At 39.4% G+C, this 57671-nt stretch carries 53 protein-coding genes (1 of these 53 running past the window's edge); all 53 read right to left on the minus strand.

The features are described from left to right. Window positions 1–135 precede the first annotated feature (135 nt). Entirely contained in the window at window positions 136–1476 is a 1341-nt protein-coding gene (locus LHV68_11300) for a B12-binding domain-containing radical SAM protein (protein MCB4792452.1), read from the minus strand. Between the two features lie 128 nt (window positions 1477–1604). After that, window positions 1605–3044, minus strand: coding sequence for a B12-binding domain-containing radical SAM protein (locus tag LHV68_11305; protein MCB4792453.1), 1440 nt, complete (start codon window positions 3042–3044; stop codon window positions 1605–1607). A gap of 3 nt (window positions 3045–3047) precedes the next feature. Then, window positions 3048–4034, minus strand: a complete 987-nt coding sequence (locus LHV68_11310) for a glycosyltransferase (protein MCB4792454.1) — start codon at window positions 4032–4034, stop codon at window positions 3048–3050. Further along, the gene (locus LHV68_11315; protein MCB4792455.1) at window positions 4024–6033 is read right to left on the minus strand and encodes a hypothetical protein; all 2010 of its coding nucleotides are present in this window, start codon (window positions 6031–6033) and stop codon (window positions 4024–4026) included. Before LHV68_11315 ends, LHV68_11310 begins: the two co-directional genes overlap by 11 nt. After that, the gene (locus LHV68_11320) at window positions 6030–6932 is read right to left on the minus strand and encodes a class I SAM-dependent methyltransferase (protein ID MCB4792456.1); all 903 of its coding nucleotides are present in this window, start codon (window positions 6930–6932) and stop codon (window positions 6030–6032) included. Before LHV68_11320 ends, LHV68_11315 begins: the two co-directional genes overlap by 4 nt. A 26-nt stretch (window positions 6933–6958) precedes the next feature. Next, window positions 6959–8134 (minus strand): glycosyltransferase family 9 protein, encoded by a 1176-nt coding sequence (locus LHV68_11325; GenBank protein MCB4792457.1) that lies wholly within the window; start codon window positions 8132–8134, stop codon window positions 6959–6961. Between the two features lie 20 nt (window positions 8135–8154). Next, on the minus strand, window positions 8155–9591 hold the full coding sequence (locus LHV68_11330; GenBank protein MCB4792458.1) for a B12-binding domain-containing radical SAM protein: 1437 nt from the start codon (window positions 9589–9591) through the stop codon (window positions 8155–8157). Between the two features lie 24 nt (window positions 9592–9615). Then, entirely contained in the window at window positions 9616–11064 is a 1449-nt protein-coding gene (locus LHV68_11335; GenBank protein ID MCB4792459.1) for a radical SAM protein, read from the minus strand. Window positions 11065–11283: 219 nt separating this feature from the next. Continuing rightward, window positions 11284–12414, minus strand: a complete 1131-nt coding sequence (locus LHV68_11340; protein ID MCB4792460.1) for a glycosyltransferase family 2 protein — start codon at window positions 12412–12414, stop codon at window positions 11284–11286. Next, the gene (locus tag LHV68_11345; protein ID MCB4792461.1) at window positions 12407–12892 is read right to left on the minus strand and encodes a PilZ domain-containing protein; all 486 of its coding nucleotides are present in this window, start codon (window positions 12890–12892) and stop codon (window positions 12407–12409) included. The genes LHV68_11340 and LHV68_11345 overlap by 8 nt, the downstream gene beginning before the upstream one ends. 110 nt (window positions 12893–13002) lie before the next feature. Continuing rightward, a complete protein-coding gene (locus LHV68_11350; protein MCB4792462.1) occupies window positions 13003–13383 on the minus strand; it encodes a response regulator in 381 nt (126 codons plus the stop codon). Next, the gene (gene hemW / locus LHV68_11355; GenBank protein MCB4792463.1) at window positions 13380–14459 is read right to left on the minus strand and encodes a radical SAM family heme chaperone HemW; all 1080 of its coding nucleotides are present in this window, start codon (window positions 14457–14459) and stop codon (window positions 13380–13382) included. The genes LHV68_11350 and hemW overlap by 4 nt, the downstream gene beginning before the upstream one ends. A gap of 105 nt (window positions 14460–14564) precedes the next feature. Continuing rightward, on the minus strand, window positions 14565–15443 hold the full coding sequence (locus tag LHV68_11360) for an SPFH/Band 7/PHB domain protein (GenBank protein ID MCB4792464.1): 879 nt from the start codon (window positions 15441–15443) through the stop codon (window positions 14565–14567). 218 nt (window positions 15444–15661) lie between these two features. Further along, a complete protein-coding gene (locus LHV68_11365) occupies window positions 15662–16090 on the minus strand; it encodes an NfeD family protein (protein ID MCB4792465.1) in 429 nt (142 codons plus the stop codon). Between the two features lie 168 nt (window positions 16091–16258). Continuing rightward, window positions 16259–16837 (minus strand): class I SAM-dependent methyltransferase, encoded by a 579-nt coding sequence (locus LHV68_11370; protein MCB4792466.1) that lies wholly within the window; start codon window positions 16835–16837, stop codon window positions 16259–16261. 29 nt (window positions 16838–16866) lie between these two features. Next, window positions 16867–17091, minus strand: a complete 225-nt coding sequence (locus tag LHV68_11375) for a hypothetical protein (protein MCB4792467.1) — start codon at window positions 17089–17091, stop codon at window positions 16867–16869. Between the two features lie 46 nt (window positions 17092–17137). Then, window positions 17138–18943, minus strand: a complete 1806-nt coding sequence (gene recQ / locus LHV68_11380) for a DNA helicase RecQ (GenBank protein ID MCB4792468.1) — start codon at window positions 18941–18943, stop codon at window positions 17138–17140. A gap of 6 nt (window positions 18944–18949) precedes the next feature. After that, the gene (yihA, locus tag LHV68_11385; protein MCB4792469.1) at window positions 18950–19591 is read right to left on the minus strand and encodes a ribosome biogenesis GTP-binding protein YihA/YsxC; all 642 of its coding nucleotides are present in this window, start codon (window positions 19589–19591) and stop codon (window positions 18950–18952) included. A 126-nt stretch (window positions 19592–19717) separates the two neighbouring features. After that, the gene (locus tag LHV68_11390; protein ID MCB4792470.1) at window positions 19718–19948 is read right to left on the minus strand and encodes a hypothetical protein; all 231 of its coding nucleotides are present in this window, start codon (window positions 19946–19948) and stop codon (window positions 19718–19720) included. A gap of 129 nt (window positions 19949–20077) precedes the next feature. Continuing rightward, window positions 20078–20851: a signal peptidase I gene (gene lepB / locus LHV68_11395; protein ID MCB4792471.1), complete on the minus strand. Its 774-nt coding sequence runs from the start codon at window positions 20849–20851 to the stop codon at window positions 20078–20080. A gap of 106 nt (window positions 20852–20957) precedes the next feature. Further along, window positions 20958–22742 carry a translation elongation factor 4 gene (gene lepA, locus LHV68_11400; protein ID MCB4792472.1) on the minus strand — a complete coding sequence of 595 codons (1785 nt, stop codon included), beginning with the start codon at window positions 22740–22742 and terminating at the stop codon, window positions 20958–20960. A gap of 100 nt (window positions 22743–22842) precedes the next feature. Continuing rightward, entirely contained in the window at window positions 22843–24582 is a 1740-nt protein-coding gene (ptsP, locus tag LHV68_11405) for a phosphoenolpyruvate--protein phosphotransferase (protein ID MCB4792473.1), read from the minus strand. Window positions 24583–24845: 263 nt separating this feature from the next. After that, window positions 24846–25112 carry an HPr family phosphocarrier protein gene (locus LHV68_11410; GenBank protein MCB4792474.1) on the minus strand — a complete coding sequence of 89 codons (267 nt, stop codon included), beginning with the start codon at window positions 25110–25112 and terminating at the stop codon, window positions 24846–24848. A gap of 72 nt (window positions 25113–25184) precedes the next feature. Continuing rightward, complete coding sequence (locus LHV68_11415) at window positions 25185–25958, minus strand: PTS system mannose/fructose/sorbose family transporter subunit IID (protein ID MCB4792475.1); 774 nt, start codon at window positions 25956–25958, stop codon at window positions 25185–25187. Window positions 25959–26080: 122 nt separating this feature from the next. Then, window positions 26081–26713, minus strand: coding sequence for a PTS sugar transporter subunit IIC (locus tag LHV68_11420; protein ID MCB4792476.1), 633 nt, complete (start codon window positions 26711–26713; stop codon window positions 26081–26083). 139 nt (window positions 26714–26852) lie between these two features. After that, the gene (locus LHV68_11425) at window positions 26853–28943 is read right to left on the minus strand and encodes a DUF1926 domain-containing protein (protein MCB4792477.1); all 2091 of its coding nucleotides are present in this window, start codon (window positions 28941–28943) and stop codon (window positions 26853–26855) included. After that, window positions 28936–29448, minus strand: coding sequence for a PTS sugar transporter subunit IIB (locus LHV68_11430; GenBank protein ID MCB4792478.1), 513 nt, complete (start codon window positions 29446–29448; stop codon window positions 28936–28938). Before LHV68_11430 ends, LHV68_11425 begins: the two co-directional genes overlap by 8 nt. A 111-nt stretch (window positions 29449–29559) precedes the next feature. Next, window positions 29560–29964 (minus strand): PTS mannose transporter subunit IIAB, encoded by a 405-nt coding sequence (locus LHV68_11435; GenBank protein MCB4792479.1) that lies wholly within the window; start codon window positions 29962–29964, stop codon window positions 29560–29562. A 94-nt stretch (window positions 29965–30058) separates the two neighbouring features. Continuing rightward, window positions 30059–30922: an RNase adapter RapZ gene (rapZ, locus tag LHV68_11440; protein MCB4792480.1), complete on the minus strand. Its 864-nt coding sequence runs from the start codon at window positions 30920–30922 to the stop codon at window positions 30059–30061. Window positions 30923–31064: 142 nt separating this feature from the next. Further along, window positions 31065–32003 carry an HPr(Ser) kinase/phosphatase gene (hprK, locus tag LHV68_11445; GenBank protein ID MCB4792481.1) on the minus strand — a complete coding sequence of 313 codons (939 nt, stop codon included), beginning with the start codon at window positions 32001–32003 and terminating at the stop codon, window positions 31065–31067. A 162-nt stretch (window positions 32004–32165) separates the two neighbouring features. Further along, complete coding sequence (locus LHV68_11450) at window positions 32166–32624, minus strand: PTS sugar transporter subunit IIA (protein MCB4792482.1); 459 nt, start codon at window positions 32622–32624, stop codon at window positions 32166–32168. Window positions 32625–32670: 46 nt separating this feature from the next. After that, window positions 32671–33207 carry a ribosome-associated translation inhibitor RaiA gene (raiA, locus tag LHV68_11455; GenBank protein MCB4792483.1) on the minus strand — a complete coding sequence of 179 codons (537 nt, stop codon included), beginning with the start codon at window positions 33205–33207 and terminating at the stop codon, window positions 32671–32673. Window positions 33208–33291: 84 nt separating this feature from the next. Further along, window positions 33292–34011, minus strand: coding sequence for an LPS export ABC transporter ATP-binding protein (gene lptB / locus LHV68_11460; protein MCB4792484.1), 720 nt, complete (start codon window positions 34009–34011; stop codon window positions 33292–33294). A 63-nt stretch (window positions 34012–34074) separates the two neighbouring features. Beyond that, window positions 34075–34758, minus strand: a complete 684-nt coding sequence (locus LHV68_11465) for an LptA/OstA family protein (protein ID MCB4792485.1) — start codon at window positions 34756–34758, stop codon at window positions 34075–34077. Beyond that, the gene (gene lptC, locus LHV68_11470) at window positions 34755–35270 is read right to left on the minus strand and encodes an LPS export ABC transporter periplasmic protein LptC (GenBank protein ID MCB4792486.1); all 516 of its coding nucleotides are present in this window, start codon (window positions 35268–35270) and stop codon (window positions 34755–34757) included. Before lptC ends, LHV68_11465 begins: the two co-directional genes overlap by 4 nt. After that, entirely contained in the window at window positions 35267–36163 is an 897-nt protein-coding gene (locus LHV68_11475) for a lysophospholipid acyltransferase family protein (GenBank protein ID MCB4792487.1), read from the minus strand. Before LHV68_11475 ends, lptC begins: the two co-directional genes overlap by 4 nt. 129 nt (window positions 36164–36292) lie before the next feature. Continuing rightward, window positions 36293–36559 (minus strand): zinc ribbon domain-containing protein, encoded by a 267-nt coding sequence (locus LHV68_11480; protein ID MCB4792488.1) that lies wholly within the window; start codon window positions 36557–36559, stop codon window positions 36293–36295. A 92-nt stretch (window positions 36560–36651) separates the two neighbouring features. After that, window positions 36652–37497: a 3-deoxy-8-phosphooctulonate synthase gene (gene kdsA, locus LHV68_11485; protein MCB4792489.1), complete on the minus strand. Its 846-nt coding sequence runs from the start codon at window positions 37495–37497 to the stop codon at window positions 36652–36654. A 167-nt stretch (window positions 37498–37664) separates the two neighbouring features. Continuing rightward, window positions 37665–38387 carry a 3-deoxy-manno-octulosonate cytidylyltransferase gene (kdsB, locus tag LHV68_11490; GenBank protein ID MCB4792490.1) on the minus strand — a complete coding sequence of 241 codons (723 nt, stop codon included), beginning with the start codon at window positions 38385–38387 and terminating at the stop codon, window positions 37665–37667. Between the two features lie 174 nt (window positions 38388–38561). Beyond that, entirely contained in the window at window positions 38562–39542 is a 981-nt protein-coding gene (rfaE1, locus tag LHV68_11495; protein MCB4792491.1) for a D-glycero-beta-D-manno-heptose-7-phosphate kinase, read from the minus strand. A gap of 157 nt (window positions 39543–39699) precedes the next feature. Continuing rightward, entirely contained in the window at window positions 39700–40833 is a 1134-nt protein-coding gene (locus LHV68_11500; protein MCB4792492.1) for an SGNH/GDSL hydrolase family protein, read from the minus strand. A 30-nt stretch (window positions 40834–40863) separates the two neighbouring features. Continuing rightward, window positions 40864–44355 carry a tetratricopeptide repeat protein gene (locus LHV68_11505; protein MCB4792493.1) on the minus strand — a complete coding sequence of 1164 codons (3492 nt, stop codon included), beginning with the start codon at window positions 44353–44355 and terminating at the stop codon, window positions 40864–40866. Between the two features lie 153 nt (window positions 44356–44508). Next, complete coding sequence (locus tag LHV68_11510; protein MCB4792494.1) at window positions 44509–45078, minus strand: HAD family hydrolase; 570 nt, start codon at window positions 45076–45078, stop codon at window positions 44509–44511. After that, a complete protein-coding gene (gene lpxK, locus LHV68_11515; protein MCB4792495.1) occupies window positions 45039–46082 on the minus strand; it encodes a tetraacyldisaccharide 4'-kinase in 1044 nt (347 codons plus the stop codon). The genes LHV68_11510 and lpxK overlap by 40 nt, the downstream gene beginning before the upstream one ends. Then, window positions 46079–46834 carry a glycosyltransferase family 2 protein gene (locus tag LHV68_11520; protein ID MCB4792496.1) on the minus strand — a complete coding sequence of 252 codons (756 nt, stop codon included), beginning with the start codon at window positions 46832–46834 and terminating at the stop codon, window positions 46079–46081. Before LHV68_11520 ends, lpxK begins: the two co-directional genes overlap by 4 nt. A gap of 121 nt (window positions 46835–46955) precedes the next feature. Beyond that, a complete protein-coding gene (locus LHV68_11525) occupies window positions 46956–48050 on the minus strand; it encodes a glycosyltransferase family 4 protein (GenBank protein ID MCB4792497.1) in 1095 nt (364 codons plus the stop codon). A gap of 132 nt (window positions 48051–48182) precedes the next feature. Next, window positions 48183–48899 carry a PIG-L family deacetylase gene (locus LHV68_11530; protein ID MCB4792498.1) on the minus strand — a complete coding sequence of 239 codons (717 nt, stop codon included), beginning with the start codon at window positions 48897–48899 and terminating at the stop codon, window positions 48183–48185. A gap of 83 nt (window positions 48900–48982) precedes the next feature. Continuing rightward, window positions 48983–49855 carry a glycosyltransferase family 2 protein gene (locus LHV68_11535; GenBank protein MCB4792499.1) on the minus strand — a complete coding sequence of 291 codons (873 nt, stop codon included), beginning with the start codon at window positions 49853–49855 and terminating at the stop codon, window positions 48983–48985. A 151-nt stretch (window positions 49856–50006) separates the two neighbouring features. Then, window positions 50007–51215, minus strand: a complete 1209-nt coding sequence (locus LHV68_11540) for an O-antigen ligase family protein (GenBank protein MCB4792500.1) — start codon at window positions 51213–51215, stop codon at window positions 50007–50009. Window positions 51216–51272: 57 nt separating this feature from the next. Then, a complete protein-coding gene (locus LHV68_11545; GenBank protein MCB4792501.1) occupies window positions 51273–53786 on the minus strand; it encodes a sulfatase in 2514 nt (837 codons plus the stop codon). 40 nt (window positions 53787–53826) lie between these two features. Then, on the minus strand, window positions 53827–55908 hold the full coding sequence (locus LHV68_11550; GenBank protein MCB4792502.1) for a sulfatase: 2082 nt from the start codon (window positions 55906–55908) through the stop codon (window positions 53827–53829). A gap of 10 nt (window positions 55909–55918) precedes the next feature. Further along, on the minus strand, window positions 55919–56875 hold the full coding sequence (locus LHV68_11555; protein ID MCB4792503.1) for a glycosyltransferase family 9 protein: 957 nt from the start codon (window positions 56873–56875) through the stop codon (window positions 55919–55921). Beyond that, on the minus strand, window positions 56866–57671 hold the 3' portion of the coding sequence (locus LHV68_11560) for a glycosyltransferase family 9 protein (GenBank protein ID MCB4792504.1). It continues 175 nt past the right edge of the window; only the last 806 of its 981 coding nucleotides appear in the window; its start codon lies beyond the right edge, outside the window — the gene reads right to left on this strand; the stop codon is at window positions 56866–56868. The genes LHV68_11555 and LHV68_11560 overlap by 10 nt, the downstream gene beginning before the upstream one ends.

Genomic DNA, 57671 nt, shown 5'->3' on the forward strand with positions numbered 1-57671 from the left:
TTAATCTGGTTTGTTTTCTTGATCTGTATGTGTTCATTAACACCTATTTTCACGTCTATTTGTATCTTTTGACTAATTCCATTTTTCAAACTGAAATCTGCAATCTTACTCCCACCTCCAAGGTGGTATTGGTTATTACAACTTAAAAAGCAATTTAAGGCCGGCTAAAAGCTGGTCTTTTAGGAGGCGCAGGGTGAATATGTGTTTAAAATAATTATTGAAGATATATGCTGGCCTTGAGTAAAAACTTTTATATGCATGATATGAGATACTTTCTAGTTCCTGTTTTGAAAAATCTCCGGGGCAGTAAGTGCTCTCTATTTTGTAAGTCGGGTCTGCGGCATATCTCTGCCAGAAATCTTCTTTTACATGGCCTTTTGCCATGGCATCCTTATAAAAACCTGTGCCTGGGAGCAGTTTCGTTATGGCAAATACGGCAAAATCAAGTTTCAGCTCTTTGGCAAACTCAATGGTCTTATTGATCTCTTCTTTTGTTTCGGTCGGCGATCCTATCATGAAATTACCGTAAGTCAAAATACCGGCATCCTGCGTCATTTTGACCACTTCTCTTATCTTATCAAGAGCTATATTTTTCCCAAGGAGTTTTTGCACCCTGTCCGTACCTGACTCTATGCCAAACTGGATAAGGGTACATCCGGCTTTTGCCATCGCATCCACCATCTCCTTATCCATTGTCTGTATCCTTGCCCTTATGTTCCACCTGAACTTCAAGTTTCGCTCGTAGATGCCCTTGGATATTTCAAGGACCCTCTTTTTATTGAAAGTGAAAAGTTCGTCAAAGAACAAGATATCTTTTATTCCTAGCGCCAGGCATTGTTCTATCTCATCTAAGACAAGTTTTACAGAACGGTCTCTTATCTTTGTGCCGCCTGCGGGGCAAAACGGGCAATTAAAACAACAGCCCCTTGAACTCATTATCGTAGTTATCGGTTTTCCCCGCGCTATGAGCGAGAAATACCGCTTATAATCCGTCAATTTTCTGTCAGGTACAGGCAGTTTGTCCGGCTCATCAACAATTACATTAGGTAAAACTTGATAATTCTTGCCTTTCACCAGGACACCTGGCAAGTCATCTATGGATTTATTTTCGCTGAGCCTGTCCAGTATCTCTTTAAAAACAATGTCTGCTTCTCCGCGAACTGCATAATCAACCTCAGGTATATTGATGGTTTCTATCGGATACAAAAAAACATGCGGCCCGCCTACAATGACCTTTATATCTTTACCTGCCTTTTTAACTGCCCTGGCAGTTAAATACCCGTCTCCAAGGTATTCCGTATTCCAGCTTATCCCCACTATTTCGGGGGTTTCCTTTCTTACGATATCTTCTATCTGGCTATAGCTCAGGTTATCAAGGCATGCATCTATCAGTTTTATCTTATGTTTACCTTCTTTCACAACCAGCGTAGCAAGGTGCAGGAGTCCAAGCGGAGGAAAAGACCCTGCATCTTCCATATAAAACTCAACAGGCCCAGCCGAAGCCGGACTTTTCTTTGGTGGAAAAATAAGTAATACTTTCATGTTTTTTTGTTTTTGTCTTTGCCTTTTCTTACAGCTTACCGCTTATAGCTTATCGCTGCCGTTCACGCTCTTCCCGTAGCGGTTCTTAAAAGCACCTTAAACCCCTGCCAGGCTGTTTTAAATTGTACCCAGGTCCTGAATTTTAGCAGGAACCTGAACAGGTTAACAGGGTTAAGATAAAACCTCATATAAGTTTCTTTTCTTACTTTCTTTACAAGTTCATCAGAAACATATTCAAAAATCCGTTTGAAATCACTTTCAATAAATGTGTCCCAGTCAATATCAGAAACATTATGATATCTCTTCTCGATATAATAATCAAACAACTCTGTACCGGGATACGGGAAAGCCATGCTTATTAATACTTTATCAAGCGGAAGTTTGCCTATAAGTTCAGAGGTCATTAGTATATCTTCGATTTTTTCTGTAGGATAACCCATAATGAAGAACCCCTGCATGATAAAGCCGAGCCTGTTTGCTGTCTTTATCGATACTTTTGCCTTTTCAAGGTCTAAAGACTTCTTGCACAGCTCAAGAATCCGTTTTGAACCGAACTCTATGCCGAATGACATATAGTAACAACCTGCTTTTTTCATAAGCTTTAATAGCCCCTCATCTAACTTGTCCGCGCGTACGCCGTTCGGCAAACTCCAGGTAATGTCGAGCTTTCTTTTGATTATCTCATTACAGACCTCGGCTGCATGGTCGCGGTAAAACGTAAAATTATCGTCTATAACCTGCAGCTCTCTTATTTTATAATTATTAGCCAGGAACTCCAGCTCATCCACAAATTTCTTCGGGTCTCTCATCCTTATTTTTGAGCCGTGGATAGTCCTTGCAGCACAAAAACTGCATTGATACGGGCAGCCGCGTGAGCTTACAACCTGAGTAATGGGCAGCCTCTTGGCTATGAATCCATGGACCTGGCCGCGCTGATAGTCAAGCGGGTTTATAATATCCCACGGATAACACAAATCATCAAGGCCTGTAATGCTTTTTGGAGAGTTTGACCTGACTTCAAGGTTCTCTCTGTAGACCAAGCCAGCTACAGAATTAAAACCGTTATTTTTATAAATAGTTTCAATTAAATCCGGGAAGGATTCTTCCCCTTCTCCTGAAATAACAAAATCTATTTCCTGATCTTTCTTTATTATCAAACCTGACAATACACTTGCGTGGGGCCCGCCCAGGACTGTGATGATGCCGGGATTTGCTTTTTTTATGGCCTTTGCGATCTCCAGTATGCTCTTGTACTGGAAACTAAACCCTGTGATCCCCACGATATCCGGGCCAAACTCATTTAAAACGCTCAACAGTTCCGGCCTGTGGTCTTCAAAAAATGTCGAATCAAATATCCTGACAGAATGATTTTGTTTTTTTAATGAAGCTCCTATATAACCTATGCCTAAATTAGGCGTAGAATACCTGAACAAATTTTCATCCTGAGGAGGTATAACCAGTAAAACCTTACTGGGGTATGATTTAATATTATAATTTTCCATAGTCTAAACTGTTTTTCCTTTTATTTTGTACCTGTCCAGGATCAATTCCTGCATAAAACCTATATTCCAGAATATGACGGTAATAACCAGCATAAAAAGAAATTTAAGGCTTTTAAATAAGTCTTTGGTTTTGTAAGTAAAATATATATAAACAGTTAATAAAATAATAGAACAAAGCAAAACGAAGGACTTTAATTTTATTGATATGCAGAATCCGATAAAGGCAAATAAGATCAAAGGTATATAATGAATGAACCTGAACAGCCCGTACGTTTTAACCAGAAAACTTTGAGCCCTGCCGTAATTAAACATCATCCGTACAAATTTCTTGAAACTATCCGGCCTGTAATGGTAGACAACTGCTTTCGGATTGAAATTGAACTCATACCCTTTTTTTGCAAGCCGGTAATCTATATCCAGGTCCTCTCCGGGCCAAAGGCCTTCAAGGAACCCGCCGATATCAGTCAAAACTTTTTTTATGTACATCACGTTGCATGTAGGATTATGTTTTGTTTTTTTTATTACATCCGAATTCTTGACATAATCTGCCGTAAAACCCACTATTTTTAAAAAATCCTGAACCATCCGCCCGAACACGGTTTCATCCTGAGGACTCTGCTGGTCACCGCCGGTACTAACAACGGGTCCTGAGTCCTGAGCCATGAGTCCTGAGTTAAAACCTTTTAGCAGCTCGTTAAGCCATTGTGGATGAACTATGCAATCGGCATCGGTAAAGGCAACATATTCCCCTTTTGACTCTTTTATTGCAAGGTTCCTTGCGGCAGAAGGGCCTATGCCGGTTGTTTCAAGTACTTTTATATCTTTAAAACCTGATAGGATATCTTTTGTCGAATCGCAGGATCCGTCATTTACTATTATCAACTCATAGTTCGGATAATCAAGTTTTTTCAATGACTCTATACATTTTCCAATATATGAAGATGCATTTCTTGCAGGGATGATAACTGATACTAAAGGGTTATTGCCCATGCTTTACTCCTATGACTACAAGCCCCATTTCGTTCACAAATACAGGCGGTTCGAAATACTTTTTATATTTCTCTATCTCCGGAGCTTTTTTCTCGTATGTGTCCCTTAACAGGACCAGGGAGTCTATGTCATTTATATATTTTTCAAATGATCCCATGTACTGGTCGTTCAAAGGATCTTTAAAGAAACCGGTCCATACATCATTTCTCGGGTTCGGATCAAAACTCGGCGGCAGGCCGTGAAAACAGGGATGTATGAAAAGGTAATGAGCGAACATTGTCGGCCAGGTCCAGGCTATTTTAGTATCCGGAAATATCCTTGTCCCGGGTTTTATGTATTTATCAATAACATTGTTATAGGACAGGGTCTGTTCTATGTTCATTTCCCAGGCAGAGGAAGTGTAATTTATGCCTTTCTGATATTTATTTATAAAAGGAAGCAAACAAATAAAAACACCCGCTAAGATCAGAGTTACAACTTTTCTGCTTATCCATTTAGTTTCATCGCTGATGATATACAGGACTCCCGCAACAAGCAAGGCTATCGGGGCCAGTTCTATAAAACGATAGATCCTATCCAATGGAGGATTGGCTTTTTTAAACAGGTACAATATAAAAGGATTGAATAATATCAGCTCAAGGCATATCAGAGGTGCCGACAGGAAAACCTTCCATATTTTTTTTACCTTAAATGAAAATAGTACAGGGATAAGGCAAAGAAGCGAAAAACCGAAATAGTAGTTCCTTACAAAGTATTGCCAGAATTTCAAAACAGGGTATTTCCCGTAAATATAAGTATAAAAACTCCAGCCTATGCTTTCAGGCGACATAAAAATAGGGTTTACGATGGCGGAATCCAGAAGCTGTTTGTAATATAATGTATATCCTATCGAAGGAATGAACAGAAAAGAATAAGTGATCGCTCCTTTTTTATATAATTCGGTTTCTTCAGTCTTTACAAAATAACAGGCTAAAAATACTGCCAGATACACGAAAAGAAGCAGGAAGAGGTAATAAAAATGTATGAAAGGTATTAATACGGATATCACTAATATTTCCCTTTTAAACAGCCTATGCTCATTTATGCCCTTAAAAATATAATAAAAGAACATGGGAATAAGCATATCCCTGGCAAGTGATGAAGGGTAAGCATTCTCAGACCAGAACCACCTGTGCTCGAGCAAGGGTGTTTCTCCTGTCGTGATATTTAATCCAAGGAAAGAAAAGTATATAAGGTAGATGACCGTACTTACTTTGCCCCAGTAGCTGTCCTTAAAAAGCTCTCTTGCTAATAAATAAAAACATGCTATTTTGATCACAGTCAGGTAGAAGTTGCTGTACAACCATACATAAGCCGTATCCTTTGCACTTATATAGCTTATGAACGCAAGGAATAAATGCCAAATATTACAGCCGTACTGCGGGTAAGGCAGTTCTTTTATCAGGAAATTATTGAATAATACAGGAGATATCTCGCGCAGTTTCCTTATTGCAGAACCATGCCAGGTGTAATCTCCGCTGAGCCAGCAGCCGTATTTTATCCCAAGGTAAACTGAATATAAAACCGCTGCGAACATAAACAGGTTTATCAGGCTGAACATCTCACCCTTTGGGTCTTTCCTGCCTTTGTCAGCGGATTTTGCATCATTTACCGTATTTTTGCTTTCCAAAAATTTAGCCGGCGTTAAAACAGCAAGGCACAAAAAAACCATATATACTGCGAACAACATTCCAAGCGTAAACTTTAACAAATATGCCAGCAAAGAAGGCACCAGAAAAAGAGCAAGTGCATTAAGAAAAACAAACGGCAAAGAAATAAACAAATTTTCCCGTTTTCGTTCTACGAACGGGAAGTTGGCATTATACGAGATAACAAATATCAGGAATACCGCCGCAAGGATATCCGCTTCAGCCATCCCGGTCGAGACATACGATGACCGCAAAGCGAACAAGAGAAAAGCGCATACGATAGAAACATAAAAACCAGGTTTAAACTTCATTTTTTTATCTTTTTAGAAACCGTGATCAGTTCCTCGTCACCTAAAAAATACCAGTACTTCAGCACCAGGCTCGAGATTTTTATTGCCAGTTTCTGATAAAGCGAAATTACATCTTTTTTTGATTTTAATCCGAATATAGAAGATAATATCAGGAGCCAAAAAAGAGAATCCGCACCTCTTTTTACTGTCTTTAATATACTAAACCCCCTGTCTTCAAAAAGCCTTCGCAATGACTGTTCAGAGAAATGGTGTATATGCACGGGCACCTGCCACCAACCCCAGTGTTTTTTAAAAATTGCAGCTGTTCCTGCCCTGCTGTTAGGCACCAGCAGTATCAGGTAATCGCCTTCCTTTAAATATTTGTTCAGCCTTATTAAATAATCTTTTACGTCTGCAATATGCTCTATTACATGGGACAGGACAAAACATACAGTCTTGTTGTTTTCTCCCGTCCCGCCTTCTGCTATCCATTTTTCAAAGGTACCTTCAAAAACGTCAAACCCTTTTCTCCTGCATTCTTTTACCGCATTACTGCCTATTTCTATCCCTAAGAGGTCGTTATACCCCAAGCTCCTTAATTCTTCAAGAAAAAAGCCGTACATGCACCCTACATCGATTATTCTTGCATTCTTCGGCACTATCTTTTCAAACACTGCCAATGTTTTTCTTATCCTCCACTTTTTCTCCGAGGATATCTCAAGGTGCGCAGAGTAATTGTATGTTTCGTCATATATCCGGCTTAATTCAGCTTGATCCGGCGGGTTTGAAAGATAAATATGCGAGCAGTTTAGGCATGAAACAAGAGTATAAGGTTTTGTCGAATAAACAGATGAGACTTCTCCGAAAAATTCACTATTATTGCCTTTGCAAATAGGACATTCATTTAAATTATTGTTCATTTCTTGATTCTTTTTCTGAACCTTTTCTAAACCTTAAAATATGTTTCTTCTATCTTTTTTAAAACATCTTCCACGGTTATCTTATCCATGCATTCCGCGCTCTGTTTAGAACAAATTATACGCTTTGAGGAATGCACGTTCATGCACGGGCTGCAATCGATGTTCTTAAAAAACACTATGTCGCCTTTTCCAAGCGGGCCGCACAAAGAAGGCGTTTCCGGCCCGAAGAAAGATACCGTACGCAGTTTCACGGCTACGGCAAGATGCATAGGACCGCTGTCGTTCGTTAAAAGGAACATGGCTTTTTCGAAAAGGCATGCCAGCTGGCCGAGACTCGTCTTGCCCGCAAGGTTAAGAAGGTTTTCTTTTTTCACTATTCCGGCTGCTATATCGGCTACATAGCCAGCTTCCTTGCTGCTGCCTATCATGACTATCTTTGCTCCGTGTTTTTCTATGAGCTTATTTATAATCTCTTGATAATTCTTTTTAGGCCACCTTCTTTCATAAGCCATAGGGTCATTGTTGACGTTGACTGCAATTAACCGTTCATAAGAGCGCCATTTTTCGCTCAGCAGCCTTTCCACGATCTTCCTGTCATCGTCCGAGAGGGCCAGGGGCGGCAGATCATTCGAATTAACTCTGACACCTATCAGTGAAAGCATATTGTTGAAATTATCCGTTAAATGCCAGTACCTGTTGAACGGGACCTTGACCGTATGGAAATTGCCCCTCCAGACTTCCCACGTATTGAAACCGACGCTTACTTTTGCATTGACAAGATAGGTCAAAATAGAGGAAAACCTCGTAAAGAATTCAAAGTCCAGCAAAAGATCGAACCTTTCCTTCCTTAAACAGACCAGCACAGATAAAAGGTCCTTTAAAAATATCATTATGCCGTTATCAAGCCTCACCGTGACGACTTCCTCAAACAGGTTAAGAAGTTGGCATATCTCCCTGTTCCTTGAAAGTGTCAAAAAAGTTATACGTGCGTCCTTATAACCGTCTCTTAGAGCCCGGAGCGCAGGTGAGGCCATAATTATGCTTCCCATACCCCAGAACTTCATTACAACTATTTTATTTATTTTATCGGGTTTTCCCTGTTTTTTCCAGAACAGAGATAATAATTTATCAAAAACGGTTATAAAAGAGCATACGAACACTCCCACTACAGCGTCTATTGACCTCATCAAATTATAGTTCATGTTCTCGCCTTTGATTCTATCTATGCTCTTTTTATTCCAAGCAAGTTTTTTAAAAGAAAAACCGGTATCTCTATCAAAGCTTTCAGGTTATAGTTATACGACGATTTATCAAAAAACAGGCCGAACGCTTTTAATGGGTGCAGGGCAAAAAATAAAAAGTATGCCGCTGAACGCCACCTCTGCAATTCTCCCATACGAATATCGGACAGTTCATAGCAGTCATAGCCGAACTGCTGGTAATTTTCCCAGTTGTTTGAAAGCACCCGAGCCCCGCTTCCCGGGGTCTCGGCTATTTTTCTGAGTTCGGTTCCCGGGTTAGGTATAATTAGGCCGAACGAGAGCGCGTCGGGATTAAGCCTCAGGGCAAAAACTATCGTTTGAAAAATAGTCTTTCTTGTCTCTTTGTAATGGCCGAGAGTAAAAAAACACCTCAGCTTGACCTTATTCCTTTTTATTATCTTCACTGCCTGTATTATATCGAGTATCGATTCGCCTTTTTTTATTACATCCTTAAGTATGTCCTTGTTCCCGCTTTCAACCCCGAGAGCTATCCATTCGCAGCCCGCTTTTTTCATTGTTTTTACAAGCGAATCGCTTACGATATCAGCCCTTGTTTCGCAGTCCCACCTTATTTTTTTACTTATGCCGGTCTTTATCATTTCCTCGAACAACAGGCCGGACTGTTCTTTGAACAAACCCATAGTTGCATCGCAGAACTGGACTCTTGAGATCCCGAACTTTTCTGCAATAAGCTTCAATTCCTCGATTATGCTTTTATGGTCCCTTACCCTGACCTTTTTGCCCAGGTAATTCGGAGTGCAGAAATAGCATTTGAACGGGCACCCTCTTGTCATAGCCACTGGTAATAGGTCGTTGTATTCCTTAAGCCTAAATTTTTCCCATAAAGGAAAAGGCAGGCCGTCAATATTTTCAATGACCGGCCTTTCTTCGTTCACAACGATGTCCTGGCCGCTTCTGAAAGCAAGTCCTTTTATGTTTTTAAGAACCCCTGGATTATTACCGTTCCCATTTTTTATCTGCGTAATCAATTCAACAAAAGTTTCTTCTCCTTCTCCCCTGACACAAAAATCTATAGCACTGTTCTTGCGGAGCATTTCTTCGGGAAGTATGGTGGCATGGGGCCCGCCCACTGCGAGCGGCAGTTCTTTGAAGTTTTCTTTTATTTTTTCACAAAGGATGCCGGCATGTTTCATATCGTTCGTAAATGCAGTTATGCCGGCCAGTAAAGGCTTGTTGCGGGATATATCTTCAAAAAGATTTTCCAGGCTTTCGCTTTTAAGCCTCAGGTCTATAACCCTTGAATCTATACCGTTTCTTTTGCAGTAAGCAGCGATACTCGCAAGGCCAAGGGAAGGCACAAGAGCTTCATTGGCATAAATTATATCTTCCGTTCCCATAACCTTTCTGGAAGGATGAATTAGGAGTACATTATCCATAGAATATTTCCGTTCTTTAATGTTTCAGCATTTCTTGTAGTCAGCAAAAAGATAGGATAAAAAATTAAATGCACCTCTTATTTTGCGGTAAAGATCAGGCAGGCCTCTTGTACGGAAAAGAAAATTTAACATATATCCCGGCCTTAGATAGAACTTTTTTAACCCGTAGTCTACATAATGCTTAATTCTCTCGCCGCTTATACCGGGATACTCTACCACAGGAGACTGCTCGCCGGAATCAAGCCACTGGCTCCATTTTGTGGCCTTTAGCCAGCCCTTGTCCACGCACATATTATAAAAATCAGTCCCTGGAAAAGGCACAGCTCCGGAAAACTGTAACGTGGTAAGGCCGAGGTTCATAGCATAGTCTAAAGTCTTTTTTGCTGTCTCTTCGGTTTCGCCCGGAAGGCCTATAACGAAACAGCCGTGAACGTCAAACCCGAATTCTTTTGCGGTTCTGGTAAACTCTTGCGCCTGTTCGATTTTGAGCTTTTTATGGCTTTTGTCTAATATCTCCTGGACACCGGACTCATAACCGACAAGGAGCTCCCTGCACCCTGCTTTCCGCATTATCTCAAACATCCGCCTGTCACAGTTGTCGGCTCTAGCATTGACTGAAAAAGTTATTTTATGCCCGCGCCGCAAGATCTCTTCACATATACCTACAGCCCTTTCTGTATTTACTGTGAAAGTATCGTCTTCAAAAAAAAACTCTCCCCCTTTTAGAACATCAGGGCAGAGCTTTATGTCGTACTCTATTTCGTCAACCACGTTTTTTGAAGAGCGGAACCTGTAGTTTTTGCCGTGCATGACCTGGGGCCAGAGGCAAAATACGCACTGGTTCGGGCAGCCTCTCCCCGAGATAATGTCTATATAAGGGTAGAGTTTCCCGCCATCAAAATATTTCATCAGGTCAAGGTGATGCCAGGCCGGAAAAGGGATTTCATCGAGGTTGCTGATAGGTTCACGAAGTGGAGTCACAAGAGGCGACCCGTTTTCAAGATAGCATATCCCCTTTACGTTTCCCAGCTTTTTATACCCTTCTATTACATCCCTTACCGTATAATCGTATTCACCGATACATGCCACATCTACAGCCCCGCCTGCTTCCATTATGGTTTCTTTTGGGAATATGGAAATATGCGGGCCCACCATGATGACTTTTGCGTTAGATTCCTGCTTTACGATCTGGGCACACTCTATATCCGAATAAATGGAAGGAGTGGTTGAATCAAGAACAACAAAATCCGGCTTTTCGCTTTTTATAAGGTTTCTAAGCTCTTTCTTGTCCCAGCCCATAGCAGGAAAATCAAAAAGTTTTACCTCGCAGTCTTTTATATCTCTTTCTATGACAGCCGCAGCATAAGCCAGCCAGTCCGGCGCCCTCAAGACCCGGCCGCGCGTTTTTGCCGCCCACCTCTGCGTCCGGCAAAAATCTTTTACAAAAGGTTCGTTGATGATTAATATTTTCATAAAATAGTAGACAGTAGTAGGGGCGGGCCTTGCGTCCGCCCGCAACGATACAGAATTGTCAACAATTCTATTACCGTGAATATGATTTGCATGATAATATATTGACCCAATTCGATATTGTCATATTGTTTTTTAATATTTTGTCATTATTTTGCCCAATTTTGATAATTTTATGCTATTTTCATTTCGGGCGGACGCAAGGCCCGCCCCTACTACCTCCTATTTTTCGTATTTTATTTGAAGCATGCTTGTCAAAAATGCCGCAAATATAGTTTGTATGCCCATAGCTACGAGCGTCAGGGAAACAAGACCGGTTTTTATCTGCTCAAGCTCTCCAAAATCATTGAGCGCCCAGACAATTATTATATAGATACTGAAGCCCAGGCCCAAAACAAAAAGTAAGATGCCGAGAAGTATTGAGCGTTCAAGAGAAAATATTTCAAGCGCCTTTTTGGTAAAACCGCTTTCTTCAAGGCCGACCTGGTGGGCATATATCTTCGCGCAAAAACCAAGGTTTAGGACCTGCCAGCCGAGTATTGCAAGCAGGCTTGAAAAAACCATCACGTGTATGTCCCATTCCCTGCCGGCAAAATATACAGAGCCGAACAGGAACCTTATAGTGATAAAAAATCCAAGGCCGAAGAATATAAGCCCGGGCAGGAAAAACAGGTAATTCGGGCTGTATACAAGCATAAACCTTATATGCCTCCAGGCATCGCGGAAAGATTCGAGCTTTGACTCTCCCTGCCTGGCATGATATGTGATAGGGACTTCGGTTATTTTAAGTTTTTTCTTCAAACTATGTATGACCATCTCTGAAGCAAATTCCATACCGGTAGCGTGAAGACCCATCTTACCATACGCTTCTTTCGTAAAAGCTCTAAGCCCGCAGTGCGAGTCAGAAACCGTACCTCCGAAAAACAACCGCAGTAAACCTGAAAGTATCGGATTACCGATATATCTATGCGACCAGGTCATTGCACCGGGCAGGATATTACCTTGAAACCTTGAACCCATGACCAGCTCATAACCTTTTGCCAGAAGAGAGACGAATTCATCAAGTTTCGAGAAATCGTAAGTATCATCGCCGTCTCCCATAACTATATATTTGCCGGAAGCTTCTTCTATGCCTTTTATCAGAGCGCTCCCGTACCCTTTTCTAGGTTCAAATACGACCTTTGCCCCGGCCTCCCTTGCTATCTTGACCGAATTATCCGAAGAACCGTTGTCTACAACAACGATTTCGCCTGTCAGCCCGGATTTCAAAAAACCTTCTTTTGCCTTTTTAATACAGGAGGCAATCGACTTTTCTTCGTTCAAACAAGGTATGACCACTGAAATATCAACCATTTTTATGCCCTGCCATCCTGAGCTTTTGCTCTTTTTCTTCTTCTTTTGAAATATTCTGTGAAATAAAATCCGTTATAAGTTTGCTTGTTTTATGCCCGAGTTTTTTAAACGATACCCCGACTATGACCTGCGTAGCTTTTTTATCTTTTTCTAAACAAAGCTCTTTCTTGTTCCAAACGCTTTTGCCTACTGCTTTTATATATTCCACATCGCCTTTAAACACTGTTTTTTTCTTGAAGTACAGGGGTATCTCTAATTCTAGAACCAGTTTCTTATCAAGCATAATTTGTTTTCTCTTTTTATCCGGGTCAAGCAATGCAAGGCAGATGCCGCCTTTGCTTATATCCCTGCTTATCCCGTATTCCCATTCGGTTTTAGAAGTATTTTTTGATCCGCCTAAAGCCCTGAACCTGACCAGAACAGGCTTATTAAGCCTTACATACCTTCTTTTTTCTATACCGCTAAATTTGTTTTTCATCTGTATCCCTCTCTTGTGTCATACCCGCGAAAGCGGGTATCTAGAAGTTCTATGATCGATTTGAAAACTGGATTCCGGCTTTCGCAAAAACGTTGTGCCAGCAGTGTTCTTTAAGCCCCTAATTTCGACTCTATAACTTCTACCAGGGACTCCACCGGAAAAGGTTTTGTTATAAAACCTTCGACACCGCAATTTTTTGCATTTTTTCTGTCTGGTTCGGAGATATGCGAAGTTATAATAAAAACATGTATATTTTTTAGCTTTTTGTCTTCTTTGAGTATCTTCGTAAAAGCACAGGCATTTACTTTCGGCATATTTTCTTCAATAAAAATAATATCAGGCAGGAGTTTGCTCCTTTTTAAGACCTCTATTGACACTATCGCATCCGAAGAAGGTTCGATTTCATAGCCGTATCTTCCCAGGTTCGCGCATACAAATACCCTTATGGTCATTGAATCATCGATTACCATGATCCTTTTCGGGCGGTTCATACAAATTCCTTCATTACCTGATTTGCCATCAATAAGCCCTGACGGGTAAGCTTGATGTTCTGGTTATCTTTTTGGAGCAGACCCTTTTTTATCAGTACTTCGATAACATTCCTGTATTTTTGTTCTATATGTTTGTGCAAAAAAAACCCGCTCGTACAGCGCAAATTCAAGATTATCTCTTCGCTGAGCTTCTTATTATAATCTATGTTCTCATATTCCTGTATCGGGCTTGCCCCGACTTCTATTAACCTTATGTATTCTTCAAGGTTTGAAGTGTTTTTCTTTCTGAAACCTTTTATATAAGAAGCCGCCGATACTCCGATACCGATATACTCATAGTTATGCCAATAGGTTAGATTATGCCTGCACTTAAACCCCTCTTTAGACCAATTGGATATTTCATATTGACGGTAACCTTTTGATGCTAAATAATCCATGGAACACTCATACATACCGGCTTGTTCATCCTCGTCAACTGCAATATTAGACGAGGCAAAGGGCGTTCCGGGCTCGATTGTCAACGGATAAATAGAGATATGTTCCGGCGCCAGAGAAACCGCTGTCTGAAGGGTCCTTTGCCAATGCAGGAGCGTCTGGTTCGGCATTCCATAGATAAGGTCAATATTTATATTCGCAAAATCTACCCGCCTTGCCAAATCGTAGGCATTTAAAAAATCCTGAAAACTATGGACTCTGCCAAGATAGAAAAGCTCTTCATCCATAAACGACTGCACTCCTATTGAAAGCCTGTTTACACCTATGGTCTTAAGCGTTTTTAATTTATCCAGAGTTAAAGACTCGGGGTTAGCTTCGACTGTAACTTCCGAAAGCCTGTGGCAATTAAAATTTGTTCTTATGCTTTTAAACAAGGTTTCAAAATTTGCGCAGGACAACAAGGTCGGGGTACCGCCGCCGATAAAGATCGTAAATATATGGTTAGTGGAATATTTTTTCATTTCTTTTTCAACGGACTCCAAATATACAGGGATCGTTTCTTCCTGTCCGTGAAAAGAGACAAAATCGCAGTAATTGCACTTCTTTCTGCAAAAAGGTATGTGAATGTATAAACTGTACATGATTTAGACTACAGACAGCAGACTTCAGACCACAGACTAAAGAACTCGGAGTTCAGTTGATGATTTTTTGTCGGATGTCTGTTGTCTGATGTCTCAAGTCTGTCTCTATTTTTTCTTCTCTTCTTTATCGAAAAGTTCTTTTATGGCTCCGAGAGAGCCGAGCACACTCGTAGTTTCAAGCGGCAGGAATATCTTTGTTGCCGTGCCGTTAGCTACTTTTTCAAGTGTTTCCAAATACTTTATTGCTATCAGGTCTGTAGTAGGGTTGCCTGAGTGAATAGCTTTATAAACTACTTCTATCTGGTATTTTTCCGCATCAGCGACTTTTTGAATAGCCAGAGACTTTCCTTCGGCCTCAAGTATCTTGGCTAATTTATCGCCTTCGGCTTTCAAGATCGCCGCCTGCCTGAAGCCTTCAGCATCAAGGATGTTCGCCCTCTTTTCCCTCTCGGCTTTCATCTGTTTTGACATGGAATCCGTAATATCTTTCGGCGGGTCTATCTTCTGTATCTCAACTCTTGTAACCCTTATGCCCCATTTATCGGTAGCTTCATCAAGGACCTGCCTTAACTGCAGGTTTATTTTCTCCCGTGATGTGAGGGTCTGGTCAAGCTCCATATCGCCTATGACATTACGAAGGTTTGTCTGGGCGAGTTTTAGGGTCCCCAGAGCAAAATTGGATATGTTGTAAACCACTTTTGTCGGGTCGGTTATCTGGAAATAGATAACAGCATCGACCGTGACCATAACATTGTCTTTTGTTATAACATCCTGAGGGGGTACATCAATGACCTGCTCCCTCATATCGACTTTTCGCAAGTTTTGAAAAGGCGGGAAGATAACTACAAGGCCTGCATCTACCGTCTTTGTATACTGCCCCAGAGTCTCTACTAAACCTTTCTCAAACTGCTGAACGATCCTTACGGCGCGTGAAACATAAATAAAAACCAATATTACAAGTACTACAATTAATCCCGGCGGCATCATAAATCCTCCCTTATGTCGCGTCCCGCCTTTGGCAGGACTTACCTTCGCTTTGCTCAGGATTGTTCCTGCTCGAAATGTAACTTTTTCGCAGGAACGCTCCCGGAGGGAAACTAAGTTTCCCTTCCGCGCTCGGCAAAGAAGTAAAACTTCTTTGCCTCACTGAACCCTTCTATGTTGTCAATTTCCTCACTTATTTTACTATTTCTCAATAGGTACTATTCTTTGATCTGCTTTACCTGCAGATGTACTCCTTGCACGCTTTCTATCTCTACCAATGTATTTATTTCTATGCGAGTATCGCTTTCCGCCCTCCAGAGGTCTCCGTCAACCTTTATCATCCCGGGTTTGACCGGATCTATTACTTCAGTCACTACAGCCTTTTTTCCTATAAGAGCGTCTACGTTAGACTTAACTATATTCTTTGCTTTAAACAAGCGCATCGCGATAGGCCTTATAAAATAAATAGAAAGAACTGATGCAAAAACAAAGAAAACCCATTGTACCCATAAAGGAATGACAAACAGGACCAGCAATGCGGTTAATAAAGCTCCTATGCCGAGGCACGCAAAAAAGAACATACCGATGCCTATTATTTCACTTATGAAAAGTATAATTGCGATTATTAACCAAATAGACCAAGACATAACAGTTCTCCTTATACAAAAAATAGACATAACAACAATTCGTACTCAAAATTATATTACTTTTTGCTTGATTTGTAAACCCCGATTGAGGTCAGATTGAGGCCAAAGAGACAGGGTTAAGAGTACAGGTGAGAGGGCTAGGAATAGAAGTTTGTTTTTTTAATATTTTTATGCTTGTTTAATTAAAACACAACCTACTGTTCCGCTTAAGCCGGTTAATTCCTGCTTCAGGAAAAACCCGGCTTCATAAACATCTGTTAAACCTTGTTTGAACTCAAGGTTTTTTACGACGAGTTTTGGTTCAGCGTAGATTAAGAGGCCTTTGGGTTTTAATGCATTATAAAACTCCTTGAAAACTTTTTTCCTGTCTGGCATCTCATGAACGACAGCAAACGCAAAAACCAGGTCAAAACTCCCTTTTAGACCTTCGATATTTAGATCGTCACTTTTGCATTCACGAATTTCCACTCTTTCGGAAAGCCCTCTTTTTAATAATCTTTTTTTAAGGGCATCTATCATCTTCTTTTGTATGTCAACAGCTACAACTTTGCCGGATTCTCCAACCATTTTTGCAAACGGTACCGTAAAAAAACCCATCCCGCTTCCGACCTCAAGCACCCTCATTCCTACGGTAATAAAAGGAGTAAACACTTTTTCAGGATTTAACATCAATTTCCTGAATGGGCTTATCAGCCAATACCCCATCCACCACGGACACAGGTGATGCTCATGTACTTTTTCAGTCATTTAGAACCCCCGTCATTTAAGATATTTTATTATTTGCTCAAGTAAGCTAATATCTGTTTTTTGGAATAATAACGTGTTTTTTTAATGCGTATCCTTGAAAAACCCAATTCTACAGCTTTAATCACCGCTTTATTTACATTTAATTCAAAAATCTCAGCTAATTGTTCTTCAGTTACAAACTTACCGCATGATTTTAATATCTCTTCAGCTTTTTCATTTGTGATACGTGGTATATGATGTCTTGCTGGTTTCAACCGCATATGGCCTCGTCTTTTTCTTTTTATATTGGTCTTAATTAAGCTACTCTTTATATGCTCTTATTATTTCAGTAAAAATCTCACCGTATTCTTTTTGTTTTGCGGCCCCGACACCGAACACTGCGGCAAACTGTGCTATAGTTATTGGTTTTATAACTGCCATATCCCTGAGGGTTTTATCGCTGAATATTATATATGCCGGAACTCTTTTAGCATTTGCAAGCTCGGCTCGTTTAGCGCGCAGGATTTCAAATAGTTTTGTATCAATACCCTCCCATTCCAAGGAACGTTTAGACCTTCTTTTCTTTTCAATTTCTTTCTTTTTCGCTGCGACAACGGGTTTTGCAAGTATCGGCACAGTTTCCCCTTTTAACAAACTGCGGCCTGAATCAGTAATAGCAATTGTCATAAACTCGCCTTCGCGGCGCAAGAAACCCTGGCCGATCAGCTGTTCGATCATAAATCTTATAAAAACCTTGGTTTCCGAGCTCATTAAAGCAAATGTTGAAATGCTTTCATGTCCCCGCTGTTTTACAACCGGAGTATTATTGCCTTTTAAAATATCCGCAATGTAATCAGCCCCAAACCTTTCATGTACTCTGGCAACACAGGAAACTATTTTCTGGCCGATAACAAGCGGATCTGGCACCATTTCCACTTCACCCAGGCAATAATCACACGCGCCGCAATTATTGCCTTCATATTTTTGAGTAAAATAATTCACTAAATACCTGTGCCTGCATTCAGGACGCACGCAAAAATTGTACATCGCACGAAGTTTTGCCAAAAGCACTTCCCTATCGGATGAATCGCGGAGCATATACTCCCAAGTCCGGTAATCTGCTCCGGAATAAAAAAGATAACAGTCTGCAGGCAGGCCGTCGCGTCCGGCCCGGCCTGTTTCCTGCTGGTAATGTTCAATTGATTTTGGCATTGCCGCATGGATTATATAGCGGATATTCGAGCGGTCAACGCCCATACCAAAAGCAATGGTCGCAACGATTATATTTACTTTTTCTAAGGAAAACTCTTCCTGGTTATTTTTTCGGTCATTGTCGGAAAGCCCTGCATGATAAGGCAGATTATTAAACCCGAGGCCGTTAAGTTTTTTTGATATTTCATCTACATCGGTCCGCCTTAAACAATATATTATTCCCGGTTCACCGGGATGTTTTTTGATCGCTTCGACTATCTGTCCGAGCACATTGCCTGAACGCGGCAATATCCTGTAATTTAAGTTCGGCCTGTCGATATTCCCCACATAAATATGAGGCGCCTCAAGATTCAGCTGTGCAATTATATCTTCCTGCACCTGGATAGTGGCCGTTGCAGTAAAAGCGTGGACACTGATATTTTTAAACTCTTTTTTTATCATGCCGAGCATCCTGTATTCAGCACGGAAATTATGGCCCCAGTGGCTGATGCAATGAGCCTCATCAATAACAAAAAAAGAAAGTTTAACGCTTTTTAAAAGATCAGCTGTATGTTCTATCATAAGCCGTTCAGGAGAGATGTAAAGGAGTTTTAAAGTACCTGCCCTGATCTTATCTACAACTGCCTGCTGATTTCTTGCAGTGAGGCTGGAGTTTAAACAATCGGCGGATATCCCCATATCCTTAAGATAATCGACCTGGTCTTTCATCAAGGATATTAAAGGAGAGATTATTACTGCCATTCCGTCACAAATAAGCGCGGGTAGTTGGAAACAGACAGATTTTCCGCCTCCGGTAGGCAAAACAGTAAGAGTATCCTTTTCGTCCAATATGGAAAGAATGGCATCTTCCTGAAATGGCCTAAAACTGTTATAACCCCAGTATTTTATGAGTGTTTGAAGTATCCGATTTTTCATTTGGATTTACTGCAATTTAAGCACTTTAGATACTGCAGTGCGGAGTTCTTCAATGCCTGTACCTTTTTTGGCACTGGCCCAGATGATCGATTCTTTGGAAATTTCCAGTTGTTCTGAAAGTTTTTGTTTCTGTTCTTCAAGCATCGGCTTTGAAATACGGTCCAGCTTGTTCGCTATTACGCGATAAGGCATTCCGAGGCTGTTGAGCCAATAAAGCATATCGCGGTCAAGCTTTGTTGTGCCCGTAAAAGCATCTACTATGACAAAAACGGTTTTTAGGTTAGGCCTTCCTGCAATATAATATTCTATCATATGCTGCCACCGGCCTTTATCTTCTGCAGGTACCGCAGCAAAACCATACCCTGGCAGGTCAACCAGCCACTTGCCGTGCACAACGGAAAAAACATTTATCCTACGGGTCTTGCCGGGAGTCTTTGAGACCTTTACGAGCTTTCGCCTTCCGCACAGAGCATTGAGCATCGAACTTTTGCCGACATTGGACCTGCCGGCAAAAGCAACCTCCGCATCCGCTATGCCGAGTTTTTGAGTCGAATCTACGCTTAAAATAAACTGTGCTGAATTAAATATGTTTCCATTCATAGTGCCGCATTCCCACTCTTTTTCATTTTGCTTTTTATTTCTGTTCATTTTCAAAAACAGATAATTTATTTGTGAATCAGCGTTAGCGAGTTTACCCAGAAAACAAAATACCCTATCACCTGGCTGTTACGGAGCAAAATATTGTTAGATATAGCCGTGGGAGCAGGGAAAATTTCAATACTGATTGAGATACTTTATAAAAGCAACGGCAAACGGCACTGATGTTATAACGAATGCATAAAATATAAGCTTTCTCATCTTCATTACCAATTCAAATGAGATCGTGCCCTTTATCACAAAAACAGCTATTATTATTGCCCAGTTGAAGAACCCTGTATAAAGGAATATCTTCATTATCAACAACTCCATAGTTTCCGATAAACAGATCTTCAATGCTTCGAACATATTTCATCCCCTGCTCGATCACAGCATTAGCTTAGCTGAAGTAAAAAAAGTATCTTGAAAATAGAAATGCCCCGGTTTGATCACAGGGCATAGCGGAAAGACTTGTGTTGAGCTGTATTTCTAATTGCCTTATCTGATCAGCCGTACCCTGGTTATTGGCCAGTAAAGAAAAAGCGCTTTTCCTTTCATCAGTTTATCTGGCAGCGGTCCCCAGAAACGCCCGTCAAATGAGCGGTCGCGATTATCACCCATAACAAAATAGGAGTCTTTCGGCACGGTTATAGGGCCGAAATTATCGGTTACCATTTGAGCGGCAAGAGAAGTGAATTTCCCCTCTTCCCAGGCTTTCTGGTATTCGGCTGTAGAACGAAGGACATCGTATTTGGGGTATGAGATATCGTCCGCAAAACTCACATACGGCTCTTCAACAAGAGTCCCGTTAACATAGAGCTTCTTGGCCCTTATAAGTATCACATCGCCCGGAAGCCCTAAACATCTTTTAATAAAATCCTTCGTTATTTTTTCCTTCTTTTCTGCTTCGCTGAGAGCGCTCGGCGGGCACGTAAAGATCACTATGTCTCCTCGTTTTATTTTATGGATAGGCCAGAACCTTTTTCCACCTGAAAACGGGATATGGAAACCGTATATGAATTTGTTCACGAAAAGATGGTCTCCTTCAAGAAGGGTCATGCGCATGCTCCCCGAAGGGATCTTGAACGCTTGAACGAAAAAATACATTATTAAAGCTGCCAAAATAACCGCAGACCAGCCTGTTTCTACCCATTCATAGGCCTCATAATAGATCTTCTTAAAAAACGGTTTTTGCACCTTCGGTATGAATTTTTTCATTATCCTGGCTATGATAAAAACAATAACGCCTGCAATAAGAAGTTTTTGTTCCATATTTGTTTATCCTTTCGAATTTAGCGTAGAGCGTAGAGCGGGTAGCGTATAGGAAAACAAAAGTCTTTACTATACGCTCTACGCTAAACGCTATCTGCTTGATTCTTTATCTCTCCATTTTCAATACCGCTACAAAGGCTTCGGTCGGTATCTCCACCTGGCCGAACTGCCTCATTTTCTTTTTTCCTTCTTTCTGTTTTTCCAATAACTTGCGCTTTCTTGTTATATCTCCGCCGTAGCATTTTGCAATAACATCCTTGCGCAGTGCACGTATATTATCGCGTGCTATTATTTTATTGTTAACCCTAGCCTGTATGGGTATCTCAAACATCTGCCTCGGTATTATACCTCTTAGTTTTTCAACGAGGAAGTGTGATACGGACTGCGCCTTGTCTTTCGGGACTATCAAGGAGAGGGCGTCTACGATCTCCTGGTTTACAAGAACCTCAAGCTTTACAAGGTCCCCCTGTTTATACCCTACATGTTCATAATCAAAAGATGCATAACCTTTTGAGATGGATTTTAAAGCATCGTAAAAACCAACGATTATCTCCGCCAGAGGAAGGTCATATTTTACAACAACCCTCTTTACGTCTAAATACCTGAAAAGTATCTGGACCCCTCTTCTTTTTTCGCAAAGGTCAAAGACAGCGCCTATATATTCGACAGGGCATATTATCGTAGCAAGAACGTAGGGTTCAAGAGTTTCAATGATGTCTCCGTAATTCGGGAATTGAGCAGGGTTATCTATTTCTATAGTTTCACTGTTCGTAACAACTTTGTATTCCACGTTAGGAGAAGTTATCAAAAGGTTAAGGTTAAATTCCCGTTCGAGCCGTTCTTTCACTATCTCAAGATGCAGCGACCCCAAAAAACCGCACCGGAACCCGAAACCAAGAGCTGAAGATGTTTCGGGTAAATAGGACAGAGACGAATCCGACAAATGCAATTTTTCTATAGCTGTCTTTAAATTATCATAATCTGAGGTATTCAAAGGATATAGCCCTGCAAACACGAACGGCTTTATCTCTTTATAGCCCTGATGAGGGGTAGTGGTCGGCCTGAGTTTCTCGGTTATTGTGTCGCCTATGCGTATGTCGTGTATATTTTTTATTCCTGCCACGATATAGCCGACTTCTCCTGCATCCAGTGAATCGGTTTTCATCATTTTTATCTGCATGTACCCGACTTCAAGGATCTCATACTCGGTATTTGAAGACATGAACTTTATTTTCATGCCGGCCTGGACTTTCCCTCCAAAGATCCGGACGATAACTATGGCTCCTCTATAGGAATCATAGAAAGAATCAAAAACAAGGGCAGAAAGAGGCTTTGAGGTATCAACGGACGGCGCAGGAATATTGTCAATGACCGATCTTACTATCTCGTCTATTCCTTTTCCAGCTTTTGCGCTTGCAAGTATGGGGTCTTCCAGTATCTCTAAACCTTCTGTGATCTGATCCAGCGTGCTTTCCACATCAGCCGTTGAGAGGTCAACCTTGTTTATGACAGGTATTATCTTCAAATTAGCCTGCTTAGCAAGGTAAGTGTTAGCCAGGGTCTGGGCTTCCACGCCCTGCGAAGCGTCCACAACCAGGATAGCGCCTTCGCAAGCAGCAAGCGCCCTTGAAACCTCATAAGTAAAGTCCACGTGCCCTGGAGTGTCTATAAGGTTTAGCATATATTCTTTGCCCTCGGGAGTTTTATACATCATCCGTATAGCTTTTGATTTTATGGTAATGCCCCTTTCGCGCTCAAGGTCCATTCCGTCAAGTATCTGGTCGCGCATCTCGCGTTTTGATATGGTATTCGTAAACTCGAGCAGCCTGTCGGCAAGCGTGCTTTTTCCGTGGTCAATATGAGCAATAATGCAAAAGTTCCTTATTTCCATAAAAATAGAACAAACTCTAAATAAACCCTAAACACAAAGCTTAAAAGATTTCTAATTTCCTATGATTCAGTATTTAGGATTTAGAGTTTAGGGTTTGCTTTTAATCAAGGTATGGGCTTTTATTGATCTTTTTAACAATATATTCCCAGTCAGTAGAACTGAATATCTCATTTACCAAGTTTTTTGCGTCTAACAGCGACAAATTCCTTATAATCTTCTTAACTTTAGGTATCTGCAAAGGAGAAACACTCAATTCATTGATACCTAAACCAACAAGTATAGGTGTAACCAACGGGTCTGAAGCCATTTCGCCGCACATCCCGACCCATTTACCGGCACCGTGGCCTGCTTCGATAATAGATTTTATCAAACGTAGTATAGAAGGATGGAACGGTTCATACAGGTTCGCCACATTCTCGTTTACCCTGTCAACAGCAAGAGTATACTGGATCAGGTCATTAGTACCAATAGAAAGAAAATCCACCTCTTTTGCTATCATATCCGCCGTAAGCGCTGCAGAAGGTATCTCTATCATAACACCTACTTCCAGCTTCTCATCAAATTTTTTTCCTTCACTTTTAAGTTCTTCCTTTACTTCATCAAGTATTTTGTTCGCAGCTCTTATTTCTCCTATACCTGATATCATCGGGTACATTATTTTTACCCGGCCTTCTGCAGATACACGGAGTATTGCTCTAAGCTGAGTCTTGAAAATAGCTGGATATTTCAGGCACAGCCTTATCGCCCTTAGCCCCAAAAACGGATTATTTTCTTCCGTAATTCCTTCGAGGCCCAGGCCGGAAAGCTTATCTCCTCCCAGGTCTATCGTCCTTATGATAACGCTGTAAGGAAGCATCCTCTGAACCACTTTTAAATAATTCTGATAGTGCTCTTCTTCCGAAGGAAGTTCTTTCCTGTTGAAATATAAAAACTCGGTTCTGTAAAGCCCCACGCCTTCTGAACCATGGTTTAAGACGGATTTTATTTCATCTGGATTATCTATGTTTGCAGCTATAACTATGCGGGTCCCGTCTGTAGTTTGTGCGGGCAGGTCTCTGAGTTTTTCAAGCTCTCTTATCTGTGCAAGCTGTATCTCTTGTTCCCTGCGGTAATTTTCCAGTATCTCAGGCACAGGATTAATGAGGGCTATGCCCTGGTTACCGTCTATAATTATTGTATCGCCTTCTTTTACCCTAGCTGTTATATTTTTTAATCCGACAACGGCAGGGATTTCAAGGCTTTGGGCAAGTATAGCCGTATGGCTGGTTTTCCCTCCGATATTCGTTGCAAATCCTTTTACCATATTTTCCCGTAACGAGATAGTATCTGAAGGCGCCAGGTTATGTGCCACAACGATTGATTCAGAGTTTATTTCCGATAAAGGCCTTTTTTCCTTTCCCATCAGGTTATGGAGTATCTTCTTTCCTACATCCTGTATGTCATGTTTGCGTTCCCTGAAATATTCATCATCTATCATTTCAAAAGACCTCATGACCTGTTCCAGTATGCGGAAAAGCGCATATTCGGCATTGACCCCCTCTGATATCTTTTTTGCGACATTTCTGGTAATTATCGGGTCATCTAAAATAAGAAGGTAAGCGTCTGCAAGGCGCGCAAATTCCTTGCCGAGTGTCTTATGTATCTTTTCCTGGGTCGCTAACATATCGGTACGGGTCTTCGCCAATGCCTCTTTGAACCGGTTCGTTTCTTTTTTTATTTCTTCTCTGGATATTTCCCTGTGGATAAGGCAATATTCTTCATCCTCAATTAGAAATACTTTCCCTATTGCGATCCCGGGTGACGCAGGGATGCCCTGTAAAAGATTAGCTTTATCAACCATTTTTTACCTCTCTATTTTGAATCAAAAACTCTAAACACTAAATCCAAAATCCTAAGTGACGCTCCTCCGGATGAAGCCGGAGGCTTCTTTAATAACGCGGCCTACTGCGACATCATTGTGCATTCATCCTCCGACTAAAGTCGGAGGTTTTCATGTCGCATGTAATAAATACAAATTCTCAAAATATAACATTCAAAACAAAATCCATTTGTTTTTAAGTTACTTGGGTTTTGAGTTTATTTAGGGTTTAGAACTTAATCTTGTTAGTCTTCGCCAAAACCGCTTTCCAACAGCTTCATAACCTCATTGGCAGTCGCTACTTCATCTATCCCTTCAACTATTATCCTCAACTCAGTGCCACGGGCTGCAGCCAGAGTCATTATGCCCATTATGCTCTTGCCGTCTACTTCCTGGTCGCCTTTTAATATCTTGACTTTCGATTTGAATTTTGAAAGCGTCTGTACGAGCATTGCTGCAGGCCTGGCATGTAGTCCGAGCCTATTTTTTATCGTCACAATTCGTTCTAACATTTCATTTCCTTTTCGTTCGGCCAACTAGGAGACTGCTGCCCTTGATCATGACTTCCTTTAATAAAACAGTACCTAAATAACTTTAAAATAAGAGCTTAAAATGCAGAATAGTATAACTGCATATACCAATATTTCAGTCGATAGATTTATGCTTATTATAACCGCAGAAAGCAACATCACCACAAGGGCCAAAACTATCCAGTTCATGAACATTAATCCGAAATAAAGATATGATATTGTCATCACGATCAAAAGGACAAGCCCGATATACCTTGTTATATCGATTATATACCTAAATTCTAAGTCTGCTATTACCCTTACTGTTTTATTCCTGAAATGATAGCTTATCTTAAGGCTCCAGAAACGAAAAAATAGAATAAAGATATTATAGAAGAAAAGAAAAAATAAAGGAGCGATCCAATTGGCCAAAAACGTATGCGAGCCTCTAAAAAATAAAATAAAACAGATTCCCAGTAAAGCAGTAAACGGCCTCCAATTAGCCCAAAAGAACTTGTCACCGATCGCTGCCAGCGGCCCTGCGGTATTTTTCTTTATTGAAGATATCTCTTTAGGGTCAATGGATTTTCCCAGGCTCAACGTCTGCTCCATCGCCGCTATAAGCCCGAAAATTATATTAGCCATATAAGGATTGGTGTTAAAAAACTCCATGTGCCTTAAAAGGACTTCCTTTCTTTTTTCAGGATCAGGATAATGTTTTTTAATAAAAGGCAGTAACCCGAACAGAAAACCCACATTTTGCATTCTTTCAAAATTCCACAGACATTGCAAAAAGAATGAGCGGAAAAAAATACTAAACATCAGTTTATTCGATTCTCTTATTTTCACCTGCAAATACTCCTAATTTTTCTTTTAAAAACGATAAAACTTCTTTGATAATTCATTGATTTACTTTTTACTAACTTTCCTATAGGTGATCCGGCGAAGCAGTAACAACGATGCGCCGAACACTACTTTTTGATCTTTAAGAACTTATAATTATAATTAATAAGTATTACGGTAAAACCGGTCATAGGCAGGAACCACCAAGCCAGGTCCAGCCCTTTTATTGTTTGTATAGAAAGATGTACATAAACTTTATTTATTATAGACTGCCCTACCGGTATTAATATAATATAAAACAAAAACGCTTTAATGAAAAATAAAAATAAGCCCAGATATATTCCCTCATCTATCCTGCACTCTTCACCCCTTTTTATGCCTTCTTCTATCCAATGCACTATTTTTATATTTATATTCCTTATCCATATTTCAGTATATTTAAATAAGATCCCGGCTATAGCTGCCAGGGCCAAAGATAAAATCAGCACACTGTTCTGTTTAAAAGGCGAACCGATCCCCCATATACTGGTTAGTATCGCAACGGATGTTGAATCGTGAGGTATAGCTGCACCCATCGGTATCTCTTTTGTCCAAATCAGCTCAATGATCATGCCCAGCCATAACCCGCTTTTTATATCGCCCAATAAATAACCGAAAATAGGGCAAACTACGATCGGCCTTGAAATCATGAACTGCCCAAAAGCAGTCACATCAAGGCTGAATATCGCTGCTAGACCTGAAAGAGATATTAATTCAAACATGATTTAAAAGTCAAATGTAAAATGAAAAGCTCAAAATGAAAAATTGTTGTATCCCTCTTTGCGGGATTAATTTAAATGAGACCACCGTAGCGGACACCTTAATTTTGCACTTTCCATTTTGCATTTTGAATTCCTTATACTATAAAACGCTTACTGCGATCTTTATTTCGGCTGATTCTAAATGGCTTAAATGCAATTTAAAAATAGGCAGCACTACCGTGCCCTGATAAGTGCGTTCAAAGCCGTTTTCGGACAAGGAAACGGTTTCTAAAGGAAATGCCCAAAGGTCTGCCGGCGCAGAGAATTTCATGGTAAACTCTAACCCATAACCGGAATCTTTATGCGACCATTCCTTTATGCTAGTTAAAAGGCTTTTTTCTTCTTCCTTAAAATAGGAAAAGGCGAAGTTAAACTCAGGGGCGAAAACAAGGCTTTGTTCACTTTGGTACAAATTCACAATATGATAAGTAACTTCAAAACCCGTTTCATCGGGTGATACAGTTTTATTAACTTCCAGGTTCCTTTTTTCATTGTTGACCCAAACTGCACCTTTTCTCGAAAGTTTTATCTTATTATTGGCTATTTTCGAATCATATTCTCCCAAAACAAAATCTCCCTGTTCGCCGAACTTGGATTTTCTAAAGTCTTCAGGCTTAGTTTCAGGATGCAAAAAATGATCCAGCAGAGACACCCTCGGATACCAGTCATAATCTAAATATTTATCTAGATTATCTTCCTTAACACTTATCATATCATGGATAGTTTTTACTCCGGATCCGGATCCTCTGTTCTTATCCGCTAAAAACTCTGTCAGCCTTTTATGATAGGCTTCAGGCCTTCTGGTTAATACATTGCCCAAGTTTATTTTCTTATCTAACAGGTCCCATTCAAACAAGGAACCTCCGTCCTTGGGAGAAAAATACAGGTTTTGTTTTTTACTTTCATAAACATCTTCTTTAGAGCCGTCAAAATTAAAATCGAATGCTTTCCAGGCAGGTTTTTTAAGGTTTTTGCTTAAAATCTCTTCGGCGTTCAAAAGTTCCCTGTAAATCGAGTTTCTTAAATGAGGCAAATACAATCCGCCAAAAACTCCGTGCCAATAGGCGCAATTGCATTGACCCGCATATAACGCATCTAAAGATTTTATTTCCTCTGTTTGCAGGTTGCCTGTTACCGGAATATCTTTTTTGGACAAACATTTCGTTGTCTTAAATGCCTCATTCAACCGCTGGCTGACATAAAGCATTTTTTTATGCATGTTATTGGACTCGGGGTATTTTGTTAAAAAATTTCTCCAAAACCCGCCGCGTAAAAACCTTTTTACATCAGGCTGTGATTCAAACCTCTTAATGATAGATTCGAACTGGCCCTGGGTTTCCTGGGGCAGGGACCATTCTGACATTTCAAAATAAGATGCCGTGGGAAGGTAAATCCTGCCCTGTGGAGGAAATTTTTTCATATACTCCGAGAAAGTTATGGTTTCGATCCAATCTAAATTCTTATCAATGGCGTTAAAAAAATTATTAAGCCACCCTTCCTGGTAAACATGTTTATAGGTTCCTGGCCACAACCCGAACTTTTCACCGTCATCCGCCATTACAAGAGACGGGTTAAAAGAGCTCTTTAGCGCGTTTGAAAAATGCCCTATCGTATACTCCACAGGTTTAAACGGGATGTAATAGCGCATAAGCTGGCTTATAGGAAAAATATTGAGTTTTTGCCCCTGGTCTTCCGAAACATAATAGCCTTTTAATTTCTCTATCTCCTGGCCTGCGGCCGCAAAATGTGCGTCATCTAAGACGGTATATTTTATTCCAGTATCAGAAAGTATTTTAGCAAGCTGAGGTTCCCATACACGCTCTGCAAGCCATAATCCTTTTGCGTCATAATTGAATTCATCTTTAATGAACTTCGTCAGTTTTTGGATCTGCCCCTTTTTGTCTATATCGGTTATGGCAGGCATTATGGGTTCATAATAACCTCCGGATATCAGCTCTACTTGGCCGGAATTTACCATTTCCTTCACCACCGCGATATACTCAGGGTGTTTATCCATGAAAAAATCCCATAAGATCCCGCTTGAATGAAGCGACCATTTTATCCTAGGATAACTCTTAATGGCCTTAATAAAAGGCCAGTAGGATTTATTGAAAGCTTCTTCGAATACTCCCGGAAAATTGCCTACAGGCTGATGATTGTGGATACTGAGTATAAAATAAAATTTATTCATGGTTTTCTTTTGTTGTATTTATAAACTCTGCTTTCAGGACTTCCATTATATTATTGCGCTCATCGTTCGGCAGTACTCTTCCTTCCAATTCAATGTTCATATTGCTTATTTCTGTAAGGGTATCTACATCTTTTTTATTTACGGAAAGTGTGCGGAGGATCTGTTTTTTCCCTTCTACGTAGTGCATGCCTCCGACATTTATAGAAGTAAGCTTAACCCCGCTTTTTAAAAGGCGAAGTGTGTCGTCAGGAGTTGAAAACAAAAGTAATATCATCTCATTATCAAGATGTGCACTTAACAACCTTTTTGCAGAATCCTCTATAGATAAACATTCGATTTTAACGTTTTTTGGCACAGCGATAGTAAGCAATGTCTGCTGCAGCCTGTCCTTTGCCACATCATCGGAAACTACTATTATGTAGCTGGCTTTTATCACCCGCAGCCATCCCTCGACCACCTGCCCGTGGACAAGCCTATCATCGATACGTGCTAAAACAATTGGCATGTAAACTCCTTAACTACAAGGTAGACGGTAAACGGTAAAGGGTAGACGAATTCATAAAACCTATAAATCATTTTAAATCCGTTTACCATCTCCTGTCTGCCATCTCCCGCCTTATTTAAGCTTTTTTAAAAATATCTCTTTTGCATTATTTATGCTTTTTTTGCCGTCGTTTATTACTTTGCTGGCAAGATCTTTTAGGTCCATATGATTACGGTTTATAAAACTTGAAAGTATCATATATAAATTAACACCTGTTATCACTTCTATATTTTTTGTATTGCAGAAAGGAAGGCATGCATTGCACGGTGTGCCCCCTAGCATGTCTGTAAGAATAAGGGCTCCGTTGCCGTCAATATCCTTTAAAGCCTGTCCAACCTTTTCAACCATGGTAGACAAGCTCTCTTGAGGAGTCAGTGTCAGGATAACTGCATTTTCCTGTTTTCCTACTATCGATTCTGCAGTACGAAGTATTTCTGCACCGAGCTGTCCGTGAGTTATAACGATAACTTTAATCATTAAATTCCCTTTATTAAGAATGGCTTCCCCCCTTCGTTACTGCCATTTTTGGCCCGAAATTATTTTTTTACTCGTTTTCTTGAAGTATAATATTTTATCTTATAATCTTTTCAATATCCCGGTGATGGACGAAAACTGAAAATTTATTTAACTTTAAATATTTGGCTATGCTTTCAGCTACTACCACCGAACGGTGCCTTCCGCCTGTACAACCGATGGCTAAAGTAAGATGGCTTTTTCCTTCTTTTATGTAGAGAGGTATCAGAAATTGAAGCAAATTGTAGAACCGTTTAAAAAATTCTTTCGAAGTTTTTTGCCTTATAACATAATCTTTTACTTTTATGTCCCTTCCGGTTTTATGCCTTAATCTTGGGATATAGTTAGGATTAGGCATGAACCTTACGTCTATAACCAGGTCCGCATCTGTGGGAATACCGTATTTATACCCGAAAGAAAGCAGAGAAACTGTTATTTTTTTTGACAGGCGGATATTCATCTCTTTCCCGATTATTTCTTTTAACTCGCCCAGGGTTAAATTAGACGTATCTATCTCCTGGTCTGAAATAACACGGATCCTTTCCATGAATTTTCTTTCTCTCTTAATACCCTCCATTACCCTTCTCCCCAGCGGATGCCGGCGCCTGGTTTCGGAATAACGCTGAAGAAGGGTGTCATCGTTCGCATTGAAATATATAATCTTATATTTTATCCCTTTTTTCTTGATCTTATCTAAAACCTGTTTTAAGGATAATAACGATGATTCCCCTGCCCTAATGTCTATACCGATAGCTACCTGGTTCCATTTCGTCTTATAATCCTTGTAAAGATCTGCAAATTTCTGGACAAGAGCTATCGGCAGGTTATCTATGCAGAAAAATCCCATGTCTTCTAATATTTTCAGAGCCTGGCTTTTTCCTGCTCCGGATAAACCTGTAATAACAAAAAACTGATGGTTCATGTTAAAACCGTCGATTACATAGATTAACAAAGAAGATTACGCAGATCTCATAAGTGATTTTATTTATAATCTGCGTAATCTTCTATAAATCTGTTAAGCATGTATAGAATTTTTTAATCCCTATACTTCAAAAAGCGCTAGTCTAGGCTTTGCTTGACATCATATTTATTAACCGCGCATTAAGTTCTTTAGCGCTGTAAAAACCTCTTTTTTTAAGCTGCTGGTTTAAACTTGCGATCTCAATTAAAACTGCAAGGTTCCTGCCGGATCGTACAGGAAAAATGACTTCCGGAATATCAATACCGAGAATCATCGTATGCTTTTCTTCAAGGCCTATTCTGTCATATTCTTTTTGGGGGTCCCATTCTTCAAAACGAACGACAAGCTCAATCCTTGACTTATCAAGGATAAATCCTACACCGAAAAGCCTGTCGACATCTATTATCCCCAGCCCCCTAAGCTCCATATGGTATTGGATGGTTTCATCTCTATTTGCGATCAAAATGCCGCCCGAATGCCTATGTATCTGGACAATATCGTCCGCAACAAGCATGTGGTTTCTTTTTATAAGTTCCAGCGCACATTCAGATTTTCCGATACCCGCATCCCCCACTATCAAAACACCAAGCCCGTATACGTTCACCAGGACACCATGCATTGTCGTAGATTCGGCCATCTTTTCTTCCAGATATGTTATTAATTCCGCCATAAGGCTTGAAGTCGTAAGTTCGGTGGTCATTAACGGAACTTTATTTTTTTTATGGGCACTCAGCATTTCAGGTAAAGGTTTAAGACCGCGGGAAAGGATACAACATGGTATATCCTTAAATGTAAATATTTTCTTAAAGACTTCAGTGCGCTTTTCTGAGGTAAGTGACCTAAGGTAAGAATACTCGCCTAACCCGATTATCTGTATACGCTCGCTTGAAAAATGCTCTAAATACCCGGAAAACGTCAGTCCCGGCCTGTTTATCTCTGAAACTTTAATTGCCCTTGACAGCCCTGCCTTCCCCTCATGAAGTTTAAGCTTTAAGGCTTCCCCCTTTTCTTTTAAAAAAGTTTCAACGGTTAATGCGGACATATATTCCTTTAAGTTAGTTTCTCTATGAAACTAACTTAATTGCAAATTGAAAATTGCAAAGTTCAAAGTGCAAATTTAACTACTTTTTCTTTTAAATATTTTACCATTTTTCGTTTTTGAATTTGCTATTTGCAATTTTTCGATTTACAATTTGCTTAATTATTAATATTCATCTTCCTGCTTTATTATTTTTACAACTTCCTGGGGGGTTTTTGCATTACGCAGTGCTTGCCTGAAAAACTTGTCTTTAAATAGCCTTGAAACACGTGCAAGAGCCTTTAAATGCTGGCCGGCGACTTCTATGGGGCCTACAAGTAAAAATATCAGAAATACGGGCTCGCCGTCCAATGAATTGAACGCTACGCCTTTTTGAGAAATTGCAAGAGCTCCTACTTGTTTATCAATAATATCGGTCTTACCATGTGGGATTGCAACACCCTGCCCGATGCCGGTTGAACCAAGCTTTTCTCTTTCAAGTATAGTTTCATTTATTTTAGAAGAGTTCTTGATCTTTTTTAAAGAGCTTAAAAGCCCTACAATTTCGGAAATCGCTGATTTCTTATCCTGAGCTTTCAAATCCAAAATTATAGAATCTTCATCAAGAAAATCCATTATTTTCATCTTATGCCTCCTTGGCAAATCCGGATAGATTATAACTCTTAAGCCATTATTTCTTAGGCCTTATCAAACCGTACGAGTTCTGGTCTTTAAGATAAACGACGTTGATTTTTGAAGTTTCAATATTGTTAAACATATAGAACTTATCTTTAATTTTTATCATTTCTCTAATAGCTTCCTCTACGGATAAAGTCTTGATATCATATTGTTTTATTTCATCAATGTTTTTTCCGAAATTCTCAAGATCAAAATCCAATTTATCAAGATCGCTTATCTGTATCATGGAAGTTTTCTGTTTGTGTATGTTTTTAACAATTTCTTTATGTTTTTTCAATTGTTTTTCGATCTTATCAAGAGCCAAATCAATTGCCGCATATAGGTCAGTTGACTCTTCCTTTGATCTAAATGTTATTTTTTTAGCATGAATAACGATCTCTGCCAATTGCCTGTGTTTTTCAACGGAAATAATAACTTGTGCCCAGACAATGTGATCAAAGTATTTTTCGCATCTTTCCACTTTCTTCTGGATATAATCCGCAATAGGGTTCGTTAATTTTAAATGCCTTGCTGAAATATTAATTTGCATAGTTCATCCTTTATTTATATATATAATACTATTTGAAATTGATTTATATCATATTTTCAATAAATCTGCAAGTTTCTAAGCATTTTACATCTTGAATTTTTCGCCAAGATAGACCCGCCGTGCTTCAGGGCTTTCTAGTAATTCCCTGGCATTTCCTTCAAGCAATATCCTGCCTTCGTAAATAATATATGCCCTGTCAATGATCTCCAGGGTTTCCCTGACGTTATGGTCAGTAATAAGTATGCCAAGGCCTTTCTTTTTCAATTCTGCGATTATATTCTGAATATCACATACCGTTATCGGGTCAATGCCTACAAAAGGCTCATCTAACAAAAGGAACTTCGGATCGGTTACAAGAGACCTTGCAATCTCGCACCTTCTTTTTTCGCCTCCTGAAAGCGTCGAAGCAAGCTGGTTTCTTAAAGGCTTAAGCCCAAGTTCGTCTAAAAGGCGCTCCACTTTATCTTCTTTTTCCTTTTTGCTCAAGGGAAGTATCTCAGCTATCGCCCAAAGGTTGTCTTCTACGCTAAGCCCGCGGAATATCGAAGGTTCCTGTGACAGGTAGCCTATACCTTCACGCGCTCTCTGATACATCGGCATATCACTGATATTTTTTTGGTCAAGATAGATACTTCCGCCAAAAGGTTTTATCAAACCTACGGTCATATAAAAAGTCGTTGTCTTGCCGGCTCCGTTCGGCCCTAAAAGGCCTACTATCTCTCCCTGATTGACTTCCATGCTGATATCGTTTACAACAAACCTTTTTTTATATTTTTTTCTCAAATTGACGCTTTTTAGTATCATAAACAATTTCTCCTATACCTACCGCTGGACTTGATATGTAGATCGTTGAAGTTTTTCAACGATCTATTTTTTATTTATTTCATGTACAAACCCTTTGACGTTCCCTTCAAGTATCATTCTTTTTTTATCAACAAACATCGTTATTTTGTCCGCAAAAAACCTGTCTTTCTTGCCCTGGCCATAATACATGACCTCAGGCTGTTCGGCCAACCCTGTTAAATACATTTTTTTATCTGTATAAAAAAATAATGCCCTGTGAGAGAAAGCCGATGCAGACGAAGATATGATCTCCACATTGCCTGTTGCATCAGCCTGTTTGGCCTCATTGTTAAAATTTATCGTATCTGCAGAAAGCGTAACAGGCGATGTCGAGTTTATAGTAGCATAAAAAAGTTTCGGCCTTTTCCCGGATAATTCTCCGGATTTACTTTTAAGGTTATATACCGCTTTGTAAGACAGCCCTCTTAACGGTTCATTTTCATTTATTATCGTAAGAAAGCTGACATTCCCTTTTGCATTTATTACATCTGCCACCTTGTCCTGTATTATCTCATCGGCTTTTAATACATCCTGCCCGTGTACCACCTGCGCATTGCCTGAAAAAATTACTTTTTTCCCGGCATCGAGCATTTCCATGCTTTCGCCGGTTACGATAGTTTTTGCCTTGTTCTGCGCAAAAGAACCATTATTAGAACCGGCACATAAAACAATGCAGCAAGATATAAAGTATGCCCGATAGATTTTCATTTATTATCTTCCATTTCAACCAACTGCTTTTTTATAATAACGGATTTCAGGTCCGGAGTAGCTTCAAGCCCTTTGCCATATATGACTTCTGTAGGCCTGATAAGCTTTACATTTTCTTCTGTGACGATCTTTTTGATGTCTGAGCGATAATGCAGATTGCTCGTGAAAAGTTTTTCTCCCTTGGCAGTGACGAGTACACAGTCGCTGTCACCCCAGATATCATATGTCTCGGTATTTATCCTGCCTGATTTTGCTTTGAGGTTCGAAGTATATTCCCCCTTCTCGTAAAATTTTATCTCGGGCAACGTTAAGAATATCTTTTTTTGTTCTTCGAAAATTTCCGCAGAAATAGCATCAAGCACCCAGTCCGGTTTTCCTTTGTTCGACTCAGAAATGCTGAACTTTTCTATTATCTGTTTTTTCAAGGGTGTGCTGTTCATTATTTCTTTTTTGCTGCCGCATGCCGGTACCATTAAAAGAACTGTTATTAAATAAAATATAAGCTTTCTCATTTACCGAACCTTGTTTTCCATCTCTTGTGCATCCAGACCCACTGGCTTGGATATTTACGAATATGGTCTTCTATGAGCTTTGTTATCATCTGAGTATTCTCAAGTACATCTTTTTCCATGTTATCCGTCTTAATAAGCTCCAACGGCCCTGTAAGCAAGCATTCATGCCTGTCATCCGGCATCCTGACATCAAGAGCAAGGACAACTGAAGCTCCTGTCCTTAAGGCAAGTGCTGCCAGCCCTGAAGGTGTCCAGGCTGGCCTGGAAAAAAAATCCACAAAAACACCGTTCACCTCTGTGTCCTGGTCTATCAGCATCGCTATAGCTTCGTTATTCCTCAGGCCTCTAAGCATCTCTTTTGCTGAAGATCTATCTGAACGCAAAATCACGTTCATTCCTTTTGATTTCCTGAAATTAACAAGCATATTATTTAATCCTTCGATATAAATATGCTTTGCTATAACGTTTATGGGAAACCCGCTCTGTGCCAGGGATGAACCCATTATTTCCCAGTTTCCGCAATGAGCGCTGGCTATGAACACTCCCTTTTTGAAAGACAGGGCTTGAGCCATGGCGTCTTTGTTCTTTATAGAGGCTAATTCAAGGAGCTGCTCTTTTGTTATCTTAGGGAAAAGGAATAATTCAAAGAGGTTTTTACCCTGATTTATAAATACTTCTTTTGATATCCTTTTTATTTCTTCGCCAGTTTTTTCGGACAGGCATAAGCGCAGATTATTGAAAGTTATATCTCTTGCATCTTTGATCAAATAATAAGCCAAAAGACCGAGCAATCCGCCGAATTTAACTGCAATTTTATATGGAAAAAATAAAATTATCTTCGAGAACAGTAATGCAAGAAGATAGTAAATTTGACGGGCTATTTTTTTAAACACTCAAGTTGAACTCCACTTTGCTTCATTGACTTAATTACAAATTGGTAATCTATTCATTAAAATTATTTATCATCTTTCAATCTGTATTTTGCATTTTGCATTTTTCAATTTGCATTATAGTATTCTATCTTACCCCACAGATTGTTGTTTAGGCATATCCTTCAGCCAGGGAGTAATATCCGAAGGAATTTGCCTCATATAAGGTTTTAAGAAATGGTTCAGCAGAAAAAAAAGTACTAATAAAACCGTATATATTACCGCCAGGGTTCTAGCATGCCATCTCCAGGAAGGCCTCCAAGTGGGCAAGTCCTGGGCCGGGGGTTTTATATCCGTGCCGCATTTCTTGCAGAATTTAGCACTTTCTTTATTGTCAATATTGCATTTCGGGCATTTCATAAAAACCTCCTAAAATCAGACTTTAGACAACAGACCACAGACTTTGATAACAGACAAAAACCAGGAAGAGATTTTGATTTTAGACTGTAGTCTCATGTCTGATGTCTGTCGTCTTTCTTTATCAATTTATCTATTTTTAAGACTATGTCCATTATTTCAGGCAGCTCCTTTAAAGAAAGGCTGTTTTGACCGTCGGAAAGAGCTTTTTCGGGTTTTGAGTGCACCTCAACAAAAACTCCGGCTATACCTGATGAAACAGCAGCTTTCATTAACGGTTTTATGAACTCTCTCTCGCCGCCGGATGATTTTTCCGGCCCGCCCGGTATTTGAACGGAATGTGTTGCGTCAAATATAACCGGATAAAAAGTCTTTTTCATTATCTCAAGTGACCTGATATCAGTTATAAGATTATTATAACCGAAAGAAGTTCCCCTCTCCGTAAGGATGATCTTTTTATTGCCGGCATGTTCAACTTTTTTTACTATATTGTTAACTCCATAAGGAGAAAGAAACTGCCCCTTTTTTATGTTTACGATTAGTCCAGTTTTTGCACACTCCGTTATAAGGTCGGTCTGACGGCACAAAAAAGCAGGAATTTGTATTATATCTACAACCTTTGCCACTTCTTTTACATCCAACCTGCAATGAACATCCGTTAGGACCGGCAGGTTGTATTTCTTTTTTACAAGAGACAATATCCGTAAACCTTCTTCAAGACCCGGTCCTCTGAAAGATTCTATCGAAGAACGGTTAGCTTTATCATATGAAGCTTTGAAGATCAGCGGGACTTTAAGTTTTGCGGCTATTTTCTTCAACTCATACGCGATCCGGAGCGTTTGATTTTCATTTTCGATAACGCAGGGACCTGCAATCAAAACCAAAGGCAACGAGTTGGATATCTTAATGCTGTTTTTGAGTTTTATCGTTTTATAATTCATATATTTAACCCTCATACATAGAATCAAATCCGAAATACGAAATCCGAAAAAATCTGCAAATAGAAAAGACTTCCATATTTAAAATAAATTTAATTTTGCTATTTGCTGTTTTGGTTATTCAATATTTTTTCGGATTTCGATATTCGTGCTTCGAAATTGCCTCTCTTTTATAGCATTTTCTCAATTTTCTTTATATCTTCAGGTATATCTACTCCGAATGAATCTACGGCCGAAATTATGACCTTTATTTTATAGCCGTTCTCAAGAGCCCTTAATTGCTCAAGTTTCTCTGCTTTTTCAAGCGGTGTTTGTTTTAAGGCTGAGAATCTTAAAATAAAATCTTTTCTGTATGCATAAATACCTATATGTTTATAATGTTTTGTTTTGCCATAACCCCTGTTAAACGGTATAGGAAAACGGGAAAAGTAAACTGCATTCTTATCTTTATCAAAAACAACTTTAACGACATTCGGGTCTCTTATCTCTTGCTTTACTTTTATATGGTATGCCGCAGTTGCCATAACAATACCTTTATCCGATCTAATGGCTTTTGCAATGTTGTCTATTAAAAACGGAGATATCAAAGGCTCATCTCCCTGGATATTTATAAGAATGCCAGCTTCTTTATTTAATTTTCTTGCCACTTCTGCCAGCCTGTCGGTCCCGGTCCTGCAAGCTCTTGAGGTCATTAGCGTTTTGGCGCCAAAGGTTTTGCATACCGCTTCAATGCGCCTGTCATCTGTCGCAATTATGATATCATCAAGGGTTTTAGATTTTAGCGCCTGCCTATAGACCCTCTCTATTAAATACTGCCCTTTGATCTTTATCAAAGGTTTTCCGGGCAGCCTTGTTGAATCATACCGTGCAGGGATTACGCCTATTATTTTCACCTGTAAATACTCCTCAATCTTCCTTTAAAAACCACTTGGCACTTTTGATAGTTCAATCAATTTACTTTTTACAAACTTCTACTACAGATGATCCGCCGAAACAGCAACAGCGATGCCCCGAATAGGCGCGTTTATCGCAGGTACGTCTTGCTCAGGCGGGTCATTCATCTAATTCTATTTAAAAGTCTGTATGGCCAGTTTTAATTCCTCAGGAGTAACCGTCGCTGTGCCCAGTTTTGCCACGACAAGGCCTGCGGCAAAGTTCGCTATCTCCGCAGCTTCCCTGAAGTTCGCCCCTGAAGCTATTGCAAGAGTAAACGTCGCAATAACGGTGTCCCCGGCACCCGTAACATCAAAGACCTCTTTAGCCCTTGTAGGAATATGTGTTATCCTGTTTCCATGCTCAAAAAGAGTCATCCCCTTTTCACCCAGTGTAATAAGGACTGTTTCAGACTGCAGTTTTCTCAATATTTTATTGCCGAGATCGAGGATGTCTCTATCTTTTGTTACTTCTTTATACCTCATGCCGGCTATTGCTTCTGCCTGGTTGGGAGTTATACAGGTAACTTTTTTGTAGCTTAAAAAATGTTCTATCTTCGGGTCAACAGTAACTGGAATCCTGCATTTATGAGCCAGGCTTATTGTCTTTTTTAAGACCGTTTTATTTATTACTCCTTTCCCGTAGTCAGAGATTATAATGGCATCGATCATAGATATAATAGTTTCAAGGCGGCTGATCAGTTCATCGTTCAGTCTTTGGTCAAGCTCTCCTTTCAATTCCTTATCTACCCGTACCACCTGTTGGTGGGCGGCGATTATCCTTGTTTTAATGCTGGTAGGTCTAAAATCATCGCTTATGATGCCTTTTATATTTATGCTGTTTTTAATAAAATCCTTTTTAAGGTCGTCACCAACGCTGTCTTTTCCTATTACCCCGAAAAGAAAGACCTCAGAACCCAGGCTCCTCAGGTTATTTGCCACGTTGCCGGCGCCTCCGAGTGCATAAGTCTCCTTATCTATGAGAACGACAGGCACAGGCGCCTCTGGTGATATCCTTGTAACCTTTCCCCATACAAACTTGTCAACCATTAAATCCCCGATAACAAGTATCTTTTGTTTTTTAAACTCCGGGATAAATTTTATCAACCTGTTCATTAGGTATTCTCCATATATATATTTATATACTTATTATTTGATTTTACTATATTTTTCATCTGTTTTTCAAGCTGTTTTTGAGATTTTCGAGGTTTTGTTTTAGATTGGTAGGTTGGCTGGTTTGATTACTTAATCTATTTTTTATAGTTACGGGATTTTACTCCAGCATTTTGTTATCTTTTATTGTCTGGAAAATCATTTCCTGAAGGATTGAATTTCCTTTTTCATTTAGATGACAGTGGTCATTCTTCGCAAAGATATCTTTTCCCGGGATTCCGTGTCCAGCCGCAAGGCAAACAGCACTATCTACATCAACAAGAGGAGTTTTCGTGTTTTTGCTTATTTTTTTTATTATTGAGTTTGTAGTCCTTGACGCTCTGTGCGGCCTCAGATCGGCATCCAATCCAACTTCTAATAAGTTCAAAGCTTCATTATATTTTCCTTTATTGTAAAGTTCTATGCCTTTTTCAAAATCCGCACCTTTCTTTTTAAAAGGTTCGTTTAATCTGTTATAGGCAACCGTAGATATGGCCATTTTAATATGCTTTTTTCTTGCCAGGAAGATCATTTGTAAAATATTGTTATTATATCTCTGGTATATATAGTTTTTTGCATCCTTATCAAAATCAATGTTCCAAGAAACTCTATTTTTAATATTATTAGGGAAAAACGGAATTTTACCCGCCTTATTTAAATCTACAACCTTCTGAAGGGCCACCGCTGTAGTTTTATTGATACCATAGCATAAAAACTGATATATTCTTGAATGCTCGATCAACAGGTCGTTTAATTGCCTAAGCGGACCGTTTCTTGCCGCTATCTCTTCTATGAATTTTTCTTCGAATTCGTTGTGGCCTGAATATAGAACCATAATATCCGGTTCATAGCCCAGGACTTCCTGAAAACTTAAAAGCAGCCTTGATGTCCCGTAAGAATTGCCGCCGATATTAATGATCCTTATTACCTTATCTCCGGCAATGTTTTTTAATTTTTCCTGAAGAATACCAGCGTTTCCCAAATTATATACGCTTGATCCGCCAAAAATGAATATCCTTATCTCATTTTTGCTTTTACTTACCGGGAAACTTTGATCAAGAAATACGCCTATCTTATCTTTTTTTGTCCTATAATTGTCCCCCTCAATATCGAATATTTTGTATTCAGGTGTTATCTGGAAACCTGCATCCGGGGGGATATAGCTAAACCCTGACACCCGCAAGGTCATTTCTATAGCAAAAACAAGGAAGGCACAGGTTACGTATAATAACAATATTAGTAATATTTTTTTCAATAATTTACCTGGCCCGTTTATCTGATTTTTCTACCAATCTATTTTCTGGCCTTTTAAATATTTTTGTGATTGTAAATCTCCGAGCCTGGCAGCCTTTTTTAGGCAATCAAACATCATTTTAGAGTTTCCTTTTTTGTAATATAAGGCACTCATATTTTGGTAGGCTTCTACGTACTTTGGATTGATACTTACCGCTTTCTCATACATCTCAATTGCTTTGTCGGAATTTCCTTTATCGTTATATGCATTACCCATGTTAAAATATGCTGTAGCAAGTTTTGGATTGGCACGTACCGCTTTTTCATACAGTTCTATCGCCCTATCATGGTTTTTCTTTCTATAATATGAATTGCCGATATTGGTATAAGTCTGTGCATACTCTGCGGTAATATTTATCGTTTTTTCATAATCAGGATTGATATTTATCGTTTTTTCATACATCTCAACTGATTTGTCGCGGTTTCCTTTTTGGTTATAAAGAACAGCCAGATTAAAATATGCAATCGCAAACTTTGGGTTGATGCTCACCGCTTTCTCAAGCCTCTCAATTGCTTTGTCGTAATCTCCTTTTTTGTAATATGCAACGCTCATATTTTGATAGGCTTCCACATACTTTGGATTGATACTTATCGCTTTCTCGAATATTTCGATTCCTTTATCGTAGTTTCCTTTGTTGTCATATGCAACACCCATATTAAAATAAGCCGTCGCAAACTTTGGGTTGATACTTACCGCTTTCTCATACATTTCGATCGCTTTGTCGTAGTCTCCTTTTCTGAAATATGCATTACCCTTATTGGTATAGGATTGTGCAGTCTCTGGAACCGGAGCTGAAGATATAGTTACCGCTTTCTCAGTCCCTGGTGTAATATTTGCAGCTTCCTTTCGCACATCAATCGCTTTTTCTGGGGTTGCTTTTTTTGCAAACGCCAAACCCAGATTCCGATACGCTTCTGCACGTTTTGGATTGATACTTGCCGCTTTCTCATAAAGCTCGATTGCTTTATCGTGGTTCCCTTTTTTATCATAGGCCAAACCCATATTGGCATAGGCTTCAGCATACGCTGAATTGATATTTATCGCTTTCCCGTACATCTCAATTGCTTTATCGTAGTCCTCTTTGCTGTCATATGCAATACCCATATTAGAATATGCTACCGCAAGTTTTGGATTAATCTTTACTGCGTTTTCATACATCTCGATAGCTTTGTCGTGGTCCCCTTTTTTGTCATACGACAAACCTAAATTTCTGTAGGCTTCAGCGTATGAGGGATTAATGCTTACTGCTTTCTCATAAAGTTCAATTGCTTTGTCTTGGTTACCTTTTTTGTAATATGCAAAACCCATATTCCTATAAGCTTCCGCATAAGCTGGATTGATATTTACCGCTTTCTCAAATAGTTCAATTGCTTTGTCTTGGTTTCCTTTGCTGCTATATGCCAAGCCCACATTGTTACAAGCTTCAGCATATTCAGGATTGATATTTACAGCTTTCTCGTACATCTCGATCGCTTTATCGTGGTTCCCTTTTTTATCATAGGCCAGACCCATATTCTGATAGGCTTCAGCATATTCCGGATCTATACTTACCGCTTTCTCATACATCTCGATGGCCTTGTCGTAGTCTCCTTTGGTGTCATAGGCTGAACCTTTATTTAAATATGCTGTCGCAAGCTTTGGATTAATACGCAGAGCTTTATCATACATCTCAATTGCTTTATCCCGGTTCCCTTTTTGGATATAGGCAAAACCTATATCCCGATACGCTTCAGCATACTCAGGATTGATGCTTACCGCTTTCTCATACATATCAATTGCCTTGTCATGGTTTCCATTCTCGTCATACGCACCCCCCATATTCCGATAAGCTTCAGCATGTGACGGGTCGATACTTACCACTTTCTTATACAGATCAATTGCTTTGTCGTAGTTCCTTTTTTTGTTATAGGCAAAACCCATACCAAAATATGCTTCAAGCTTCGGATTAATGAGTACTGTTTTCTCATACGGCTCATTTGCTTTCTCGTAGTTGACTTTGTCATCATACGCAATACCCAAAAGGGCATAAACTCTCATATCTTCCGGATTGGTAGTTACCGCTTTCTCGAACATTTCGATGGCTTTGTCATGGTTCCCCTTTTTATCATAGGCCAAACCCAGATTCCGGTACGATTCCGGATGGTCCGGATCTAAACTTATCGCTTTCTCATACATCTCAATTGCTTTGTCGTAGTTCCCTTTTCTGTCATAGGCCAACCCCATATTCCTATAGGCTTCAGAATTCTTTGGTTCAATACTTACTGCTTTCTCGTACAGCTCAATTGCTTTGTCGTAATTTCCTTTGTTGTCATATGCGATACCCATATTGAAATATGCTGTCGCAAGTTTTGGATTAATACGTATCGCTTTTTCGTACATCTCGATCGCTTTATCGCGGTTCCCTTTTTGATTATATGCAAAACCCATATTCCTATAGGCTTCAGCATATTCCGGATTTATATGTACCGCTTTCTCGTACAGCTCAATTGCCTTATCGTAGTTTACTTTTTGGTTATATGAAAATCCCATATTCCTATAGGCTTCAGCATACTCCGGATTTATGCTTACCGCTTTCTCATACATCTCCATGGCTTTGTCGTGGTTACCTTTTTTGTCATATTCCAAACCCATATTGTTATAGGCTTTTGCATGTTCCGGATTGATGCTTACAGCTTTTTCATACATTTCAATTGCTTTATCAATTTTTCCTTTTATGTCATACGTAATTCCCAGATTAAAATATGCTGTCACAAACCTTGGATCGATGCTTAGCGCTCTGTCATACATCTCTATGGCTTTATCATAGTTTTCTTTTTCTGCATATTCTGCGGCCATATCGTTATAAGCTTGTGCGTCGTCTGCCTTGAAGCTTGCCGCTTTTCCATACATCTCTATGGCTTTGTCATAGAGCCTCAAATTCAATGCATCATACCCGTTACTGAACAGCTGATATATTTTAAAATTTTCCGTAGGGTTTATTTTTATTTCTTTTTTTTCATTTTCCTTTAACACCATTTTTAAACTGTCAATTAAACTAAGAACTATTTTATCTTGAAGTTTAAAAATATCATCCATACTTCCTGTTGCTTCTGCGGTCCCAATTGCTTTTTTAGTTTCTACATCCATAAATCTTGCGCGCACCTGCAAGGTGCTCCCCTTAACCTGATAAGAGCCTAAGACCATCACGTCAACACCATACATTTTCCCTGCCTTAACTGAGGTTTTTTCTTCGACTACACCGGACGTTTCATATTTTATCCTATTCAATATCTCCGATACCTGTTCTCTGTCAAGCAAATTTATCTTCTTTACTTTTGCAAGTTTTCTAGTCAGGGTTTCCGCAAAACCAGCACCTATCCAGTTTATTTCTTTGTCTTTAGATAAATTGTTAAAAGGCATTACCGCTATATTTTTTGAAAACACAGGACAAGAAAAAAGGAAAACAAAAGCAATCAATATAGTAAAATGTTTTCCAAACCTCATGTTTCAAACCTCCAATTTATTTTTAGCGTATAGCCGTATAGCATACAGCGTGTAGCGTATAGAATTTTAGCACACCATGAGTAAACAACTCAAGTACCCTTATTCTTTACACTTTTCCATATCGTATTATCAAACTATGTCCCTACTCTTCGCCTAAGTATGTTTCATTATCCAAAGAGCGGCAGTTAACAGGTTTTTTTCTAGTACATCGGGTTTGAGCTTTCCTTTGCTGTTCTTTATCTTTATGTATTCTTCTTTTCCATGGCCCGTAAGGATAAATATGCCCGTGCCGCCCATGTTCTGGCCTAAGAGAAAATCATTCGTATGGTCGCCTATCGAAAACGACCTTTTCAGGTCAAGGTTAAATTTCTTTTTTGCCTTTTCTATCATGCCAAGCTTCGGCTTCCGGCAGATGCACCCGTCATCCGGCAGATGCGGGCAATAGTAGAGAGCATCAACACCGGCGCCTTTTCTTTTAAGAAGTTTAATTAAATAATTATTGATCTGTTTCAGTTTTTTCTCTGTAAGGTACCCCCTGCCTATTCCTGACTGGTTGGTTACGATTACAATCTTAAAATCTCTATCTTTAAGAAGCTTTAAAGCTTTTATGACCCCTGAAAGCAGCTTGATGTCCTTGACCTTTCTTAAGTAATGTCTTTCTTTTACTATTGTGCCGTCCCGATCTATAAAGACTGCGATATTTTTTTTATCTCTTTTTGCCAAATTTCTTCTCCTTTTGTGAATTGAACCTCGATATTCAGATAGTAAAACCTGTCTTTTAAATCCTTGTGCAATTTATCCGTCACGACCCTTAGCCGGACAGCATCTTTCTGCGTAGTAATAAATATATCGTTTTTTCTGGAATGTTTAAGTATTTCCATGACCTCGGTTTCATCAAACCAATGATGGTCCCTGAACTTATAATGTTTAAGGACTTTAAAACCTGCTTTTTCAAGCGTGGCATTAAAAGCTTCATTTTCGCCTATAGCAGAAATAGCTATCACTTCTCTACGTTCTATATCCTTAAGTCCAAAATTATTTGCATTGGATAATCTTATTATGCTTGTAGGCATGTATTTTGATATTAGTATTTCAGCCTGGCTATATTTCTTTATTTCGTTTTCAACAACCTCGGTTTTTTCTATGCCAGCCAGGTTGCTGGAAGTCAGGACTATGACCCCGGACCTTTTAAGCGAAGAAAGCGGCTCCCTTAATATCCCTGCGGGTATAAGATAGCCGTTCCCGAACGGATTTTTTGCGTTTATGCATACAATATCGAGCCCTCTGGATATCTTCCATTGCTGGAATCCGTCGTCTAAAATAAAAATATCTACCGGATAACTTTCCAGTGCTTTTAAAGCCGCAGAAGATCTGTCCGCTCCTACAACTACGATCGCATCTTTAGCGCTTTCAGCTATTAAATACGGCTCGTCCCCAGCCTCTGCAGGTGAAACAAGTATTTTTGAACCGTCGCTTACAACGAGCGGTTCCTTTGTTTTTATTTTCCTTTTATATCCCCTTGTAAGGACCGCCGGCTTAAGCCCGTTCTTAATGAGTTCCTTGGCTATTTTTATTACGATAGGAGTTTTTCCTGTACCACCCCATGTAATGTTTCCTACACTTATTACCGGCTTGGAAAGCTTCCGCGGATCCGTGAACTTCGAATCCAAATAGGACAAAATCCTGTAAATTAAAGTAAAGGGGTAAAGTATGATTTGCATATTCATTTTCTAGTTTTCTCCCAGAGTTTCACATATTTTATCAAAGTATAATAGGAATACATAACCGACAATATAAAACCTTCTTTACCGTCTAAATAACCGGCTTTTAGGATATACATCCTGGCAAACATCGCAAGAGGGTTGATTATTATTTGATAAACTTTGAATCTTTTGCCTTCCTTGGTCATCTCATCTGCTCGTAAACTGGAATACCTTTCCATTTTTTCAAAGAACTGGCTTAAAGTCAAAAACGGAAACTGAAGGATATGTTCCTTCATGTAACCTACTCTGCCGTTAAGTTCAAAAGTTTCATGGACCATCTGCTCCGTATACCTCATTTTCTTTTTATTGAAGAACTGCGGCTGCCTGTAATCCGGATACCAGCCGCAGTGCCTTATTCTATGGTCAAGAAAATGGCTGATCCGGGGAACATAATAAGCATCTTTGTCCGGCCCGTCTGCAAGTTTTTTTAGCACCTCATTCTTAAATTCCGGGGTTACTCGTTCATCCGTATCCACGCTTAAAATCCAGTCGTAAGCAGTATGTGCTAAAGCAATGTTCCTGAGCTTGCCGAAACCGACGAATTCCTGCTGGAATATCTTATCTGTATATTTTCTTGCGATCTCAACCGTTTTATCCGTACTATAAGAGTCCAGGACGACTATTTCATCTGCCCATTTTACGCTTTCAAGGCAGTCGCCGATCTTGTCTTCATTATTGTATGACATTATATAGACCGATAATTTATTTGCCGGCATAAAAACCTCCTGAATCAGACTTAAGACTAATACTTCAGACTACAGACTTCAGGCCAGAAACTACAACAAACCTTTTTATTTTATAGCTTTTAGCTGTTGTCTGCAGTTTGCAATCTGATTTTCATAGACTTTTATAAACTTCAATTATATTGTTTATAGTCGAATCTATGCTGAACTTTTCTTTTACAGAATTTGAAGCATCCGCGCCCATCTTCTTTCTTTTTGCTTCATCACTTAGAAGTATTTCAAGTACCCTTACCAGTTCCTTTGAATCTTCTTTCGGCACCAGATAACCGGTCTTTCCCGAATCAAAAGTCTCGGGTATCCCCCCGACATTTGTGCCTATCACGGGTTTTCCCATAGCCTGAGCTTCGATCATGACCTGCCCCAAGCCTTCTTTATCCCATGACAGCAGGCAAAATATATCCATCACAGCAATGAAATCCTGGATGTTTTCCTGGTATCCCGCAAAGATTATCTTGTCATGCAAACCGGATTCATCGGTTAATTCTATTAAGGTCTTTTTAAAAGGACCGTCTCCCAGTACAAGATAATAAACATCCGGATATTTATCTCTCAATACTTTAGCTGCTTCAATTAAATACTGCTGCCCCTTTCCTTTTGGAAGGTTCATCGCTCCGATGTTCCCAATAACTACCTTGTTTTCAAGCCCGTATTTTTTTCTTACTTCCATCCCAGAAACATTTGAATTAAATACCTTAAAATCCAATCCGTTATAGATTACCCTGACCTTATTTTCCGGTATATTTTCATTTATGATAAGGTTATCCTTAACTGCCTCAGATATAGCTATCACCTTGTCTGCCCATCTGTAATGGCTTCTTGAATACCATTTGTGCGGTATATCGGCATGCCTGTGAAATACTACTTTAAGCCTGGACCCTTTTAACCATTTTACGAATATGCACGGCCAGAATACTTTTCCCTGATGCGCATGAATGATGTCAGCTTTTTCTTTATTTACCGTGTTCCATAATTTTATAAATCCAACAGGGTCGAACGAACCTTTTATAGCGACAGGGTAAACCTTTATGCCAAGGGCCTTTGCCCTTTCAAACAAATAACTGTCCTGCGGGCATGCTATTGCGTTGTCTATCCCTCGTTTCTGGAGCTCGTTTACTATGGAAAGCATTACTTTTTCTGCACCGCCGGCTGTCCAGGAAGAATAAACATGCAGTATCTTTTTTAAACCCATCAATAAACCTCAATGCAAAATGCAAATTGAAAAGTGCAAAATTAAGGTGTCCTGACTTGAGTCATGACAATTTAAATAAGTTCTACAAAGAAGAACACCTCAATTTTGCATTTTACACTTTTATTTTTGCATTTATTTATATATTTTATTTCCCAGCTCGGCATACTCTTTAAAACTCGCTTTAAAAAACGTCTCAACAACTTCAAGGTTTTTTGCCTTTACACAAGCCCAATATTGGCCCAAAGAATAGCTCATTTTAACATAATCCCTTGTAAGCATCTGGGATTTATAGCATTCTAGAGCTTCTTTTTTTACAGGCCATTGGCTTGAGATATCAACCAAAATGTTCGGATAAACAGGAAACCAAATTGGATATGCATATACCATAAAATCGAAATTCATATTTTTTTCTAAACCTGTAAATGCCTGGTTTATCGCCCTGTGGTCAACATGGTTGTCAAGAAGGAACGGCAAAAACACGATCTCGGGTTTTTTATCCTCAATTATTTTTGAAAGGACATCTGATAATCCGGTATTGCCGGAAAGTGATTCGGCTTTATTTTGCAGGAAAGTATAAGACTCCACCTCTAATATTTTTAGCGCATTAAGCGATTCTTTGTCGCGTTCTTCTGAGTCATGAGTAAAGTAAACTATATCGCAGGTCCCGCCTTGTTTTATGTGTTTATACAAAGTCCCGCCGCAGCCGATTACCTCATCATCCTGGTGGGGAGCAAGAACCAAGACTTTTTTTCCGGGTAATTTATCTTCCAGATGAAGAGAGTATTTCAAGTAAGGCTGTATCGTTTCATATAAGCGGAATAACCTGCTATAGCGTATAAAATTTACCATTTAAAACTCCTAAAACAGACCAGAGACATCAGACTACAGACTTCAGACTAGAACCAACATTATTTATGTCTCTTGTCTGTAGTCTATATTTTCACAAGATTAAAGTTCCTGTGCTGTCCAATAGTTACGCGCTTTAAAAAATCCTGCATTATATCTTTTAAACTTCTGCATTTTAAGTATTGTTCTTTTACGGCTTTTATAAAAATATCATTTTCATGGCTCAGGATACCGCTCATTACAGAAGGGTGTTTTCCCGAATAACCGGCAAGATTTCCAAGGTCAGAAAAATAATCGGTCAGCTTTTTGTCACAGGTATTCTTGTCTATCCACGCATCATCATGCCAGAAATGGTGGAATGATTTTATCTTTTCAAGCATTATTTCCGGAGGTCTTGCCCAGCCGTAATGGAATATCCTTGCGCCGCAGTCAACAGCGCTTATCTTTTGTCCGTTTTTCCTGAAACCCTGGGCATCCCCGAAGGATCTTATCCCTGCGTTGTTGCGGATTACCCTGACTTCCTGTTTATACCAGTTACGGCCGGTTTGTACCGTAAAATAACTGCCATAAAAATGAAGGTATTTAAAAGCCAAACCGTCGATACTTTTGTTATCCTCGATTATTTCAAGCAGGGGTATTATATTCTGGAAATCGTCTTCATGCACCGCTTCATCTGCCTGCAAATAAAATATCCAACTTCCCTTGCATTGTTCAAGCGCCAGATTGGTCTGTTGTGAAAGGACAGCCCCTCCTGTCCTGTTATTCATATCCCAGACAGTATCTATTATTTTTACCTTTGGATCGTTGATATTTTCTATCATTTTTCTTGTCTGATCTTGTGAATCGCCGACACCGACAATAACTTCTCCGCAAATCGGCAAAACAGACCTTATGGACTCAATAAAAGGATATCCGTACTTTACCCCGTTTCGAACTATAGTGCAGCCGCTTAATCTCATTTAAACCCCTCAAGTTATTCCCGCTTTGCGGGATAGCTTAAATGCAAAATGTAAAGTGCAAAGTGCAAAATTGTTGTATCCCGCAAAGCGGGACACCTTAATTTTACATTTTTCATTTTGCATTTTGAATTCTTTAAAACATCTTAATGTTTTAAAGAGTAAAGTTTCTTTGCCCCATAATAAGCCCAGTAAGCCAGAACAACTCCATCGCTACCCCGGGCCCGCGCAGAAGAGTATCAAGGCAATCTCCGAACATAATTCCTATTATACCCCAGAACAAACCGAAGGCTACAGCTTTATAGAAACCATCCGATAAAAGATACATTTTCCAAACTTCTTTTAACCATGAATAAAATACAAAAAACAATACCAACATACCCAATAAACCGAATTCAGCAGCAAAATTAAGATAGAACGAATGAAGGTGAGGGTGGTGCCTTAAAACAGGTGTCTGCGCATTGTCCGGCAGCATTTTGTAGAACAACTCCTGCCTTATTCCCTGGCCCGGCCCGTAGCCAAAAACAGGGCTTGCTTTTATTTCCCATAACGCTACTTTGTATAAGCTCAATCTTTCCTGAACGCTTCCGTCGTTATAATTAGTTCTGCTTATTCGCGCACGTATCGTAGGAGATAAAAAATACAGCGCAGTTATAACTAAAACCGTTGTAACAGTGATGACCTTTAACTTAGAATTTATGGCCCATGACCTTATTCCATATACTGCGCCTAATATTAAATATGTGATCAAAGCTGCCGCATAATAACCCCTTGAACCGGTAAGGAAAATAGATCCTAAAAAGAATAATAAAAGAAAAATAAAGAAGTTCTTCACTGGCATTTTAAGTCCAGAATTATGCAGATAATGTCCAAGTGACAAAAACGAAGCCAAGAGGCATAAAGCTGCTAAAGCTATATGGGAACGCCCTCCTTTTAGCAGGCCTTCTTTTGCAAATTCAAAATCTGTAAATATTATTTTTGGAAACAAACCAAAAAATGCCAGTATTGACAGGAAAACAAGAATTGTAAATGTAATATAATATGTCCAGAAAGATTTTCTAAAAGATGAGAAATCCGGCAACGTATATCCCAGAACAAAAGGGAACATCCATTGCGTCAAATAACCCAACATCGCCATATAACCTATATTCGGCTCTTCTGAGAAAAATGAACGGATAAGCCCGTATATCATTAATATTTTCAGCCAGAAAAATAACTTTTCATGCCTTAACCTTTTCCACTGGTCCCAGGAAAAAAGAAAAGCTACCCCTCCCGTAATATACCCTATTACATGCGTAAACGGCATGCTCAATGCAAATAAATAGTTTAATATTTTTAGTACTTTATCCGTTATTTTGTTCATATTCAATTTGTTTGGTGTTTTGGTTTCTTTTTCTTAATTCTTATAGCTTATAACTTACTACTGGTTTATATATCCCCACTGCTCAAGCATGGACTTAAGCTGTGCAGATGAGTTTCCAATATTTTCTTTTGCCTGCATCTTATCCGATACAGTGCCTAAAATGACCTTTGGCAGAGTATATATTTTTGAAATAATGCTTTCTTCCGGCCAGCCGCTTATAAGTTCCAGGGATCTTTGATCCAAGGCCAGGCTTTGCAGTACAGGAAGCGCCATCTCCCCAGCCAGAACCTCTTGTTTTTTAAGGATTATTTTATCAACAAAACAGTTTAAAGTAAAGGTCTGGCCAGGATTATTAGTATTAAATACAATATCCTGCCCGTTACTTAATTCGACACTGAACATATTTCCTGTCTTTTTGAGCATTTTTCCTGAAGTCTTCATATCATACAAAAGCCCTTCTTCTATTTGTTCAAACTTAATCGAAACTACGGCTTTGCTATTCTTTTTTCCAATAAACAATAATTTATTCTCGCTGTTATCCGGAATAAAATTCCTTAAAAGTCCTCTTGTCTTGGAGGTAACCGACAAACTCCAAGGATGTATCAACGCTAAATTTTTCAGGCACATTATATCTTCTTTTAAGTCATAGAGCTCTTCGGGAACGACTGATTCTTTAGGGAATCCGTCACGTTCTTTGAAATTATTTATATACAGCCACCTGCCTTTCCAGTATACTCCCCTGTTCTGCCATCCCTGATGAAAACTTACCAAATGTCCACCGAATTTCCCGGAATCAAAGGAAGAAAGCAAACTCTTGCCCTTAAAACCCTGCGGTATCTTTGAGCCGGTTAAATCCAATATGGTAGGCGCCAAGTCCAGAAGCTGGACATATGTATCTATCTTTCTTGGGGGCTTTGCAGCATAAAACATCAAAGGCACGTTTATATCGTCCGGTGTAAGAGAAACACCGTGGGAATGGAATGTCATCCTTTTCTTTTTCCAGGCACCGAACTTGGTTGGCCAGTCAAATACGAGGCTCCGGAAAGTCACTCCGTGGTCAGCTGTAAACACTATCACGGTTTTTTTATCCAGTCCCGAAGATTCCAGGAATTCCCTTAAATAACCGATATACTTGTCGTGGTAAGCCACATCTCCCATATAAAGCATCTTTCGTACATTCGACAGCACGTGGCCTTGTTTCATCGAGGCCCACAAGTATCTTAAAGGGGGCCTGTACGGCCCGTGAGGCCCGTCATAATAAAGCATAAGGAAATATTTTTCCTGCCCGTGTTTTTTCAACCAGTCTATGCCCGTCATTGTGACATGAGGCGGGCTGTACCCGGAATGTTCAAGGTTTATAACTTCATCAAAGCCAAGGTCTGCAGAAAACCCGTGGCCGTCGCAAAACAACGAACAGGAACCGATGGCTGCAGTACGGTATCCGTTCTTTTTTAGTACCGAAGGCAGGGTTTCAAGTTTTCTTGAATAGAATTTTTCTCTTTCAATTTTTGTGACATCATAATGCATGCTGATCTCAGCTATCTCCGTAGGATACCTTGACATAAGGAAAGAAGGCACTGAAAGCTTTGTCATATTGCCGTTTGAAAGGGCTTTTGTAAAATCCACACTTTCTTCTTTATATCTGTAAAGGTTAGGAGTATAACCTTTTGAGATGCAATCCCCTCTCAGTGAGTCAATAACGATCAAAATAACGTTAGGTTTATCTATATTACTAACTTTGTTGTATACAGCAGGCTGGCCCCAGAAAGCAAGCCCCTGGCAACCACCTCTTTTAAAGATATCACCGGCATCCCTGAGGGGCATTGTAAAACATCTGTCTGGATTGCTCTTTTCAATTTCATCCATATTATAAAGATTTCTGTTCATGCTTATTTTTTTTGTGATAAACTTTATTTTTACTTTCTGGCCTGCAAAATCCTCCAGGCTTATATTTTCAAAATTCCAGGCACCGTCCCTGTCTTTCATCCCTGGATAAAAATATTTATAAAAGTCTTTATAATACCGGTCCGTGCTTTCATATTTAAAAGGGTAAAAAGAAAATTCGTTTTTTTCAAATATCTTGTGTTCTTGATTGTCCTTATCTATTACTATTACAGAAAACCTCATGGGGTCACACAGCTGCCTGTTGATGGAAGATATTGTTCCATAATTAAACTTCAAGACCGGTTTATCTGGCAATAAAAGGTTGTATTCTATTTGTGTAGTATCGGGTGCAAATATGCAGTCTTCATGATGTGTCTTTAACGGGAACCACCCCAAAGATAAATGCAGGTTCATCTCATGAGAGTGCAAATAGGGCGAATTTTGCTTATAAGGGTATTTTAGAAGCGCTTTATTTGCACTTTCGATGTTCGGGCTTAGGATGTCAGCCTTCGGGAGCATTTTTATAAGGTCATAGATAAGCAAATGCCGGTTCCCGATCCTATCCGAATCAAAATCCGGCATATTTATCCTTGAATCGTTCGGGATTACTAAAAATATATAGAATAAGCCGAACAAAACAACTACCGCCCCAAGAGATTTAAATAAAATATTCAGTGTTTTTTTCATAGTAAAAGCTTTATTTTCTATATGCTTTTTATTGTATTTTTCAATCTTTTATTAAGACATTTTCGTTATTTTCTAGAATATTTACCAGATATTTCTTCAGTTCCTGGAGTTTTGCCAGGTTTTTGCCGGATATATCGGTCAAATAACCGTCCGGAGAGCCTACATTATACAGCTCATATTTTACACCGTCGCGAGTAGGTATATAGATAAGCCTGTACTTGCCGTCATCAACCATCCTGTGTTTTGCCACGACAACGGTAGCCTTGTATTTGTTTTTAATAACAGGCTCAAGGTTATATGTAAAATCCACTTCCGAAATGCCTGTTATATCCGGGTAGTTTATTCTCTGTTTCTGATAAAACCCGTCCGTTATGTCGCTGAACCATATACCTGTTTCAGAAAATGCTTTTAATCCTAAGCTATCTTTTTCTTTTCTTAGTACAGGCATCAAGGATTGCCCGTCAAGTTTTGTTAATTCTTCTTCTCTTGCCAGTGTTCTTTTATTGCCTGCATTATATTTGGAATACCCCAAATGTTCCAAAAGCGTGGGCATAACATCTATCTCTCTTGTTACGCAATCGATCTTTGTCTTAGCATACTCATTCTTGGGGAATTTAATGATCAAAGGTAACTTTATTGCATAAGGCCCTCTCAAATGCTCGCCATGGCCTATTGACCACCCGTTCTCATAAAGGTTCTCTCCGTGGTCTGCTGTTATGATTATGATAGTATTATCATACAGGCCGTTTTTCTTTAAATATTCTACAGCCGTTGCTACGGATGAATCAAAAGCGCTTACACACCCGTCGTACAAGGCATTTATCTGCTTAATATCGTCCTCGGTTATTTTTTCTTTTTCATAAATGGTCGGAGGCTTATGATACTTATACCTGCCAGTATAACCGTCTGGAGTATACTTTTTATAAAACGGGTATGGGGCAGCATAAGGAAAATGGGTTGCGGAATAAAATGTCAGGCAAAAGAATTTTTCATTTTTTTTTAGGCAGTTTAAATTAGATTCAAGTTCCTTTTCAAGGATAAAGGGGTCTGCATTATTTGCAAACTCTTTTAACTCCGGGAATACCTTCCTTGCGAAGTTATTGGTCAAATAGGGCAAAAGGAAAAAATGCATTTCAAGGCTTCTCTGGTTTATTAAAGTCACAAAATTAAAATACGGCGCAGCTATTCTTTCAAAACCTATCTGCATCCTTGAAAAAACATCTCCGGCAAAATCACCCACGACGGCAGTTGAATAGCCTGCATTTTTTAAATCCTCGACGAAACTGTAAGGCCGGAGATCCCTGTTCCACTTATCAGGGAACATGTGCCTGACACCGTGATGCACGGGGAATCGGCCTGTTAATAGTGATATCATCGCAGGGAACGTGCGGGGCAGAGAACTGAAATGAGACCTGAAGATGACTCCTTCATCGATCAAAGCATTGATGTTAGGAGCCAGGTCTTTTCTATCATATACTCTGTCGAACCTTAAGGAATCAGACGCAAGTATTAAAATATTCGGGCCTGTATTCTGTACGTATCTTTTTGGAAATATGATGATTTTTACTATACAAACAGATAAAACAAATACTAGAACACAGGAAATTATATATAAGCTTCGTTTAAAATTCCGTAACATCCAGGAGATAAGCGAAAAACCAAAAAAAAGACAAAGGAAGTAATTAAATGTTTTGAAGAACCCGAAAGGTATGCTATCAGTTATAAAGACCTGGAAAGACCTTAATATGCCGCCTCTATCGTAGAATGTTTCAGTATATAACTGCGGGTATATTTTTATGCTGTATATGAGTAAATATGAAGTTATAAACACAAGTAAAAAAAATTTCATCCCTTTAAACTTGAAGACTGTGTTTTGGCCTATAAATTCAACTATGAAGCCTGTCAATAATCCTAGACTTAAATATGCTAAGAGTATTTTCAACTGTATAAAAATAACTTCAGGCCAAAACCTCGAAACGATAAACTTGCTTACTTCGGACTGTTTAACTCCCATAGCGCTGAAACCTGCATTCCATAATAAGGATATAACAAAAAGGAACAGGTAAAAGAATATCCCGCTATAAATACCGTTGAAAAATAAATACTTGGATATTTTATTCATTTTTAAAGTCTCATTTATACAGAGAAGAGATGGCGGAAAAAACTTCTTGTGGGGTTATTTCCATCATTGCATTTTTCTTAATTACTGTGTTTTTTTCTAAAGGAAACGGCCCTACCTGGCCCGGATCGGTCAGAGCGAACAATGCCACAACCGGCACTTGAAGGCTTGCGGCCAGATGCATAGCCCCGGAATCTATGCCGGCAAATAACCTTGCTTTTTTCATAAGCGCCGCAAGAGGCATTATCCCTTCGTTAGGAACAAATATCCTGACAGGCCCGTTTACATCTTTAGCTATCGCCGCCAGTTCTCCATATTCATTCGGAGCTCCTGTAAGTACGGGGATAAGGCTCGTATTTTTTATCAGCTGGATAACTTTTACCCAGTTTTCTTTTATCCAGCATTTTTCTTTTCTTTTTTTGCTTGCACCGGGAGATATAACGACAAAACCGGAAGTTATCCTTTCTTTTGCAAGCCAGCTCTGAGCTTTATTCAGTTCTATCTCAGGGACCGCAACAAGCCCTGAATAATCATCCGGTATACCGGTTAAACCAAGGCTGCCGGCAAGGCTTTTGTTATTAGCTATTGACGGAACACCCATTCTTGGTGTCTTGTTTGTCAAAAGGGAGTTTAAGGAAGCGGTTTGAAACCCGTACCTTTGAGGTATATTCGAAAAATAACTCAACAACAGCGATTCCGGCGATTCAGAAAATAATACTGACTTTTTAAAGCCTTCCTTTTTTAATTTATTCAATAAGTCTAACTTACTAAATAAATCATCAGGTTTAATTATAACTTCATCTACAAAACCCGCCGCTTTTAAGATAGCGGCAAACTCCTTTCTTGCTAAAGAATATATCTTTTTATCCTGCCAGGTTTTTCTTGCTGCGGCTAATAAAGGAAAGCTAAAAAGAAGGTCACCCAGCTGGTTCATATGGAAAAATATTACTTTTTCTTTTTCTATATCCATTTTTTTATTTTACCTAAAACCTCTTCAGGTTTTATATCTTTTAAGCACGGAAAATCTTTGCAAATAGGGCTTGTCCTGCACGGAGAGCAGGGATAATCTTTTTTCAATATAGACAGTTTTTTTGAAACAGGGGACGTTTCATTCACATCAGAACCGCCGAATATCATTACAACCGGTATATCAAGCGAAGCAGCAAGCTGCATAGGGCCAGTATCCCCGCCTATTACTACTTTGGAATTGCCTAATATCACAACCAGCTCATGTATAGAAGTCTTACCGCATAAATCCATAACTCTCTCACCCGATGTTTTAAAAGGCAGGCTCTTGTTCCCAAGAATAACGATTTTTGTTTTTTCAAATTCTTTAAGAAGAAGGGTAGCGAGTTCTTCGTAATAGGCAAGCGGCCAGATTTTGGAAAGACCGCGTGAAAAAGGAAGCATAGCAATTACCTTTTCACCCGGACCAAGTTTAAGGTTATCAATGATGTTTTTCCCTGTTTCCTTAACCTCTTTGGGTATCTTTATGTTGAATTCAGGGTTTATTTTTTGTCCTGACAGATAGCGTACGGTTTCAAGATTCCTTTTTATCGCATTTAAATTTTTATTTTCCGGATAAACTTCTCTGATAAAAATATTACTAAATTCTTTTAAACCCGGGACACCTATTTTTTCTTTTGCTCCTGAAAGAAAAGATATCAAACCTGTCCGGAATAATCCCTGAAGGTCTATGACCAGATCAAATTTTTCCTTTCTGATAAGGCGTACTACCCTCGCAAACTCTTTTATGCCGCCTTTCC

The sequence above is a fragment of the Candidatus Liberimonas magnetica genome (assembly GCA_020523885.1).
Classification (GTDB): Bacteria; Elusimicrobiota; Endomicrobiia; order Endomicrobiales; family JAFGIL01; genus Liberimonas; species Liberimonas magnetica.

What these genes read in the sequence shown, in the direction of transcription:
- hprK (MCB4792481.1), bottom strand. Translation starts at nt 32,003, where the DNA reads ATGTCCGCATTAACCGTTGAAACTTTTTTAAAAGAAAAGGGGGAAGCC.
- lepB (MCB4792471.1), bottom strand. Translation starts at nt 20,851, where the DNA reads ATGGAACAAAAACTTCTTATTGCAGGCGTTATTGTTTTTATCATAGCC.
- LHV68_11430 (MCB4792478.1), bottom strand. Translation starts at nt 29,448, where the DNA reads ATGCCAATTGTTTTAGCACGTATCGATGATAGGCTTGTCCACGGGCAG.
- lptC (MCB4792486.1), bottom strand. Translation starts at nt 35,270, where the DNA reads ATGAGAAAGCTTATATTTTATTTAATAACAGTTCTTTTAATGGTACCG.
- LHV68_11530 (MCB4792498.1), bottom strand. Translation starts at nt 48,899, where the DNA reads ATGGTAAATTTTATACGCTATAGCAGGTTATTCCGCTTATATGAAACG.
- LHV68_11320 (MCB4792456.1), bottom strand. Translation starts at nt 6,932, where the DNA reads ATGAACAATAATTTAAATGAATGTCCTATTTGCAAAGGCAATAATAGT.
- lptB (MCB4792484.1), bottom strand. Translation starts at nt 34,011, where the DNA reads ATGATACTAAAAAGCGTCAATTTGAGAAAAAAATATAAAAAAAGGTTT.
- kdsA (MCB4792489.1), bottom strand. Translation starts at nt 37,497, where the DNA reads ATGAATTATAAAACGATAAAACTCAAAAACAGCATTAAGATATCCAAC.
- LHV68_11540 (MCB4792500.1), bottom strand. Translation starts at nt 51,215, where the DNA reads ATGAACAAAATAACGGATAAAGTACTAAAAATATTAAACTATTTATTT.
- LHV68_11365 (MCB4792465.1), bottom strand. Translation starts at nt 16,090, where the DNA reads ATGTCTTGGTCTATTTGGTTAATAATCGCAATTATACTTTTCATAAGT.
- LHV68_11505 (MCB4792493.1), bottom strand. Translation starts at nt 44,355, where the DNA reads ATGAGGTTTGGAAAACATTTTACTATATTGATTGCTTTTGTTTTCCTT.
- LHV68_11360 (MCB4792464.1), bottom strand. Translation starts at nt 15,443, where the DNA reads ATGCCGCCGGGATTAATTGTAGTACTTGTAATATTGGTTTTTATTTAT.
- LHV68_11330 (MCB4792458.1), bottom strand. Translation starts at nt 9,591, where the DNA reads ATGGATAATGTACTCCTAATTCATCCTTCCAGAAAGGTTATGGGAACG.
- yihA (MCB4792469.1), bottom strand. Translation starts at nt 19,591, where the DNA reads ATGAACAGAAATAAAAAGCAAAATGAAAAAGAGTGGGAATGCGGCACT.
- LHV68_11425 (MCB4792477.1), bottom strand. Translation starts at nt 28,943, where the DNA reads ATGAATAAATTTTATTTTATACTCAGTATCCACAATCATCAGCCTGTA.
- LHV68_11450 (MCB4792482.1), bottom strand. Translation starts at nt 32,624, where the DNA reads ATGAAAATAATGGATTTTCTTGATGAAGATTCTATAATTTTGGATTTG.
- LHV68_11520 (MCB4792496.1), bottom strand. Translation starts at nt 46,834, where the DNA reads ATGCCGGCAAATAAATTATCGGTCTATATAATGTCATACAATAATGAA.
- LHV68_11410 (MCB4792474.1), bottom strand. Translation starts at nt 25,112, where the DNA reads ATGTTAGAACGAATTGTGACGATAAAAAATAGGCTCGGACTACATGCC.
- raiA (MCB4792483.1), bottom strand. Translation starts at nt 33,207, where the DNA reads ATGCAAATTAATATTTCAGCAAGGCATTTAAAATTAACGAACCCTATT.
- rapZ (MCB4792480.1), bottom strand. Translation starts at nt 30,922, where the DNA reads ATGAACCATCAGTTTTTTGTTATTACAGGTTTATCCGGAGCAGGAAAA.
- lepA (MCB4792472.1), bottom strand. Translation starts at nt 22,742, where the DNA reads ATGGAAATAAGGAACTTTTGCATTATTGCTCATATTGACCACGGAAAA.
- LHV68_11300 (MCB4792452.1), bottom strand. Translation starts at nt 1,476, where the DNA reads ATGGAAGATGCAGGGTCTTTTCCTCCGCTTGGACTCCTGCACCTTGCT.
- LHV68_11340 (MCB4792460.1), bottom strand. Translation starts at nt 12,414, where the DNA reads ATGGTTGATATTTCAGTGGTCATACCTTGTTTGAACGAAGAAAAGTCG.
- rfaE1 (MCB4792491.1), bottom strand. Translation starts at nt 39,542, where the DNA reads ATGAACAGGTTGATAAAATTTATCCCGGAGTTTAAAAAACAAAAGATA.
- LHV68_11335 (MCB4792459.1), bottom strand. Translation starts at nt 11,064, where the DNA reads ATGAAAATATTAATCATCAACGAACCTTTTGTAAAAGATTTTTGCCGG.
- hemW (MCB4792463.1), bottom strand. Translation starts at nt 14,459, where the DNA reads ATGTACAGTTTATACATTCACATACCTTTTTGCAGAAAGAAGTGCAAT.
- LHV68_11420 (MCB4792476.1), bottom strand. Translation starts at nt 26,713, where the DNA reads ATGTTTGAATTAATATCTCTTTCAGGTCTAGCAGCGATATTCAGCCTT.
- LHV68_11350 (MCB4792462.1), bottom strand. Translation starts at nt 13,383, where the DNA reads ATGAACCGCCCGAAAAGGATCATGGTAATCGATGATTCAATGACCATA.
- LHV68_11345 (MCB4792461.1), bottom strand. Translation starts at nt 12,892, where the DNA reads ATGAAAAACAAATTTAGCGGTATAGAAAAAAGAAGGTATGTAAGGCTT.
- LHV68_11325 (MCB4792457.1), bottom strand. Translation starts at nt 8,134, where the DNA reads ATGAACTATAATTTGATGAGGTCAATAGACGCTGTAGTGGGAGTGTTC.
- LHV68_11315 (MCB4792455.1), bottom strand. Translation starts at nt 6,033, where the DNA reads ATGAAGTTTAAACCTGGTTTTTATGTTTCTATCGTATGCGCTTTTCTC.
- LHV68_11545 (MCB4792501.1), bottom strand. Translation starts at nt 53,786, where the DNA reads ATGAAAAAAACACTGAATATTTTATTTAAATCTCTTGGGGCGGTAGTT.
- LHV68_11465 (MCB4792485.1), bottom strand. Translation starts at nt 34,758, where the DNA reads ATGAAAATCTATCGGGCATACTTTATATCTTGCTGCATTGTTTTATGT.
- LHV68_11550 (MCB4792502.1), bottom strand. Translation starts at nt 55,908, where the DNA reads ATGAATAAAATATCCAAGTATTTATTTTTCAACGGTATTTATAGCGGG.
- LHV68_11525 (MCB4792497.1), bottom strand. Translation starts at nt 48,050, where the DNA reads ATGGGTTTAAAAAAGATACTGCATGTTTATTCTTCCTGGACAGCCGGC.
- LHV68_11555 (MCB4792503.1), bottom strand. Translation starts at nt 56,875, where the DNA reads ATGGATATAGAAAAAGAAAAAGTAATATTTTTCCATATGAACCAGCTG.
- ptsP (MCB4792473.1), bottom strand. Translation starts at nt 24,582, where the DNA reads ATGGTTGATAAAGCTAATCTTTTACAGGGCATCCCTGCGTCACCCGGG.
- recQ (MCB4792468.1), bottom strand. Translation starts at nt 18,943, where the DNA reads ATGAAAAATCGGATACTTCAAACACTCATAAAATACTGGGGTTATAAC.
- LHV68_11370 (MCB4792466.1), bottom strand. Translation starts at nt 16,837, where the DNA reads ATGACTGAAAAAGTACATGAGCATCACCTGTGTCCGTGGTGGATGGGG.
- LHV68_11310 (MCB4792454.1), bottom strand. Translation starts at nt 4,034, where the DNA reads ATGGGCAATAACCCTTTAGTATCAGTTATCATCCCTGCAAGAAATGCA.
- LHV68_11305 (MCB4792453.1), bottom strand. Translation starts at nt 3,044, where the DNA reads ATGGAAAATTATAATATTAAATCATACCCCAGTAAGGTTTTACTGGTT.
- LHV68_11480 (MCB4792488.1), bottom strand. Translation starts at nt 36,559, where the DNA reads ATGAAATGCCCGAAATGCAATATTGACAATAAAGAAAGTGCTAAATTC.
- lpxK (MCB4792495.1), bottom strand. Translation starts at nt 46,082, where the DNA reads ATGAATATGCAAATCATACTTTACCCCTTTACTTTAATTTACAGGATT.
- LHV68_11535 (MCB4792499.1), bottom strand. Translation starts at nt 49,855, where the DNA reads ATGAGATTAAGCGGCTGCACTATAGTTCGAAACGGGGTAAAGTACGGA.
- LHV68_11390 (MCB4792470.1), bottom strand. Translation starts at nt 19,948, where the DNA reads ATGTTCGAAGCATTGAAGATCTGTTTATCGGAAACTATGGAGTTGTTG.
- LHV68_11435 (MCB4792479.1), bottom strand. Translation starts at nt 29,964, where the DNA reads ATGATTAAAGTTATCGTTATAACTCACGGACAGCTCGGTGCAGAAATA.